The 57,671-nt window shown below is 60.6% G+C and carries 49 protein-coding genes, 1 rRNA gene and 1 pseudogene (1 of these 51 running past the window's edge); 19 read left to right on the top strand and 32 right to left on the bottom strand.

Annotated features, from left to right (window positions below):
- The 4 genes from CAF74_RS15165 to CAF74_RS15150 form a co-directional block, all read left to right on the top strand.
- A protein-coding gene (locus CAF74_RS15165) for a class I SAM-dependent DNA methyltransferase (RefSeq protein ID WP_085746866.1) crosses the window boundary here: on the top strand, positions 1-280 show its 3' portion. Its footprint begins 1,190 nt before the window's first position; the window shows 280 of its 1,470 coding nt (coding positions 1,191-1,470); its start codon lies beyond the left edge, outside the window; the stop codon is at positions 278-280.
- Positions 277-2,619, top strand: coding sequence for a restriction endonuclease subunit S (locus tag CAF74_RS15160; RefSeq protein WP_085746865.1), 2,343 nt, complete (start codon positions 277-279; stop codon positions 2,617-2,619). Before CAF74_RS15165 ends, CAF74_RS15160 begins: the two co-directional genes overlap by 4 nt.
- Before the next feature lie 245 nt (positions 2,620-2,864).
- Positions 2,865-3,335, top strand: coding sequence for a cysteine hydrolase family protein (locus CAF74_RS15155; protein ID WP_236191682.1), 471 nt, complete (start codon positions 2,865-2,867; stop codon positions 3,333-3,335).
- Positions 3,336-3,473: 138 nt separating this feature from the next.
- Positions 3,474-3,842: a DUF6124 family protein gene (locus CAF74_RS15150; protein WP_085746864.1), complete on the top strand. Its 369-nt coding sequence runs from the start codon at positions 3,474-3,476 to the stop codon at positions 3,840-3,842.
- A gap of 95 nt (positions 3,843-3,937) precedes the next feature.
- On the opposite strand, the gene CAF74_RS15145 is transcribed toward CAF74_RS15150, so the two are convergent.
- Positions 3,938-4,516 (bottom strand): GNAT family N-acetyltransferase, encoded by a 579-nt coding sequence (locus CAF74_RS15145; RefSeq protein WP_085746863.1) that lies wholly within the window; start codon positions 4,514-4,516, stop codon positions 3,938-3,940.
- Positions 4,517-4,659: 143 nt separating this feature from the next.
- Between CAF74_RS15145 and rimJ the strand changes: the two genes are divergently transcribed.
- Positions 4,660-5,247, top strand: coding sequence for a ribosomal protein S5-alanine N-acetyltransferase (rimJ, locus tag CAF74_RS15140; RefSeq protein WP_085746862.1), 588 nt, complete (start codon positions 4,660-4,662; stop codon positions 5,245-5,247).
- 67 nt (positions 5,248-5,314) lie between these two features.
- A complete protein-coding gene (locus CAF74_RS15135; protein ID WP_085746861.1) occupies positions 5,315-6,748 on the top strand; it encodes a glycosyltransferase family 39 protein in 1,434 nt (477 codons plus the stop codon).
- Between the two features lie 65 nt (positions 6,749-6,813).
- On the opposite strand, the gene CAF74_RS15130 is transcribed toward CAF74_RS15135, so the two are convergent.
- Both CAF74_RS15130 and CAF74_RS15125 read right to left on the bottom strand, forming a co-directional pair.
- Positions 6,814-7,635: a phosphatase PAP2 family protein gene (locus CAF74_RS15130; protein ID WP_085746860.1), complete on the bottom strand. Its 822-nt coding sequence runs from the start codon at positions 7,633-7,635 to the stop codon at positions 6,814-6,816.
- On the bottom strand, positions 7,632-8,303 hold the full coding sequence (locus CAF74_RS15125; protein WP_085746859.1) for a histidine phosphatase family protein: 672 nt from the start codon (positions 8,301-8,303) through the stop codon (positions 7,632-7,634). Before CAF74_RS15125 ends, CAF74_RS15130 begins: the two co-directional genes overlap by 4 nt.
- 244 nt (positions 8,304-8,547) lie before the next feature.
- Here CAF74_RS15125 and CAF74_RS29675 point away from each other — a divergent pair.
- The 4 genes and pseudogenes from CAF74_RS29675 to CAF74_RS15110 form a co-directional block, all read left to right on the top strand.
- Positions 8,548-9,561, top strand: a pseudogene (locus tag CAF74_RS29675) (methyl-accepting chemotaxis protein); the annotation flags it as partial.
- Between the two features lie 42 nt (positions 9,562-9,603).
- Positions 9,604-10,467 carry a methyl-accepting chemotaxis protein gene (locus CAF74_RS29670; protein WP_371857340.1) on the top strand — a complete coding sequence of 288 codons (864 nt, stop codon included), beginning with the start codon at positions 9,604-9,606 and terminating at the stop codon, positions 10,465-10,467.
- A gap of 469 nt (positions 10,468-10,936) precedes the next feature.
- Positions 10,937-11,320 (top strand): DUF6124 family protein, encoded by a 384-nt coding sequence (locus CAF74_RS15115; protein ID WP_085746857.1) that lies wholly within the window; start codon positions 10,937-10,939, stop codon positions 11,318-11,320.
- A 238-nt stretch (positions 11,321-11,558) separates the two neighbouring features.
- Positions 11,559-12,590 carry an AraC family transcriptional regulator gene (locus tag CAF74_RS15110; protein WP_085746856.1) on the top strand — a complete coding sequence of 344 codons (1,032 nt, stop codon included), beginning with the start codon at positions 11,559-11,561 and terminating at the stop codon, positions 12,588-12,590.
- Between the two features lie 290 nt (positions 12,591-12,880).
- On the opposite strand, the gene CAF74_RS15100 is transcribed toward CAF74_RS15110, so the two are convergent.
- The 7 genes from CAF74_RS15100 to CAF74_RS15070 form a co-directional block, all read right to left on the bottom strand.
- Positions 12,881-13,249 (bottom strand): glyoxalase superfamily protein, encoded by a 369-nt coding sequence (locus CAF74_RS15100; protein WP_011332360.1) that lies wholly within the window; start codon positions 13,247-13,249, stop codon positions 12,881-12,883.
- Between the two features lie 117 nt (positions 13,250-13,366).
- Complete coding sequence (locus tag CAF74_RS15095; RefSeq protein WP_085746854.1) at positions 13,367-14,824, bottom strand: D-aminoacylase; 1,458 nt, start codon at positions 14,822-14,824, stop codon at positions 13,367-13,369.
- Between the two features lies 1 nt (position 14,825).
- A complete protein-coding gene (locus tag CAF74_RS15090) occupies positions 14,826-15,686 on the bottom strand; it encodes a MurR/RpiR family transcriptional regulator (protein ID WP_007953817.1) in 861 nt (286 codons plus the stop codon).
- A 15-nt stretch (positions 15,687-15,701) separates the two neighbouring features.
- The gene (locus tag CAF74_RS15085; RefSeq protein WP_085747041.1) at positions 15,702-17,051 is read right to left on the bottom strand and encodes a GntP family permease; all 1,350 of its coding nucleotides are present in this window, start codon (positions 17,049-17,051) and stop codon (positions 15,702-15,704) included.
- 249 nt (positions 17,052-17,300) lie between these two features.
- Positions 17,301-18,194, bottom strand: coding sequence for an NAD-dependent epimerase/dehydratase family protein (locus CAF74_RS15080; protein ID WP_085746853.1), 894 nt, complete (start codon positions 18,192-18,194; stop codon positions 17,301-17,303).
- A gap of 103 nt (positions 18,195-18,297) precedes the next feature.
- On the bottom strand, positions 18,298-19,209 hold the full coding sequence (locus CAF74_RS15075) for a LysR family transcriptional regulator (RefSeq protein ID WP_085746852.1): 912 nt from the start codon (positions 19,207-19,209) through the stop codon (positions 18,298-18,300).
- 60 nt (positions 19,210-19,269) lie between these two features.
- Entirely contained in the window at positions 19,270-19,860 is a 591-nt protein-coding gene (locus tag CAF74_RS15070; RefSeq protein ID WP_085746851.1) for an NAD(P)H-dependent oxidoreductase, read from the bottom strand.
- A 201-nt stretch (positions 19,861-20,061) separates the two neighbouring features.
- On the opposite strand from CAF74_RS15070, the gene CAF74_RS15065 reads away from it, so the two are divergent.
- Positions 20,062-20,376 (top strand): putative quinol monooxygenase, encoded by a 315-nt coding sequence (locus CAF74_RS15065; RefSeq protein ID WP_085608002.1) that lies wholly within the window; start codon positions 20,062-20,064, stop codon positions 20,374-20,376.
- Here the strand turns inward: CAF74_RS15065 and CAF74_RS15060 are convergent.
- Positions 20,366-21,130 carry a sulfite exporter TauE/SafE family protein gene (locus tag CAF74_RS15060; RefSeq protein ID WP_085746850.1) on the bottom strand — a complete coding sequence of 255 codons (765 nt, stop codon included), beginning with the start codon at positions 21,128-21,130 and terminating at the stop codon, positions 20,366-20,368. The genes CAF74_RS15065 and CAF74_RS15060 overlap by 11 nt on opposite strands.
- A gap of 82 nt (positions 21,131-21,212) precedes the next feature.
- Between CAF74_RS15060 and CAF74_RS15055 the strand changes: the two genes are divergently transcribed.
- From CAF74_RS15055 to CAF74_RS15035, 5 genes are all read left to right on the top strand, one after another.
- Entirely contained in the window at positions 21,213-22,094 is an 882-nt protein-coding gene (locus CAF74_RS15055) for a LysR substrate-binding domain-containing protein (RefSeq protein ID WP_085746849.1), read from the top strand.
- A 45-nt stretch (positions 22,095-22,139) separates the two neighbouring features.
- On the top strand, positions 22,140-22,715 hold the full coding sequence (locus CAF74_RS15050) for an NAD(P)H-dependent oxidoreductase (protein WP_085746848.1): 576 nt from the start codon (positions 22,140-22,142) through the stop codon (positions 22,713-22,715).
- Positions 22,716-22,766: 51 nt separating this feature from the next.
- On the top strand, positions 22,767-23,144 hold the full coding sequence (locus tag CAF74_RS15045) for a MerR family transcriptional regulator (RefSeq protein ID WP_085746847.1): 378 nt from the start codon (positions 22,767-22,769) through the stop codon (positions 23,142-23,144).
- 146 nt (positions 23,145-23,290) lie between these two features.
- A complete protein-coding gene (locus tag CAF74_RS15040) occupies positions 23,291-23,800 on the top strand; it encodes a flavin reductase (RefSeq protein WP_007953834.1) in 510 nt (169 codons plus the stop codon).
- 55 nt (positions 23,801-23,855) lie between these two features.
- Positions 23,856-24,131 (top strand): LysR family transcriptional regulator, encoded by a 276-nt coding sequence (locus CAF74_RS15035; protein ID WP_007953837.1) that lies wholly within the window; start codon positions 23,856-23,858, stop codon positions 24,129-24,131.
- A 52-nt stretch (positions 24,132-24,183) separates the two neighbouring features.
- Here CAF74_RS15035 and CAF74_RS15030 read toward each other — a convergent pair whose 3' ends face one another.
- From CAF74_RS15030 to CAF74_RS15000, 7 genes are all read right to left on the bottom strand, one after another.
- Positions 24,184-24,741: a chorismate lyase gene (locus CAF74_RS15030; protein WP_085746846.1), complete on the bottom strand. Its 558-nt coding sequence runs from the start codon at positions 24,739-24,741 to the stop codon at positions 24,184-24,186.
- Positions 24,742-24,815: 74 nt separating this feature from the next.
- On the bottom strand, positions 24,816-25,181 hold the full coding sequence (locus CAF74_RS15025; RefSeq protein WP_074691998.1) for a helix-turn-helix transcriptional regulator: 366 nt from the start codon (positions 25,179-25,181) through the stop codon (positions 24,816-24,818).
- Between the two features lie 130 nt (positions 25,182-25,311).
- Complete coding sequence (locus tag CAF74_RS15020; RefSeq protein WP_085746845.1) at positions 25,312-26,763, bottom strand: efflux transporter outer membrane subunit; 1,452 nt, start codon at positions 26,761-26,763, stop codon at positions 25,312-25,314.
- A gap of 9 nt (positions 26,764-26,772) precedes the next feature.
- Entirely contained in the window at positions 26,773-29,850 is a 3,078-nt protein-coding gene (locus CAF74_RS15015) for a MexW/MexI family multidrug efflux RND transporter permease subunit (protein WP_085746844.1), read from the bottom strand.
- Positions 29,847-30,947, bottom strand: a complete 1,101-nt coding sequence (locus CAF74_RS15010; protein ID WP_085607993.1) for an efflux RND transporter periplasmic adaptor subunit — start codon at positions 30,945-30,947, stop codon at positions 29,847-29,849. The genes CAF74_RS15015 and CAF74_RS15010 overlap by 4 nt, the downstream gene beginning before the upstream one ends.
- A 135-nt stretch (positions 30,948-31,082) precedes the next feature.
- Positions 31,083-32,240, bottom strand: coding sequence for an oxidoreductase (locus CAF74_RS15005; RefSeq protein ID WP_085746843.1), 1,158 nt, complete (start codon positions 32,238-32,240; stop codon positions 31,083-31,085).
- 230 nt (positions 32,241-32,470) lie between these two features.
- Positions 32,471-33,376, bottom strand: a complete 906-nt coding sequence (locus CAF74_RS15000) for an NAD(P)-dependent oxidoreductase (RefSeq protein WP_256578379.1) — start codon at positions 33,374-33,376, stop codon at positions 32,471-32,473.
- A gap of 125 nt (positions 33,377-33,501) precedes the next feature.
- Here CAF74_RS15000 and CAF74_RS14995 point away from each other — a divergent pair, with 125 nt between their 5' ends.
- The gene (locus tag CAF74_RS14995; RefSeq protein WP_085746841.1) at positions 33,502-34,638 is read left to right on the top strand and encodes an LLM class flavin-dependent oxidoreductase; all 1,137 of its coding nucleotides are present in this window, start codon (positions 33,502-33,504) and stop codon (positions 34,636-34,638) included.
- A 36-nt stretch (positions 34,639-34,674) separates the two neighbouring features.
- Here CAF74_RS14995 and rfbA read toward each other — a convergent pair whose 3' ends face one another.
- Genes rfbA through CAF74_RS14970 form a run of 5 tightly spaced genes read right to left on the bottom strand, consistent with a single transcriptional unit; the run spans position 34,675 to position 41,196 of the window.
- Positions 34,675-35,598 carry a glucose-1-phosphate thymidylyltransferase RfbA gene (gene rfbA / locus CAF74_RS14990; RefSeq protein ID WP_085746840.1) on the bottom strand — a complete coding sequence of 308 codons (924 nt, stop codon included), beginning with the start codon at positions 35,596-35,598 and terminating at the stop codon, positions 34,675-34,677.
- Between the two features lie 42 nt (positions 35,599-35,640).
- The gene (gene rfbB / locus CAF74_RS14985; RefSeq protein WP_085746839.1) at positions 35,641-36,723 is read right to left on the bottom strand and encodes a dTDP-glucose 4,6-dehydratase; all 1,083 of its coding nucleotides are present in this window, start codon (positions 36,721-36,723) and stop codon (positions 35,641-35,643) included.
- A gap of 54 nt (positions 36,724-36,777) precedes the next feature.
- Positions 36,778-38,955 (bottom strand): prenyltransferase/squalene oxidase repeat-containing protein, encoded by a 2,178-nt coding sequence (locus tag CAF74_RS14980; RefSeq protein WP_085746838.1) that lies wholly within the window; start codon positions 38,953-38,955, stop codon positions 36,778-36,780.
- Positions 38,956-38,977: 22 nt separating this feature from the next.
- Complete coding sequence (locus tag CAF74_RS29265; RefSeq protein WP_007953861.1) at positions 38,978-40,228, bottom strand: hypothetical protein; 1,251 nt, start codon at positions 40,226-40,228, stop codon at positions 38,978-38,980.
- On the bottom strand, positions 40,225-41,196 hold the full coding sequence (locus CAF74_RS14970) for a DapH/DapD/GlmU-related protein (protein WP_085746837.1): 972 nt from the start codon (positions 41,194-41,196) through the stop codon (positions 40,225-40,227). Before CAF74_RS14970 ends, CAF74_RS29265 begins: the two co-directional genes overlap by 4 nt.
- Positions 41,197-41,760: 564 nt before the next feature.
- On the opposite strand from CAF74_RS14970, the gene CAF74_RS14965 reads away from it, so the two are divergent.
- Positions 41,761-42,105, top strand: a complete 345-nt coding sequence (locus tag CAF74_RS14965) for a cupin domain-containing protein (protein WP_007953863.1) — start codon at positions 41,761-41,763, stop codon at positions 42,103-42,105.
- Positions 42,106-42,199: 94 nt separating this feature from the next.
- On the opposite strand, the gene mmsB is transcribed toward CAF74_RS14965, so the two are convergent.
- Positions 42,200-43,087: a 3-hydroxyisobutyrate dehydrogenase gene (gene mmsB / locus CAF74_RS14960; protein WP_039772935.1), complete on the bottom strand. Its 888-nt coding sequence runs from the start codon at positions 43,085-43,087 to the stop codon at positions 42,200-42,202.
- A gap of 9 nt (positions 43,088-43,096) precedes the next feature.
- Positions 43,097-44,623 (bottom strand): CoA-acylating methylmalonate-semialdehyde dehydrogenase, encoded by a 1,527-nt coding sequence (locus tag CAF74_RS14955; protein WP_011332335.1) that lies wholly within the window; start codon positions 44,621-44,623, stop codon positions 43,097-43,099.
- Positions 44,624-44,772: 149 nt separating this feature from the next.
- On the opposite strand from CAF74_RS14955, the gene CAF74_RS14950 reads away from it, so the two are divergent.
- Positions 44,773-45,720, top strand: a complete 948-nt coding sequence (locus CAF74_RS14950) for a LysR family transcriptional regulator (RefSeq protein WP_064382631.1) — start codon at positions 44,773-44,775, stop codon at positions 45,718-45,720.
- Here the strand turns inward: CAF74_RS14950 and CAF74_RS14945 are convergent.
- The 7 genes from CAF74_RS14945 to rrf all read right to left on the bottom strand — a co-directional run.
- Positions 45,717-46,217 carry an OmpA family protein gene (locus CAF74_RS14945; protein WP_170929403.1) on the bottom strand — a complete coding sequence of 167 codons (501 nt, stop codon included), beginning with the start codon at positions 46,215-46,217 and terminating at the stop codon, positions 45,717-45,719. The genes CAF74_RS14950 and CAF74_RS14945 overlap by 4 nt on opposite strands.
- Positions 46,217-47,485 carry a diguanylate cyclase domain-containing protein gene (locus CAF74_RS14940; RefSeq protein WP_085746836.1) on the bottom strand — a complete coding sequence of 423 codons (1,269 nt, stop codon included), beginning with the start codon at positions 47,483-47,485 and terminating at the stop codon, positions 46,217-46,219. Before CAF74_RS14940 ends, CAF74_RS14945 begins: the two co-directional genes overlap by 1 nt.
- Positions 47,482-48,057 carry a YfiR family protein gene (locus tag CAF74_RS14935; protein WP_085746835.1) on the bottom strand — a complete coding sequence of 192 codons (576 nt, stop codon included), beginning with the start codon at positions 48,055-48,057 and terminating at the stop codon, positions 47,482-47,484. Before CAF74_RS14935 ends, CAF74_RS14940 begins: the two co-directional genes overlap by 4 nt.
- Before the next feature lie 119 nt (positions 48,058-48,176).
- Positions 48,177-50,285 (bottom strand): exodeoxyribonuclease V subunit alpha, encoded by a 2,109-nt coding sequence (gene recD, locus CAF74_RS14930; protein WP_085746834.1) that lies wholly within the window; start codon positions 50,283-50,285, stop codon positions 48,177-48,179.
- Entirely contained in the window at positions 50,282-53,971 is a 3,690-nt protein-coding gene (gene recB / locus CAF74_RS14925) for an exodeoxyribonuclease V subunit beta (protein ID WP_085746833.1), read from the bottom strand. Before recB ends, recD begins: the two co-directional genes overlap by 4 nt.
- Positions 53,968-57,420, bottom strand: a complete 3,453-nt coding sequence (gene recC / locus CAF74_RS14920; protein WP_085746832.1) for an exodeoxyribonuclease V subunit gamma — start codon at positions 57,418-57,420, stop codon at positions 53,968-53,970. Before recC ends, recB begins: the two co-directional genes overlap by 4 nt.
- A gap of 154 nt (positions 57,421-57,574) precedes the next feature.
- Positions 57,575-57,671 (bottom strand): 5S ribosomal RNA (rrf, locus tag CAF74_RS14915); the annotation flags it as partial.

The following is a 57,671-nucleotide window of genomic DNA, read 5'->3' as shown; positions in this document are numbered from 1 at the left end:
CATGCGTATCGAAGAATTCGCCGTGGAAGAAGCCTGGTGGGGCAGCGAGGCCAATGGCTTTGCCGCTCGCGTGGAGAACGAATTCGCCTGGCAGGTCAGCGTCGAAGAGCTGCAAGCCCGCAACTGGAACCTGGACTGCAAGAACCCGCATATCGGCGAACAAATCAGCCACGACCCGGAGGAGTTGTTGCGTGATTACGCCAAGCTACAAGGCGAAATCAGCGACCTACGCGATCAGCTTAAGGCGGTGTTGGCCGAAGCCCTGGAGCGCCAGATATGACCGCGCTGCTCATCGACAACCTGCCGCTGCTGGCCGGTGCACCCAATGGCATCAAAAAGTTGCGCGAGCTAATTCTGGAACTGGCGGTGCGTGGCAAGTTGGTGCCGCAAGATCCTAGTGATGAGCCGGCCAGTGAGTTGCTCAAGCGCATTGCTGAGGAAAAGGCGCGGTTGGTAGCTGAGGGCAAGATCAAGAAGCAGAAGCCGCTGGCAGAGGTTGGCGAGGAAGCAGAAACGTTTGAATTGCCAGCAGGTTGGAAGTGGAGTTCATTAGCGCAAGTAGCATTTGTTAACCCTCGTAATGCTGCAGCAGACTCACTTGAAGTCTCGTTTGTGCCTATGACTTTTATTGGCACACGCTTCGATGATCAGCATGGGCAAGAACCTCGCCTCTGGGGTGAGGTGAAACAAGGTTTCACGCATTTTGCCGAAGGCGATATTGGTGTGGCGAAGATCACACCATGCTTTGAAAACAGCAAAGCATGCGTCTTTTCCAACCTAATGAATGGCTTGGGCGCGGGCACGACTGAGTTGCATATTGTTCGCCCTGCTAACGGAACCCTTGATCCTAGGTACGTACTGGCCTATCTGAAATCGCCACAGTTCTTGCTTGTTGGCGAAACCAAGATGACAGGGACAGCAGGTCAGAAACGATTGCCCAAAGACTTTGTTGAGGCAAATCCGTTTCCACTGCCCCCTCTCGCCGAACAACACCGCATCGTTGCCAAAGTCGATGAGCTGATGGCCCTGTGCGACCGGCTGGATACCCAGCAGGCCGACGCCGGAAGCGCCCACGCCCAACTGGTAAAAGCGCTGCTCGACAGCCTGACCCAAGCCAGCGACGCTACCGACTTCGCCACCAACTGGCAACGCCTGGCCGAACACTTCCACACCCTGTTCACCACCGAACCCAGCATCGACGCTCTCAAACAAACGCTGTTGCAACTAGCCGTGATGGGCAAACTGGTGCCGCAAGTCTCTAGTGATGAACCGGCCGACGAGCTACTGGCGCATTTGGCTAAAGATCGAAGTGATTACGCAGCTGTACACAAGATTGCTGTGACGAAGCCAGAGCCAATATCCGAGTACGATCAGAGAGTCTCTCTACCCGCAGGATGGGCATGGACACGCCTCTGCTCTATGTTCAGGGTAATTACAGATGGCGACCATCAATCACCACCGAAATCCACTGACGGAATTGCATTTCTAACTATCGGAAACGTGACCAAAGGACATCTTGATTTCTCAAATTGCCGTTTCGTACCACAGGATTACTTCAATCAAATCGCGCTTTACCGTCGCCCAGAAATAGGCGACATCCTTTATACAGTTGTCGGGGCGACGTATGGCCGGCCCATAGCAGTTGATAGCCCACGGGATTTTTGCGTACAACGCCATATTGCGATCCTCAAAGGTAGCGAACTGCTTAACTCTGCATTTGCCTGTTATTTACTGTCCTCCCCGTGGGTATACGAGCAAGCAACTCAAAGCACGACCGGCACAGCACAACCTACAATCCCGTTGCGACCGTTACGCAACTTTCTCGTCATGCTGCCACCGCTTGCAGAACAACACCGCATCGTCGCCAAAGTTGATCAGCTCATGGCACTCTGCAATCAACTCAAAACCCGCCTAACCCAGGCTCGCCAGTTGAACGAACAGTTGGCCTGCACCCTAGTCGAACGAGCCCTTTCCGAAGACGGCCAACGGGCTACCATTCCCACAGACCGTCAAGTAGCCCGTACCTTACTCGCAGCAGAAATTACTCATCGACTGCATAGTCAACGTACCTTCGGCCAACGCAAGCTGCAGAAAGTGATTTACCTAGCCGAGCACGTGGCCAGAATCGCAGCCATCCAAGGTGATTACCTGCGCGACGCCGCCGGCCCCCACGATCGCCAGTTGATGAATAAGGTTGAAGGAGAGCTGCAAAACAATCAGTGGTACGAACGCATCGAGCGCGAGACTGTTGGCCATGCTTACCGCCCGCTTTCGCAAGCAGGGCAGCATCGGCAGGCGTATAGCAGCGCCTGGTCGGCCGCTGAGCGCATCACGATTGAGCAGGTCATTGAGCTAATGCGGGACTGGGATACGGACCGTTGCGAAATGACTGTGACGCTCTATGCCGCCTGGAACGACTTCATCCTAGAGGGCCGACCGGTTACCGATAAAGACATCGTGAACGAAGTCATGCATAGCTGGAACGACACGAAACTGCGCTTTGGCAAAACCGAATGGTTGGCGATACTCGCAGAGATGAAAAAGCACAAAATCCTGATGCCCACCGGCTTTGGTAAGCGCACTAAGGGTGGCATGCTCAGCTTGCCCGGTTTCGAGTAAACAGATGATCCTTTTGAGCACCCTCTGCAAGATACGGGTACGAAGCATATTGCTCGATCCAACCTCTCGCGGCATTCCAATTGGTATTCCAAAGAAATTTACAAACTAACGTTAATTAATTAAATCAAATACCTAATAACCCAATTCAGATTACCCCGGCCCACCAACTCTCAACGACAAGGCCCGCCCAGTGCGGGCCTTGTCGCATCTGGAGATTCATCCCGGGAGACCTCATGCGCTAGGCACTGCTGATCATCGACGTCCAACCCTGCTTCTCCCCGCCCCAATGGCTGATCGACAGCATTCAATCACTGATCGGCAAACTGCCAAGCGTCGCCACGGTCGAGCGCCATGATGAAATCCGCACCCCCTTCCAGCGTCAGCTCGGCTGGCACCCGCCAGCGGATTACGACAGCCTGATCGCCGCAGACCGCATCTTCATCAAGTACGGCAACGCACCCTCCCCGGACACCCTCGACTACCTGAAAAGCCTGAATCTGGATCGCGTGCTGGTTTGCGGCTTGCAAACCGAAACCTGCTGCCTGGCTGCCGGGGTTGCGTTGTTCGATGCCGGTTTGCAGCCGACGTTGCTCACGGATCTGACGGTGGGTTCGTCGCTGGATCGCTCGGGCGGGCTGGGTGTGCGGTTGTGGGAACATCACTTCAAGCACACGCTGACGTCGAGTGAACTTCGCTCCTGTCTGCAGGCGTCCTAGGAAATTTCCCGCAACCCGCGTCGACTTTCATGAACTGGTTCAAGATGCTTCCAAACGCTAGTCTTCGCGCTCCGCTGCAACCCGGCAGATGGTTTACCAAAGGAATTCGCCGGGAGCCTGAAACCATGGAGCCTCGTCATGAAAAAAGACACCCGAAGCCTGCCTGATCAAACACCGCCTCACGAAACCGAATCGAAAGAACCGGCTGTGCTTGCCCAGCCTCAGGAATACGTGAGAAAGCCGCGTCGCACCCTGCCTTTCAACGAGATTTTCTCCGTGCGCACCGACGTGGACACGGCCACTCTGCTGACCCATGCCTGCGAAACCCTTGCGGCGCTGAACATGGTGACGGCCAACATCGCCGATGATTTCACGGGCTCTCAGCGCAGCCGGTTGCTGGCGATCCGGCAGTTGTCGATCATGACTGAAATGCTGGTCAATCGCGCCGTGGAGAACCTGGATCCGGTGAATCTGGTGCCCCGTACGACGGCGCCTGTCGTGCACTGAAAAACGACCGCTCGTCGATGACGCAAGTCGTTCATCGACATGAACTTTTCTTCACCCCAGCGGCGGTGATGGCCGTGTACATTGGCCTCGCTCATTCAAGAAACTACGGTTCGCCCGCGCTCCTGCGGGCTTTTTTTTGCCTGCGGTTTGCCTGGCAGGCGATAGACGCAGGTGTCTTGCTCGCCGTGCCGTTCCGATTGCCGGGCCCCGGGGTGGATCCTGACCAACACGAACCCGACAGCCTCGGCCAGACGCCGGCTTCTCGCATTGGCTGAGGAAGCGGTCAGGTAAAAGGTGAACTCAGGAAGGTTGTTGAGCAGATGTGTGAGGGCGGCGCGCATGTAGCCCTTGCCCGATTGCTCGGTGTTGGCCCAATAACCCACGACGTAGCGGTTGCGCGAGCGGGGCTTGAGTCCGATGCAACCGATCAGCGCTTGCCCGTCCTCGGTCACGATCAGCCATCGTCGCTCGCCGGTTTCACTGTTGAACTCTTTTTGGGCCTTCAGCAGAAACTCGAGCGCCTGCTCCGCGTTGGTGTACTCACGCGGCCAGGGCAGAAATTCCGAATGATCGAGGTAGCTGGCGTTCAGCGCCTGCTGAAACAACGAGTAAAACGCCGGATCCGCGGGTATCAGTCGCAGCGAGTGCTCCCCCGTCTTGAATGCCCATTCCATCATGTCCTCCTTGAACGACGAATCTCATAACCGGATGTGAAGTGAATCAGGGAAATTTATAGTGCTCTGCGTTCGGCGATCCAGTTGTGTTTTCCATCCGTCCGGACAATTCTGTCAATCATCCCCTGCTTCCGGAGCACCCGATGCCGCTGCTGACCCTACCCTGTCAACGCCTGACGCTCGCGGTACTCGACCCGGATCAAGCGCCGCTGGAAAGCGCGTTCTACCAGCGCAATCAACGCCACCTCGCTCCATGGTCGCCGATTCGTATCACCGATTACTTTTCTACTGAACAGATCCGCCGACGCCTGGAGATACAAGCCAGCGCCTTCGAAGCCGGGCTCGCGGTGCATATGGCGTTGCTGACCCCGGATGGTGAGCAGATGATCGGCGCCTGCAATTTCAGCGGGATCATTCGCGGTGCGTTTCAGGCGTGCTATCTGGGTTATCACATCGACGAGGCGCATCAGGGTAAGGGTTTGATGCAGGAAGCGCTGGAGGCGGCCATCGCCTATATGTTCGAGACCCAGAACCTGCACCGGATCATGGCCAACTACATTCCCGGCAATGAGCGCAGCGCCCGGTTGCTGGAGCGCCTCGGGTTCGAGCGTGAAGGCTATGCCAAGGCGTACCTGAACATTGCCGGGCGCTGGCAGGATCATGTGCTGACGGCGCGGGTCAATCCGCGTTTCGAAACGTCGGAGCAACGCTGGTCGCGACCGCTGTCGTGACGTTCACAAATTATTAAGGAATGGCCGCGTAAGCTCGGGTTTCCGCTCACTTCCGGTTGCCTGAACCATGTCGCGTGCCGCCTCTTCCCTGCTTCTGCTTGCCGCCCTGCTGTTCTTTTTCGCCCTTGGCAACCATCAACTGCAAGGCTCCACCGAGGCTCGGGTCGCGGGCATTGCGATGGAGATGCACCTGGACAACGACTGGGTGACACCGCGTCTGTTCGGCGAGCCCTTTCTGGAAAAACCGCCCCTGAGCCTGTGGCTGGACGCCGGCGCCCTGCGGGTTTTCGGTGTCTCGCCCTGGGCGGTGCGACTGGCGTCGGCGGTGGCCGGGTTGCTCAGCGTGATGCTGCTGTACGCCATGTTGCGCCGCTTCGAACGCCCGAAGGCCATCGCCTGGACGGCGGGGGTTCTGCTGGCGACCATGGCCAGTTACTGGAGCAACGTGCGCGGGGTCGGCGAGGATGCTCTGCTTGCTCTCGGCGTGACCATGGTGTTGCTGGCGTTTTTTCAAGCGCAGCGGGCATCGACCTCAGGCAACTCGTTGCTGTTTGTAGTCGGGATTGCGATTGCCACGTTGAGCAAGGGCGTGCTCGGGCTGGCGATGCCGGGCGTGGTGATTTTCGCTTTTCTGCTGGCCGACAACCTGATGGACAAGCGCTTCAAGCTGACGGACTGGCTGCGTCCGGGTTTGCTGACCCTTGTCGGCCTAATCCCGCTGATGATCTGGCTCGCCGTGCTGTATCAGCGCGGCGGCGTCCAGGCGGTCAGCGAAGTGTTGCTGACCAACAGCGTAGGACGTTTCAGCGGATCGTTCGTCGAAGCCGGGCACTACGAGCCGTTCTACTACTACCTCGCCAAGTTGCCGCAGGCATTTCTGCCCTGGAACATTCTGGTGTATCTGGGGTTGTGGCATTTTCGCAAGGAGCTGAAGGCCAACCGTTACCTGCTATTTTTCAGCCTGTGGATCATCGCGCAGTTCATCCTGCTGACCCTGGCCTCGAGCAAACGTACGGTGTACCTGATGTCGATGACACCCGCAGCGGCAGTGATCGCGGCGGAATATGCGGGCGTACTGTTCGACAGATTGAAGGATCACAAGAATGGTTTTGTCGGACGAATCGCCCGTCATCGTCAGACAGTGGCGGTTGGCATATTGGCGGTGGTCATAGCCAGCTACCTGGGCGCCGCGCAATGGGCACTGCCGAACGCCGATAAACACCTGTCGTTCCTGCCGCTGACCGAACACATCCAGTCGCTGCAAGAGAGCGGCAATCATGTCGCACTGTTTCAAGCCAACGAGCGGGTCGGCGGCGCCAGCGTGTTTTATACCCGGAGCATCCTCAAGGGCCTGGACACCGATGCGCAATTGAAGGACTTCCTCAGCGCATCGCCCTCGCACATCGCCGTGATGTCGGGAGACAGCGAACCCGCCGCACCGCTGAAAGTCCACAAGACCATGATGGTCGGGCGCCAGGCGTATTACTTCGTCGGCTATTGATGCCACGACAGCACAAACGAAAAACCCGCCGGTGATGGCGGGTTTCCCATTTCAGCGGCGAGGCCTCAGAGAGAAACCTCAGGCTGCGCAGCGAACACCCGTCGCTCACGCTTGCTCAACACCGGCAATTCCAGACGAGCCCGCCCGTAGAACGCCAGCGCCGTCAGCAAACACGCCAGCCACACGAAGATACCGGCCCAGAACGTGTGGGACATGTAATGCCAGCCCTGTAGGACTCGCGTAGTGCCGTAGACAAAACCGAGCAGCAGCGAGCCCCACAACAACGCGCTGGAGAAACGCCATTGATAACGACGCGCCACGAAATACAGCGCCAGCATGGTGAAGCCACCGGAAGCATGACCGCCCGGCCAGCAACGCCCTTCACCCGCTTCGTGGAACAGCTGGAAATTGTTGTACCACTCGATGTGCGGCATCTTTCCGCCGTACAGCGTGGTCTCGATCGGGCAGTAGACGCTGGTGTGTGCCTTGAGGAAATGGATCACCCCGGTGCAGACCGCGAAAGCCACCACCACAAACAGAAAATCCCTACGGTGCTCGGCGGCAAAGCGCAGCACCGGGGTGACTTTGCAGCGTTCGAGAAAACCGCCCAGTTGCGGATGCTTTTGCGGTTTCACCAGCGGCCAGACAAACGACAATATCGCGCCGATCAAGGCGATTTCCGCCGTCCAGTTCGGAATGATCCGCGCCCACTTGTGGGTCAGTTTTTCAAAGAAGTGAATCTTGTCGAGCGGAAAGGTGTGGGTCAGTGGATCGAACAGCAAATTGCTGAAAGCGATGTCGATGTTGGTCATGTCGAACATCAGAAAAACCACAGCTGCGCAGAGCAGCGGGATGCCGAAGTTGTAAGCATAAAAGCGGGATTTCATCGGGTGGTCACCGTGCGCCAGTCGGAGGCTTCAATGAAGCCGAGCATCTGTGGGGCCGCCGGGCTGGCGGCGGAAACAAACAGCGATGCGCCGTACCCGAGAGTCGAGGCCGGCACCTTGAGGTCTTTTTCCAGCTGCGCCATGCATTCGCTGTGGGTCACCAGAATCAGGTTGCGTCCCGGGACTTTGTGCGCGAGCGCGTCCTGCAACATCCGGCCCTTGCAACTGATCAGCCAGTCTTCGCCGGTCGCCGCCTTGTTGAACATGTAGCCGGCGGTCTGCACCGTGCGCATCATCGGGCTGTTGTAGACGTCGGCCTTGTCCAGGCCCAACTGCTCGAACTGCGCGCCGACGCTCACCGCGACACTGCGCGAGCGATCGGTGATGCCATCGTGGCCGCTCAGGCACGGGGCTTTCGAGTGGTCGCAGCGCTCGACGTGGCGCACCAGCACGATGATTTCACCCTTGTTCCAACCGTCCTTCAGCTCCTGCGCCCCGGCCATGTTGCCGTGGGCAAGGTCCGGCACCGCCGCCGGGGCGAGCAGCCAGAGGGTCAGCGGAATGACCAGCACCGAGGCCGCCAATATCACCCAGGTGTTTCGAAAACGGGTCAGACCGCTCAGATCAATCGAGCGCTTGACGCCGAACAGACTCAGTCGCAATTCCACAAAAAGCCGCCATCACGTGTCATTCGATGCGGCGAGGTTAGAGAGCACGGCGTGGGCAGGCAGTGAAACCCATGTGAAAAAAGTCTTGTGAGTGCCTGTTACAAATTCCGTAGGACAAAAACCTTTCAGCTCTCGGATTTGCGGCCGATACAGTCCTGCTTACACCCTTGCTGGCGCAAAAAAACAACAATCTTCCAGCCTGACCGACGATCAAGACGCACAACGTTTTTCTGGAGGATTTTTGATGAATAGCTGGTTCGGCAACATCAGCGTGAACCTGAAACTGGGGCTCGGATTCGGCCTCGTCCTGGCCCTGACCTGCATCCTGGCGCTCACCGGCTGGACCAGTCTGGGCGGCCTGATTGACCGCAGCAACTGGATGAGCGACATCACCCAGCTCAACGCTGGCCTGACCAAACTGCGCGTGGTGCGCCTGCAATACATGCTGACCAACGGCGACGAAACCGCCGCGCAGAACGTGCAGACCACCCTCGACGGGTTCGCCGCACAACAGCAGAAACTGATCAGCAGCTTCAAGAGTCCGGAAAACGTCAAGCTGCTCAAGGAGCAGGCGGCGACCATCGCCGAGTACCAGACTTCGCTCAACAAGATGCGTAACGCCTACCGCACCGGCAACACGGCGCGCGACTCGATGGCCACCAGTGCCGCGACGGCTTACGGCCTTATCGAAGCGCTGAGCAACCGCGTCCAGCAAATGCCGCTGAGCGATGAGCGTTTCGAGCAGTTCCAGGCCGTCACCGCCGCCAAGGAAGCGTTCATCCTGGCGCGCTACGAAGTGCGCGGTTACACCGCCACCGCCAACGCCGAAACCGAGCAGAAAGCCGTCGGCCAACTGGACGTGGCCATCGCCAGCCTCAAGCCACTGAACACGCATTTCGCCAGCACCCAACAGGACGCCCTGCGTCAGCTGGAAACCGCACTGACCAGCTACCGCAGCGCCTTGCAGGCCTTCAAGAACGCCAACACCGATGCGGTGCAGGCGCGCAAGGAAATGACCGATCAGGGCACGACCATCGTGAGCCTGAGCGAGCAGCTGTATCAGATCCAGCTCGATCGCCGTGACGCCGAAAGCGCCCAGGCCCGCACCCTGCAACTGATCAGCACCCTGCTGGCGTTGCTGGTCGGCATCATCGCTGCCTTCATCATCACCCGTCAGATCACCCGTCCGCTGCAGGAAACCATGGCCGTGGTCGACCGCATCGCCAGCGGCGACCTGAGCCACAACGTGATCGTCACCCGCCGCGACGAACTCGGCGTGCTGCAACAAGGCATCGCGCGCATGGGCGTGACCCTGCGCGACCTTATCAGCGGCATCCGCGACGGCGTCACCCAGATCGCCAGCGCCGCCGAAGAACTGTCGGCCGTCACCGAACAGACCAGCGCCGGCGTGAACAGCCAGAAGGTCGAGACCGATCAGGTCGCCACCGCGATGCACGAAATGACTGCCACCGTGCAGGAAGTCGCGCGCAACGCCGAAGAAGCCTCGCAAGCCGCAGCCGCCGCTGACGGCGAAGCCCGCGAAGGCGACAAAGTGGTGAACGAAGCCATCGCCCAGATCGAACGTCTGGCCAGCGAAGTGGTGCGTTCCACCGAAGCCATGAGCGTGCTGCAACAGGAAAGCGACAAGATCGGCAGCGTCATGGACGTGATCAAGGCCGTGGCCGAACAGACCAACCTGCTGGCCCTCAACGCTGCCATCGAAGCGGCTCGTGCCGGTGAGGCCGGTCGCGGGTTTGCCGTGGTCGCCGACGAAGTCCGTGGCCTGGCCCAGCGTACGCAAAAGTCCACCGAGGAAATCGAAGGCCTGGTGGCCGGTCTGCAGAACGGCACGCAGCAAGTGGCCGCCGTGATGAACAACAGCCGCGCCCTGACCGACAGCAGCGTCGCCCTGACCCGCAAGGCCGGCGACTCCCTGGAAAACATCACCCGCACGGTGTCGAACATCCAGTCGATGAACCAGCAGATCGCCGCAGCCGCCGAACAGCAGAGCGCCGTGGCCGAAGAAATCAGCCGCAGCATCATCAACGTCCGCGACGTGTCGGAACAGACCGCAGCGGCGAGTGATGAGACCGCCAAGTCCAGCGTTGAACTGGCGCGGTTGGGTGGGCAGTTGCAGCAGATGGTGAGCCATTTCCGCGTGTAAGCACTGCACACGAAAGCCGATGTACAAAGAAGGGCAGCTGAAAAGCTGCCCTTCTTTTTTGCCCGGAAATTGCCAACTTCAGGAAGTGGATGACGCGTTCTGAAATGCAATTACACACGCTTGATCAGAGGTGTTTAAGGACACGCCGTGATACGTCCCGAAGCCCACAAAACCTTGCGCCGTTGCCTACGGCTACGCCAGAATCCGCCGGCTTGTGCGCCTTGGGCTGGCTGCGTAATTTGATTGCGTCACTGATTTCCAGTGATCGAACTTAGCGGTTCGGAATGTCCCCTACGGTTGCACATGTCGAATCCAGTCAGGCGCCAGCCTGCACTTGATGGTGGCTGTGCGCATGGCACCTTCGGGTGCGCCGGGTTTTGGGTGACTTACCGGTCCGCTAACTTGCGCACAGCTGCCACCCTTTCGCTTAGCGGCGAAAAGGTGCGGCCTAACCAGAGGTTAGTCACCCATGTTCAAGGTAACGCCAAACCCACCACTCACCGAACCCACAACCCTCCCGGATCCGGCATCCCCCTACGAATGTCCCGGCTCGAAACGCTTCAACGAAGCCGCCGAACGCGCCCTCGATTATCACCTGGGCCCACTCAGCGCCCACATCATGGCCGCGCCCTACAAACCCAACACCCTCTACCAGGCTCACCCCGAAGCCGACACCGAATCTCTGTTGGTGGACGCCAGCGAATCCCTCGGCTCCGCCACCGTCATGCTCAACAATCATGTGGCAATGGTCGAGGGCAGCCACCGCAAGACCCTGCAAGGCATCGCCCAAATCGTGATGATCGCCGAACTGGCCGTTAACCGTGCGCTGGACAAGGTCGTGCCGACGGATTGATGCGGAGATGGCGAGTGCGGTGCACTCGCCGCTTCTTATTGATCGTTCAATGACAAAGCCCGCAGGAAGCGGGCTTTGTCACAGAGACTTAAGGCTTGTCTCGCTCAAATTCTCCAAGGGTTGATCACCTCAACCCCCAACGTCGCGCAAGCGTCAGCCATTTACTTTATTCGCGGATTCAAATTACCTTTCAGAGCGCTCATCCGCCCACGGCGGCCTCGATCAAGAGGATTCGGTCATGCAATCGCTCGGCTTCACCTCCGTCCCACCGCTGCTCAAGTACCTGCGCCATGCCGAACATCTGGGTCTGGCCATCGAGCCTGCGTTGGCGGCGGCCGGGTTGCAGGCGCAGCAGTTGAGCGACAACAGTCCGCGCTTGCCGGGGGAAACCCATGAGCGGTTGCTCGATTACTTTTGCGAACACTCGGGCGATCCGCTGTTCGGCCTCAACGCCGCGAATTTCGTGCTGCCCAACTCCTGGAGCGTGCTCGGCTACATCACCATGAACTGCGCGACATTGGGCGACGCCATGAGCCGCATCATGCCGTTCGAAAAACTGGTGGGCGACATGGGCGTCAGCCGCGCCGAGGTACACGACAGCCACGTACACCTGATCTGGAACTGTCGCTTTGAGCGCCCGCGGATTCGCCGGCATCTGGTGGAAAACGTACTCGGCTCCTGGCTGCAATACGCGCGCTGGATCGCCGATACCCGACTGTCGCCGGCCGCGGTGTGGCTGGAACACTCACTCCCGGCGGGCACGACGCTCGCGCAGTACGAACAGTTTTTTGAATGCCCGGTGCTGTTCGATCAGGCGTATTCAGCGCTGATCGTGCCGTTGCCGTATTTGCAGTTGCCGTTGCGCCAGGCCGATGCGCATTTGCTGCGCACCCTGGAAGAACACGCTCAGAGTTTGATGGCGACGCTGGAGGATGCGTCGCTGGAACAGCGGGTGAAAGGCATTCTGCGCCAGTTGCTCAAGGAAGGCCTGCCGCGCAAGGAACAGGTGGCCGAACATCTCGCCGTCTCCGTGCGCACGCTGCAACGCCAGTTGCATCAGGCCGGCACGTCGTATCAGCAGATCCTCGATGAACTGCGCCAGGAACTGGCCGAGCATTACCTGCTCAACAGCACCCTGCCGATTCAGGACATCGCCCAGTATCTGGGCTTCAGCGAATCACGCTCCTTTCACCGCGCCTTCAAGAGCCGACGCGGCATGCCGCCCGGTGAGTTTCGGCAGACTCACCGGGTTAGTGGTGGTGGCGAGTAAGAGTACGGCTCACAGCAGTCCCCTCACCCCAGCCCTCCCGAAACGTCGGACCGCCCGGAGGGAGAGGGAGCCGACCGCAATATGCTCATGATCTACGCCGACCTGAAAAAGCTTCTGTGAATCCATAATCGAGAGGGAGCCGACCGCGAAATACTCACGATCTACGCCGAACTGAAAACGCTTCTGTGAATCCATAATCGCCACGATCTTTCAGGTCGATGCATGACGATAGACACCTCGGTCAGTCCCCTCTCCCCTTGGGAGAGGGTTAGGGTGAGGGGGCTTTTGGCTCAGAGGCTGATCGCGTTGGTGAACACCAGGCGATTGCCGAACGGATCGGCGATGGTCATGTCCTGGCTGCCCCACGGCATGGCCTGAATCTGTGGATGCGAAAACTTGTATTCCTTGGCCAGCAACTGCTGCTGAAACGCCTCCAGCTCATCGGTCTCGATCCGCAGGGCCGAACCCGGTGTCGCATCGCCGTGGTGTTCGGACAGATGCAGCACACACTCGCCGCGCGAAACCTGCAGGTACAACGGGAAACCGGGTTCGAAACGATGCTGCCAGTCGATCTTGAAGCCGAGGAAGTCGACGTAGAACTCCACGGCTTTGGCTTCATCGAAAATCCGCAGGATCGGGGTGGTTTTGCCGAAGCTCATGGGTTGCTCCCTGACTGATTGACCCCGGAGTGTAGCCGGGGTGGATGTCAGCAATTCGGCTTGGTGATGGCTTTCTTTAATTGCAATGTGCCATCACCGTGACGCAGTCAGCAAAATTCAACGAAAGCCGTCGCGCAGATCGCCCTGGCGCGCCAGGAACCGCCCTGCTGTTTGCCCGTTGGCCTGGCCGTCGCGATAACTCAACACACCATTGATCCACACCCCGTCGATGCCTTGCGCGGCACGCTGCGGGTCGTTGAAATCCGCCACGTCACGCACGGTCGCCGGGTCGAACAACACCAGATCCGCCCAGTGCCCTTCACGAATCTCGCCCCTTTCCTTCAAGCCGAAACGCGCGGCCGACAGACCAGTCATCTTGTGCACGGCGGTGTGCAGCGGAAACAGGCCGACATCACGACTGAAATGTCCGAGCACGCGTGGGAAAGCGCCCCACAGGCGTGGATGCGGGAACGGGTCTTCCGGCAGGCCATCGGAGCCGACCATCGACAGCGGATGAGCGAGGATCCGGCGCACGTCGTTCTCGTCCATCCCGTAATACACCGCGCCCGCCGGTTGCAGGCGTTTGGCGGCGTCGAGCAACGACAGGTTCCATTCGGCGGCGATGTCCATCAGGTCGCGACCGCCCATTTCCGGATGCGGCGTCGACCAGGTGATGGTGATGCGGTGGGCGTCGGTGACCTGCTTCAGATCCAGGGTCGAAGAACTCGCTGCATACGGATAACAATCGCAGCCGACCGGGTGAGTTTTCGCCGCCGCTTCCAGCGAAGCGAGCAACTGCGGACTGCGGCCCCAGTTACCGGCGCCGGCGCATTTGAGGTGGGAAATGATCACTGGCGACTGGGCGTGGCGTCCGATACGGAAAGCCTCGTCCATTGCTTCCAGCACCGGTTCGAATTCACTGCGCAGGTGGGTGGTGTACACCGCGCCAAATGCATTCAATTCTTCGGTCAATTGCATGACTTCATCGGTGGATGCCGAGAACGCGCTCGCATACGCCAGCCCTGTGGATAAGCCGAGGGCGCCCGCCTCCAGACTTTCACGCAACTGCTCGCGCATCGCGGCGATTTCATCGTCAGTCGCGGTGCGAAAGAGATCATCAAGATGATTGCTGCGCAGCGCCGTATGCCCGACCAGCGCCGCCACGTTCAACGTGGGATTGGCCGCTTCCACCGCTGCGCGGTAGTCGCTAAAACGTGGATAGACGAACGCTGCCGCCGAGCCGAGCAGGTTCATCGGATCCGGCGGATCGCCGCGCAAACTGACCGGCGCGGCACTGATCCCGCAGTTACCGACAATCACCGTGGTCACGCCCTGGCTGAGCTTGGGCAGCATCTGCGGCTGGCGGATCACCACGGTGTCGTCGTGGGTGTGCACGTCGATGAAACCTGGCGCCAGCACACGGCCAGCGGCGTCGATTTCATCGGTGGCGCGGGCATCGCCCAAGTCGCCGATCTGCGCGATGCGGCCATCGAGGATCGCCACGTCGGCGGCGTAACCGGGGCTGTTGCTGCCGTCGATGACCAGCGCGTTGCGAATCAGGGTGTCGTACAGCATGTCAGTCTCCCAGCGGCAGGTGATCGTCGCCGCCACGGTATTCGTCGAGGGCGAGTTTGATCCGCCGCAGACGTTCTTGATTGTCTTCAGGATTGGCCAGCGCAAGCTCAGTGGCCAGCACGTCGATGGCGAGCAGCATGCCGTAGCGCGCCGCCGTCGGTTTGTAGATGAACGAGGTCTCGGCGCCTTGCAGCGGCAGGACGATGTCGGCCAGTTCCGCCAGTGGCGAGTCGGCGCGGGTGATGGCGAGAATCCGTGCGCCGTAGTTGCGCGCCAGCGCCACGGTCTCCAGCAACTCCGGGGTGATGCCGGTCAGCGAACAGACGATCACTACCTGCTCGGCGCTGAGGCTGGCGGCGGTGACACGCATCATCACGGCGTCGTGGCACACCGCAATCGGATAGCCGAGGCGCACCAGCCGCACTTGTAACTCATCGCTGCACAGGGTCGAGCAACCGCCGATGCCGAAGGCGTGAATCATCCGCGCCTGGCCCAGCAGTTTCACCGCATCGGCGAAGCGCGATTCATCGAACGCCGCCAGATGCTGGCGCAGGGTGGTTTCGATATCGCCGACGATCTGCCCGTAAAACGCCGACTGCTCGGGCGTGCCCGCCGGGTCGAGGAAACGGCTGCCGACGCCGCTGGCCTGGGCCAGTTGCAGACGCAGGTCGCGTAGGTCGCGACAACCGACGGTGCGGGCGAAGCGCGACAGCGTGGCGGTGCTGACTTCGGCCCGCTGCGCCAGCTCTTCGAGGCTGGCGGAGGCGGCAAATCCTACGTCGTCGAGCATCAGACGGGCGATGCGTCCTTCACCAGCGCTGAAGGAATCCTGACGGGCGCGGATCTGATAGAGGATGTCCATGGCGGATAACTCCGACTACAGCAGGTAAGAAAGACCGACGGTCAGGGCGAAAGCGACAACCGAGATCAGGGTTTCCAGTACCGTCCAGGTCTTGAACGTCTGGGCCACGGTCATGTTGAAGTATTCCTTGATCAACCAGAAGCCGCCGTCGTTGACGTGGGAAAAGATAACCGAGCCCGCGCCGGTCGCCAGCACCAGCAATTCCGGGTGTGGATAACCCAGACCGATGGCCACTGGCGCGACCACGCCGGATGCCGTGGTCATCGCCACGGTCGCCGATCCGGTGGCGATGCGCATCAACGCGGCGAACAGCCAGCCCATGATCAGCGGCGACAGGTGAAATTCGTGAGCGAGGCCGACGATCTGATCGGTGACGCCGGCGTCCACCAGAATCCGGTTCAGACCGCCGCCGGCGCCCACCAGCAGGGTGATGCTGGCGGTCGGTGCCAGGCACTCGTTGGTGAATTTGAGGATCGATTCCCGGTTGAAACCCTGGGCAATGCCGAGGGTCCAGAAACTCAACAGCGTCGCCAGCAACAGCGCGATCACCGAGTTGCCGATGAACAACAGGAACTGGTTGAAAGCGCTGCCCGGGGTGGAAATCAGGTTGGCCCAGCCACCGATCAGCATCAGCACCACCGGCAACAGAATGGTCGCCATGGTGATGCCGAAACCCGGCAGGCTGTCGCGGGGTTCGCGTTCGAGGAATTGTTTTTCCAGCGGGTTATCCGCCGGCAACTGAATGCGCGGCACGATGAATTTGGCGTACAGGGGGCCGGCAATGATCGCCGTCGGAATACCGATGGCAATCGCATACAGCAAGGTCTGCCCGACCGACGCCTGATAGGCCTGCACCGCCAGCATCGCCGCCGGATGCGGCGGCACCAGCGCATGCACCACCGACAGCCCCGCGACCATCGGCAAACCGACCATCAGGATCGACACGCCAACCTGCCGCGCCACGGTAAAGGCAATCGGCACCAGCAACACGAAACCGACTTCGAAAAACAGCGGCAGCCCCACCAGAAACGCAATGCACACCATCGCCCAGTGCGCGTTCTTCTCGCCAAAGCGCTCGATCAACGTGCGCGCCATCTGCTCGGCGCCACCGGACTCGGCCATCATCTTGCCGAGCATCGTCCCCAGCGCCACCACCAGCGCAATGTGCCCCAGCGTCTTGCCCACCCCGGCCTCATACGCCCCCACCACGCCGGACGGCGGCATCCCCGCCACCAGCGCCAGGCCGATGGAAATCAGGGTGATGACAATGAACGGATTGAGCCGGTAACGGGCGATCAGAACGATCAGGGCGATGATGGCAACGGCGGCGTACACCAGCAGCCAATAGCCGAAGGACGGTGTCATGCGGTACTCCTCGAAAGGGTCACGTTCGAATGGGTTGTGAAACTCATAAATCATTTCGAGATCGAGTTTTCAAACCAGGTGAAAGTAATTTTCGTGGAGGGATAAGGGTTGTCGTTTCTGGATATGTCTTGTCGCGAATAATGAAAATCGCGGGGTGGGATTTTCATGGTTTTCGGGCACAAAAAAACCGGTGGAAACAATCAAGCTTGTTTCCACCGGTCTCGGGGCCGTCACCTTTTCAGCGTGAACTCACACCATTTCGTTACGAATCCATTCAACCACCGACGTACGCTTCGGCGCCCAGCCCAGCAGTTCGCGGGCATGTTTGCCGCGTACGCGGCTGTTGGAACCGAGGCCGTAGTTGGCCATTTCGTAACCCCACTCGGCTTCGGCGTCTTTCAGTGGCCAGTCTTGTGGCTCGCCGAGGTTCAGGGCTTCGGCCATGGCGGTGGTCATGTCGATGAACGACGCTTCGCCGCTTTCGACGAAGTAGAAGGTGCCCGGAACGTTTTTGGTCAGGGCCAGCAGGTACAGCGCCACCACGTCTTCGATGTGTACGTTGGACCAGATGTTCTGCCCGGTGCCGACGTGGCGCACCACGCCGCTTTTGCGCGCCTGTTTCAGCAGGCGCGGCAGTTGCACGCTGTCGCGATTGACGCCCAGGCTGTGGCCGTAGATCAGGGTGTTGCAGATGACGGCCGAGTTCACGCCGTCCTTCGCTGCGGCGAGGATCAGGTTGTCGATGGCCACGCGTGCGGCCTTGTCGACGGTCGGCTCCGGCAGGTTGTCTTCGAAGTAGATGACGTCGCTGGATTTGCCGCCCGACGCATCACCGACGATGCTCGAACCGCTGGTGTGCAGGAACACTTTGTTCGAGCCGCGCAGGGCATCGAGCAAGGCTTCGACCGCGCCGCGATGATCGCTGCTGGCGGCGTTGATCACGGCGTCGGCGGCGCGGGCCTGTTCGGCCAGCAATGCGTTGTCGTCGAGGGTGCCGATCACCGGGGTGATGCCCAGTGCTTTCAGCTCATTGGCCTGTTCGGCGCTGCGCACCAGACCGGTGACGGTGTGGCCGGCCTGGACCAGACCGGTGGCGATGGAGCCGCCGATAAAACCAGCAGCGCCGGTGACGAATACGTTCATGGAGAAACTCCCTGCGTGAGTAAGTGATGCAACGAGTATCGACCGGCGAGCCCGGTGGAAAAACCCGCCCACAACCAAATCACTGTTGCGCAGGGATCACGAATCAGCCTTTGAAATCGGCGCTGGCGTAAGCCGCCAGTTTGCTCTGGATGAAGTCGAGGAAGCACTGGATGCGCAGCGCCAATTGCGAGTTGCGGTAGTACACCGCGTTGATCGGCTGGCGATAACCGCTGTTGAATTCCGCCAGCAACACCTTGAGGCGCCCGGCACGAATGTCGTCGATGGTCATGAAATGCGAGAGGCAGGCAATGCCCTGCCCCTCCAGCGCCAGATGGCGAACCGTCTCGCCGCTGGAGGCGCTGATCGCCGGAGTGATCGGCCAGCGGTCGCCGTGTACATAGCGCAGCGGCCATTGGTTAAGACCTTCGTTCTGGGTGAAGCCGAGCAAGGTGTGTTCGCTCAGATCGGCCACCTGGAGCGGTGCGCCATGTTTTTCCAGATACGCAGGGCTGGCGACGATCAACAGCGGACTGCAACCCAGCGAGCGGGCATGCAACGTCGAATCGGCGAGTGTGCCGATGCGGATGGCGACGTCGGTGCTTTGTTCCAGCAGGTCAATGATCAGGTCATTGCTGTTGAGTTCGAGCTGGATCTCCGGGTACAGCCGGCGGAATTCGTCGATGTACGGCACGACGGCGTGGAGCATGAACGGCGACGCGGCGTTGATCCGCAGTCGCCCTGATGGCGTCTGCTGGCGCGAAGACAGGCGCTCTTCGAGCTGGTCCATCTGGTCGAGGATCAGCTTGGCCTGTTCGAAGAAATACTTGCCCTCCTCGGTCAGGTCCATGCGCCGTGTGGTGCGGTTGATCAGCGTGGTGTCGAGCTTGGCTTCCAGCCGCGACAGCGTGCGGCTGACCGCCGACGGCGTCTGTCCGACCTGCTCGGCGGCGGCGGAGATCGAACCGCATTCGATCACGCAGACGAAAATCTGCAACTCATCGGATCTGGCTTTCACGGGTGTCCTCGAATCGAAAGGCCTGCTGCGCAAGCTCAGGCCTTCGATAGTAGCCGAGCGTCAGGCCTTGAGGCCAAACACCTCGGTCAGATGCTGCTCATAACGCGCGACATCCGCTTCGATGTTCGGGCGCTTCATCACGTCCACACAGAGGAACGTCGGCAGGCCGGTCATGCCAAGAAACTCGTTGGCCTTGTGGAACGGGAAGTACACCGCGTCCACGCCTTTGGCTTCGAAGAAATCGGTCGGATCATCGAACGCCTGCTGCGGCGCGTTCCAGGTCAGCGACAGCATGTACTGCTTGCCGTGGATCAGACCGCCGCTGCCGTACTTCTGCGACGCGTCGGAACGGGTGCGACCGTCGCTGGCGTAGAGGCTACCGTGGCCTTCGGTGAAGACTTCGTCGATGTACTTTTTCACGGTCCACGGTGCGCCCATCCACCAGCCCGGCATCTGATAAATGATCACGTCGGCCCAGAGGAATTTGGCGACTTCTTCGGCGACGTCGTAGCCCTCGTCGATGAAGGTGGTCTTGACGTCGACACCGCCGCGATCCAGCACGCTCAGCGCGGCTTCGTGCAGGGTGGTGTTGTAACGACCGTCGGAGTGGGCGAATTTTTTACCGCCATTGAGCAACAGCACTTTTTTCATGGGAGAGCCTCGATCGGATTCCGATACGCAGCGCAGAGCGCTGGATGGAGAAGGGGAAAAATTGAATGGCGGCAGATTAGCGATCCGCCTCGCGCGGAATAAGCAACGGTTGCGCAAAATTCATTTGAGTAAAACGCACGAATCGAATGCCGATTGTTGCCGTAGGATTGGCCGCCATCTGAATCTGAGGAGTTTTTTGCGATGAGCGAACGCCAGGGTTTCATCCTGCACGCCAAGACCCGCCCGGAAAAAGCCGAGGCTTTCGAAGCGTTTTTCCGCGCTTATGTCGAACCGAGCCGCGCCGAACCCGGCTGCATCGAGTACCACATGCTGCGCGACAAGGAAGACCCGAGCCTGTTCATCTTCTACGAGATCTGGGAAAGCCAGGCGCATCTGGACGTGCACTCGAACCTGCCGCACATGCAGCAGTTTCTGGCCCAGCGCATGGAATACCTGGAGCGGGATTTCGATATCCGCCCGATTGAAATGCTCAGCGATTCGTCCGCTAGCCGCTGATCAGCAGATGGGCGCCGAGCGCGCCCAGACCGATGAAAAACACCCGCTTGAACAGCACGGCGCTGATGCGTTGACGCAGCCATTGCCCGAGCCACATGCCGAGCACTGCCGGGATCAGCGCCAGCAGTGAGGCGCTCAGTTCTGCGCCGCCAAGTGAGCCGCGCCAGAGCAACCCACCGGCCAGCGCCAGAGTCGACACGGTGAAGGACAGGCCCAGCGCCTGCACCAGTTCATCGCGGCTCAAGCCCAGGGCCTGCATGTACGGAACGGCGGGAATCACGAACACACCAGTAGCCGAAGTGATGACGCCGGTGATCACGCCACACAGCGGGCCGAGCCACGTTTCATGGCGGCGACTGACACTCAGCGTCGGCAGAAACAATCCACTCAGCGCATAGAGCAACAGCGCCGCGCCGAGCCCGCGCACCACCCAATGCCCGCCGGCCATGCCGATCCACAAAGTGCCGACCGCCGTGCCGAAGAAGATCGCCAGCAGCATAGGCCACAGCCGTTTCACCAGCCCCTGCAAATGCCCGCCGAACGCCAATTGCCAGACGTTGGTGAGCGTCGCCGGGATGATCAGCAACGCCGCAGCCTGCGACGGTGCCATAGCCAGACCGAGCAAACCCATGGCGACGGTGGGCAGGCCGAGACCGATCACGCCCTTGATCATGCCGGCGACGACGAAGGTCGCGATCACCAGCAACGACAAGGCCAGGCCGAGGTTTTGATAGAAATCTGCGAGTGCGTTCATGGCGATACTGTGCGCCTGCGCGGGTGAACTGAAAATCTGTCATACACTGAGGCAGCCTCTCTCTCAGCAAGAGCCACGCATCATGCACTTCGACCTCACCGACCTGCGCCTCTATTTGCACATCATCGACAGCGGCAACATCACCGCCGGCGCCGCACGCAGTCACCTGTCGCTGGCGGCGGCCAGTGCGCGGATTCGGGCGATGGAAGCGTCGCTGGGCACCGAGCTTCTTGAGCGCGGGCGCCGTGGTGTCACGCCGACGCCGGCCGGCAAAGCCCTGGCGCAACATGCGCGGGTGTTGCTGCAACAGGCGGAACGTCTACAACAGGATCTGGCCGAGTACGCCCGCGGCGTCAAAGGTCAGGTGCGGTTGCTGTGCAACACCACGGCACTCAGCGAATACCTGCCGGAGGTGCTGGCGGATTTCCTGCGCGAGCACCCAAACCTCGACATCGATCTGCAGGAACTGCCCAGCGCCCGCATCACCCATGCCTTGCGTCAGGGCGCGGCGGATCTGGGCATTGTGTCCGACGCGATCGACACCACCGACTTGCAGACCCGAGCCTTTCGCGATGATCCGCTGGTGCTGATTCTGCCTTTGGATCATCCGCTGTCTGACGCGACCGGAGTCAGTTTCAGCGACGCTCTGCGCCATGACTTCGTCGGGCTGCAGGCCGACAGCGCTTTGGCGATTTACCTGGAAGAGCAGGCGCTGCACAACGGCTCGCGGATGCAGATCCGCATCCGCGCCGATGGCTTCGACGGCGTGATGCGCATGGTGGCCCGAGGTGCCGGTCTGGGCATCGTGCCGCTGGCGGCGGTTCAGCGCGCTGCGCCGCAAGCCTTCAAGACCCTGCCGATGAATGAAGGCTGGGCCAGGCGCAAGCTGTTGCTGTGTGCCCGGGACTTCTCCGCCCTCCCCGCTTATGCCCGCGCCTTGCTCGACGCCTTGACTCTGCCCTGAGGGGCAGACTTTACCCTTGGGGTTTCTTCTTCAAGGACAGTGATTATGGGCAAGCGGATTCTGCTGATTCTCGGCCATCCATCCAGCGAAAGTTTTTGCGCGGCACTGGCCGGACGCTATTTGGAATCGGCCCGCGAGGTCGGGCATGAGGTGCGACAACTGCCCCTCGGCCAGCTCGATTTCGACCCGGTCCTGCGCGACGGCTACAGCCGAGCCCAGACACTTGAACCGGATCTGCTCCAGGCTCAGGCCGACCTGCTGTGGGCCGAACATCTGACGCTGGTGTACCCGATCTGGTGGGGTGGAATTCCGGCGCTGCTCAAAGGTTTTTTCGACCGGGTCCTGCTCCCCGGCTTCGCGTTCAAATATCGCGAGGGCAAAGCGTTTCCCGACAAACTCCTGCACGGTCGCAGCGCCCATTTGCTGGTCACCATGGACACGCCGCCCTGGTATTACCGCTGGATCTATCGCATGCCCGGCCTGCACGAAGTGCGCAAGAACACATTGGCGTTCTGCGGGATCGAACCGCGCCGGACGCTGACCTTCGGGCCAGTGCTCGGCGCCAGCGACCATCAACGCGAAACCTGGCTGAAGCAGGCCGGATCGATTGCCCGCCATTGAGTTTTCCGCTATTGGTGCGCATGCCCGCTGACGGAGAAAAGGGATTTGCACATGTACATCGGCCAGGCCGCACAGCGTTCGGGAACCACGATCAAGACCATCCGCCATTACGAGTCGATCGGCCTGCTGCCCGAGGCCCGGCGCCAGGGCAAATACCGGGTTTACGACCCGCAGACGGTCGAACTGCTGAGCTTTATCAAATGCGCGCAGGCGCTGGGTTTTCGCCTCAGGGAATTGCAGGCGATCTTTGCCGGCCAGCCCGAACTGACGCCTTATGAAAAAGCCCGCCGCGCGATTGCCGGCAAGCAACAGGAGATCGCGGCGCAGCTGTTGAAACTCAGCCGACAGCAAGAGGAATTGAGCGCGCTGGAGGCCAGTCTTGAACACGCGCAACAGCAATGCCTGTCGAGCGTATCGACCACAAAATAAGCACAAGGAATAGCTTGCAAGGTACGTATACATACGTACTATATCGCCAGAGCGAACGTGTTGCCCGATACCCGTTTTCGCACAACGACAACGGACAAGGAAGAACGGATCGGCTCCATTAAACCTACATGGAATGAGGTGACGCGATGGTTGATTCAACGGAGTTTCGTAATGCAATGGCGATGCTGGGGAGTGCCGTCACCATCGTCACGACCGATGGCCCTGCGGGGCGTTTCGGCTTTACCGCATCCGCGGTGTGCAGCGTAACGGATTCACCGCCCACGCTGCTGGTGTGCGTCAATCGCTCGTCGTCCAATCACGAGCATTTCAAGACCAATGGCGTGCTGTGCGTGAACGTCCTGACCGGCGACCACCAGTCGACCTCCGGGGCGTTCGCTAATCGACAGTTGAGCATGCAAGAGCGCTTTTCCAGCGTGAATTGCCAGACCCTGAAAACCGGTTCGCCGGTGATCGAAGAGGCGCTGGTCAGCCTCGATTGCCGGGTCAGCAAGGTCGACGAGGTTGGCACCCACAGCATCTTCTACTGTGAAATCCTCGAACTGCAGCAGCACAGCGAGGCCACGGAAGGCCTGGTCTATTTCAACCGCAGTTACTACCGTCTGAACGACGAACTGCGCCTGGCACCCGAGCAGTGATCCAGACACCCGCTGGCCTCGGCTGACGCCGGCGGGTCATGACAGGGATGTAACCATGCTATTCAATGAAGACAACTTCGCGGATATCGACCTGAACCTGATCATCATTTTCCTGGTGCTGTTCCGCGAACGCAGCGTGTCCCGCACGGCCGAACGTCTGCACGTCAAACAACCCGCCATCAGCGGATCGCTGGCACGGCTGCGCAAGCGCTTCGACGATCCGTTGTTTCTGCGCTCGTCGAGAACCATGCGCCCGACCTCGAAAGCCGAGCAACTGGCGCAAGCGCTGACGCCAGCCATCAAGCAAATCGAAGCGGTGATCCGGCTCTGAAAAACCGGCGAAAAAAAACCTGCGGGGGTTCGCTTCCGCAGGTTTCATTTCATCAGGCCGACTTGAGCGCCTGAGCGTACTCGACCCGAGCCCAGAACGCTGGCAGAAAGCACTCGCTGACCAGCAGCGCCGAACCATTGCGGGTGAAACGCGAACGCCGGGCCAACAGACGTTCGGCTTGCGGCGCGTAGCGATAGGACAGCGCGGCCAACGGCGCACCGGGCGGCAGCAAGGCACATTGGAAAGGCTCGCGCAGGGTCTGCTCCGACGTGTAGAGAATCTCGGCGAGCGGTCGACGACCATAGCCGTTCAGATCCGCCCAGTCGCCATTCAGTGCCGGCACGCTGGTCAGGCTGCGCGCGGTGACGCAGGCTTCGCCATCGAGCTTCATCACCACCTCACGCACCCAGCCGAGGGTGGCCGGCGGCACGTTCAGCGCTTGCGCTTCTTCAGGATTGAGCGGGCCATGGGACTGCTCGACGACTTCGATTGAATAATCGCCCATGGCTTTCAGACGTGGGGTCAGTGCCCCGGGCAAAAACAGCCAGTGATGCTCGGAGCCGGTCAATTCCGACAGCGGTTGCGATGACCAGTAATGACTTGTATCCATACCCGCTCACACCTTCCTGGTGATGGTGAATTGTTGGTTGCCGTGGAAGGCCAACCCTTCACCGGCGGTGTCTGTCACTCGGCTCCGTTTTCTTCGGTCACTTCGTGTTTGCTGATGACGCTGATGGTCTGTTCATCGGTCTTGACCGCCGACAGCAGCGAGTCGAGCAATCCCGGAAAACGCACGTCCATGTCTTCACGACGCAAGGACAGCAGGTTTTCCCGACCGTAAGGGCGCTGCCAAATCAGACCGCTGTCGCGCAGAACCCGCCAGTGGTGGGTCATGGTCGACTTCGATGCGCCCTTGAGGATCCGGCCGCATGGATGTTCCTGGCCATCGGCCAATACTTTCAACACGGTCAGGCGCAGCGGGCTTCCCAATGCGGACAGCACATTTTCCAGAAGGATCTGATCCTGATTGGGATGATTCGGGACGTTCATAGGTAGGTACCCTTGATGATATAGGCGGGAAAAATCCGGCTTGTATTCGTCTATACGAGAACAGTAAGACTATACACAAGATGTTTTTTCCCCGCGACAGCCGCCCCGGAGGCGGCGTCCCGCAAAACAACTACAAATCGCTGCTCTGCGCTGTCTCCCGCGCGGGCGCCTGGAACCCGCCGCCCAGCGCTGCCATCAACGAAACCGAACTGTCGATGTGCTTGCTGTTGAGGAAGGCCAGGCGCATTTCGTCCTGAATCAATTGTTGCTCGATGTTAAGCGCATCGAGGAACGTGTCCTCGCCGGCCTTGTAGCGCGACTGCGACAGATCGTAAGACGACTGGGCAATCGCACAGGCATCGCGCTGCACGACTATCTGCTGCTCGAACGAACGCAACTGCGTCACCGAAATCGCCACCTCGTGCAGGGCCGAATTCAGCACCCGGTTGTACTGCGCGATGGAGCTGTCGAGTTCGGCATTGCCGGCCTTGAGATCCGAGCGCAGGCGCCCGGCATCGAAGATCGGCAGCGACACCGTCGGCGCCACATTCCAGAACTTGCTGACCCCGGCGAACAGCGCATCTCCCGTCAGCGCATGAGAACCCGCCGCCGCCACCAGATTGACGTTCGGGTAGAACGTGGTCTTCACCGCCTCGACGTTTTTAGTCTCGGCCTCCACTCGCCAACGCGCAGCGACGATGTCCGGACGACGGCCCAACAACTGGGCTGGCAACTGCGCCGGCAAGGCCACCACACTGGCTTGCAGATTCGATGGGCGCTCGAGCGTGTGCGCACGATCAACGCCTTTGCCGATCAGCGCCGACAACTGGAGACGAGCAATTTCAATGTCTTCGTTGGCGCCGATCAGGGTCGATTCCGAACGCGCCTTGAGGCTCTGCACCTGCTTGAGTTGCGACAGGTTGTCGAGGCCCGAGCCGTAACGTGAATCCGTCAGGTCAACCAGTTTGCTCAAGCGTTCGAGATCGCGCTGGTTGAGCTCCGACACCTGCCACGCATACGCCAACTGGTTGTAAGCCTTGACCACATTGGTCGCGAGAATCAGCCGCGACGATTGCAGGTCGACTTCCGCCGCCCTTGCGCTGTTGAGCGCCGACTCCCACGCGGCACGCTGGCCACCCCAGAGGTCGAAGGTGTAGCCGAAATTGACCGCCAGATTGCGTGCGGTGAAATACTTGTGGCCCTCGCCGCTGTAGTCCTCAAAGCGCGACAGCCGACCGCGAGTGACACCCGCCGACGCGTCCATTTCCGGATAACGCTCGGCGTCGCGCAGGTCGAGAAATGCGTTGGCTTTCGCGACCCGGGCAGCGACTTCCTGCAAGTCCGGGTTGCTGGCGTAAGCCTCTTCGATAAGAGCACCCAGACGTGGATCGCCCAGCGATGTCCACCAGTCCGCACGCGGCCATTGGGCCGGTGGCAGTTTGTCTTTCAGGCTGTCGGACGGCGCATCGCCGACCGCCAGCAATTTGCCCTGATGATCGATCCCGGCGTAGTTCACACAACCCGCCGCCAACAGAATGGACGCCGCCAGCGGCGCCAGCATCAAACGTGTAATCGAATGCATGTCACGTCCTCACAGGATGGGTTGCGGCACACCGGCCGGCTCGGCTTCGGGTGCATGGCTCGGTTGCTTGATCGAACTGAGCAGCGTGTACACCGACGGCAGAATGAACAGGGTGAACAAGGTGCCGATCAGCATCCCCACCACAATCACCAGGCCCAGGCCGAAGCGGCTGTTGGCGCCGGCACCGCTGGCGAACAACAGCGGCGCGAGGCCGACCACCATTGCCGCAGTGGTCATCAGGATCGGTCGCAGCCGCACCTGCGCGGCATGCTGAATGGCTTGCACGCGGTCCATGCCTTGCTGGCGCTGCAACTCGTTGGCGAACGCGACCATCAGGATCCCGTGCTTACTGATCAGACCGATCAGCGTGATCAGGCCGATCTGGGTGTAGATGTTCATCGAAGTCATGCCCAGCGCCAGCGGCACCAAAGCCCCGCAGATCGACAACGGCACGCTGATCAGAATGATGAACGGGTCGCGGAAGCTCTCGTATTGCACGCTCAGCACCAGATAGATGATCACCAGGGCCAGGCCGAAGGTGAACGCCAGGCTGTTGCCTTCCTGCACGTATTGGCGGGCGTCGGACTGCCAGTCGAAACTGAAGCCGGCCGGGAAGCCTTCCGATTGTTTTTGCAGGAAGCCCACCGCATCACCCAGGGTCACGCCCGGCGCCGGAATGGCCTGGAACGTGGCGGAGTTCTGCTGGTTGAACTGGGTCAGGCGATTCGGCTCGACCTTGACGCTGAGAGTGGCCAGTGTCGACAGCGGGACCGGATTGCCCTTCTGATCCTTCACGTAGTACAGCTTCAGGGTTTCCGGGGTCAGCCGGTCGGCCGACACAGACTGCGGGATCACGTCATAGGAACGGCCGTGGAACGAGAACCGGTTGACGTACTTCTCGCCGATCAGGCTGTTGAGCGTTTCGCCGATGTCCTGCATGCGGATGCCCAGAGCGTTGGCCTTGGCCCGGTCGACCTGGATTTCCACCACCGGGTTGTTGAAGTCCAGATCACTGTCGACCACCGCGAACAGACCGCTGGCCTGCGCCGCCTGCTTGAGCTGATCCATCACGTTGTACAGCGCCAGATATTCCTGATCGCTGCGGATCACCATCTGCACCGGCAGGCCACCGGTAGAGCCCGGCAACGGCGGCATCTGGAACACGAAAATGCTCGTGCCTTCGATCTGGTTCACCCGCGCCTGCAAGTCGGGCTGGATGGTGTTGGCATCGCGGCCGCGTTTTTCCCAGTCCACCAGGTTGATCCCGCCGACGCTGTTGGACAGACCGTCGGAACCGTTCGCCACCCAGTTGCTGTAACCCTCGGGGATTTCGTTGAAGGTCTTGTACAGCTCGTGTGCGTAGGCTTCGAGGTAGTTCAGGTTGGCGTGCTGTGGTGCCTTGATCGCGGTCAGCAGGATGTTCTGGTCTTCCAGCGGCGCCAGTTCGGTCTGCGCCGAGCGATAGAGGAACGGCAGGCTGAAGAAGATCACCAGCGCCACGCTCAGGCTGATCCAGCGACGCGCCAGCGAACCGCCGAGCAGTGCGCCATAACGACGGGACAGATACTGGAAGAATCGATCCGCCTTGACCGCCATGAAGCCTTCGCTGGTTTTCGCGTCCAGCAGACGGGTACTCATGATCGGCGACAGGGTCAGGGCGACGATGCCGGAAATCACCACGGCACCGGCCAAGGTCAGCGCGAACTCCTTGAACAGCGTGCCGGTAAGGCCGCCCATCAGACCGATCGGCGCATACACCGCCGCCAGGGTGAAGGTCATCGCCACCACCGGACCGGCCACTTCACGGGCGCCGATCAGCGCGGCGTCGAACGGCGTCTTGCCCTCTTCGATGTGACGGTGAACGTTCTCCACCACGACGATGGCGTCGTCCACCACCAGCCCGATGGCGAGCACCATGGCAAGCAGGGTCAGCAGGTTGAGGCTGAAGCCGAACATCTGCATCAGCATCGCCGCGCCGAGCATCGACAGCGGGATGGTCACCAGCGGAATCAGCACGGTGCGGAACGTGCCCAGGCACAGGTAAATCACCAGCACCACGATCACCAACGCTTCGAGCAGGGTGTAGCTCACCTCGTCGATCGACGACTGAATGAAGTGCGCCACTTCGAACGGGATCTGCACGGTCACGCCCGGCGGCAGGGTTTCCTGGATCTGCGGCAGCAATTCACGCACACGTTTGACGATGACCAGCGGGTTGCCGGTCGGTGCCGCGTCCAGACCGAGGAACAGCGCCGGCACATCGCTCATCGCGCCGCTGGTGTCGGTGGAGGCGGCGTTCAGCTCCACGGTGCCGACGTCACGCACACGGATGATGTGGCCGTTGTCGTTGCGCAGCACCATGTCGCGGAAATCTTCGACGCTGTTCAGGTCGGTGTTGACCCGCAGGTTGCTGACCACGTACAGGCCTTTGACCTGACCCGGAGCCGCCTGAAAGTTGTTGCCCTCGATGGCCGCCGAAACGTCCTGCCCGGTCATGCCGTAACCGGCCAGACGCTGCGGGTCGAGCCACAGGCGCATGGACAGTTTCTGCTCGCCCATGATGTTGATCTTGGCCACGCCTTCGATGCCGGCGAACATCGGCTCGACGACGCGGGAGATGTAGTCGGACATCTCCGGAATGGTCAGGTTGGAGCTGGCGAACGCGACGTAGGCCACGCTGGTGAAGCCGCCGGACGTGCGTTCCACCACCGGGTCGTACGCGTCCTTCGGCAAGCGGTATTTGATCTGGTTGACCTTGGCCATGACCTCGGTCAGCGCCGCGATGGAGTCACTGTTCAGTGCCATGCGGATCGTCACCTGGCTGCGACCCTGGGTCGAAGTCGACGACAGATAGTCGATGCCCTCGACCGAGGCCACGGCCTGGCTGATCGGCTGCGTGACGAAGCCTTGCATCAGCTCCGAAGAGGCGCCGGGGTACTGGGTCGTGACCGTGATGGTCGACGTCTCCAGCATCGGGTACTGGCGGATCGGCAGGTTCATCAGCGCGCGCACCCCGAACAGCAGGATCAGCGTGCTGACCACCACGGCCAGCACCGGGCGGCGAAGAAAGAGGTCGGTGAAATTCATTTTTCCAGCCCACTGAGTTTAAGAGCAATCGTGTCCGGCACGCCTTCCACCGCCACGCCGTCGTGGAGCTTGAGCTGGCCGGACGTCACCACCTGCACGCCCTCGGTCAGGCCCTTGTCGACCACCGCCCAGCCATCGCGGCGCTCGCCGACCTTGATGCTTTCGCGCTTGACCTTCTGCACGCCGGCTTCGTCGGTGTAGACCGAGAACACGCTCTCGCCGTAGGCGTTGTAGGTGATCGCGGTTTCCGGAATCAGCAGCTCGGCGGTCTGCGGCAGGGTCACCGAGACCCGTGCGTACATGCCGGGACGCAGGCGTTTTTGCGTGTCGGTAATGACCGCTTGCACGTTGATGGTGTGGGACTGGTTGATCTGCGGATCGACCGCGACGATCTTGCCGGCGAAGGTCACATCACCCCAGGCATCGACCTTGGCCTGCACGGTCTGGCCCAGTTGCACTTGCGAGCCATCGCGCTCGGCGAGGGTGAAGTTGACGCGCAGCACGCCCGGATCGGTCAGGGTTGCCACCGCGCTGCCGGCCTGCAGGTATTGGCCCAGGTGCGCCTGGCGAATGCCGAGGGTGCCGGCGAACGGCGCACGAATGTGCCGTTGGGCGATCTGCGCCTGCATGCGCTCCATGTCGCCTTTGGCCGCGTCGTATTGAGCGCGGGCACTGTCGAAGGCGCGACGGCTTTCGGCGCCGGTCTTGGCCAGTTCCTGGACCCGGGCGAACTGGGCCTTGGCCGATTCGTACTCGCCTTTAAGGCGAACCAGTTCGCCTTGCTCCGGCGCATCGTTGAGCTTGAGCAGCACTTGCCCCGCCTTCACTTCATCGCCGGACTCGAAATCGATGTCCACCACTTTGCCGCTGACTTCAGCCGACACCAGCACCTGACGCTGGGCTTCGAGTTTGCCGATGGCTTCGAGGTAGTAGGTGTACGGTTGTTTCTTGACCACGGCCAGACCGACCCGGGTGCTGGGAATCCGTTGCTCGGCCGCCGCCGGTGGCGGCGACCAGAAACGCCAGCCCAGTGCAGCAGACAACACCACCACAAGAATAATAAAGATCAGCGACTTGATAATGTTTCGAGCAAGCATGTGGCACTCCCTTGACTCTTTGCTGCGAGCACAAAAGTTTGAGTTTTAAGAAAATAAAGGTGCAACTTAAGGCGGGCGCGTTATCGATCCTTGTGAACTTTCACTTGTAAACGCGCCCGCTTTATTTATCCGTTGTTACGCCGCGGCCAGTACGTTGGTTTTATCCAGGTAATACTTGCCGATACCGTGCAAGTTCAAAGGCGAAAGGGTGAAGTGTTTCGAACCGGTGTGGATATCGCGGAAGCAACGCTCCAGAAAGTGCGACTTGTAGACGGCTTTGGAACCGGCCATCGAGTAGATCTGGTTGACCGCATTGACCGAGTTCTCGGTCAGCACCGAGGCTGCCAGGCCGACGCGGGCGCTGACCGGTTCGCCGATGGTTTCACCCCGGTTGATCACCTGATGGATAGCATCTTCCAGCAGCAGTTGTGCGGTGTGTACCGCGGAGATGGCGCGACCGGTCTTCTCGAAGATCACCCCTTCCAGGCCCGGGTCGGTGTTCACGGCGCGGTCATTGCGGAAGTGATCGACCGCAGCCCGGGCCACGCCGAGCACGGTGGACATCGCCGCCAGGGTGCCGAACTCGTAGTAACCGGTGGCATAGGCCCGGGAGCTGCGCGCTTCGGGGGATTGCTTGAGGGTTTCGACATCCAGCGAGAAGGACTTGTGGACGATCACGCTGGAGCACTGGAAGTGATGGCTGCCGGTGCCGCGCATGCCCAGGGTGTCCCAGGTCGGCAGGATGGTGCACTGACTGGCGGGCACGAAGAACATCCGCACTTCCGGGGTGGTGTTGTTTTCGGTGCCCTTGACCGTGGCGGTGCAGACCAGCCAGTCGGCGTGGGCCGAGCCACTGGCGAACGCCCATTTGCCGCTCAGCAGGTACTCGTCGCCCATCGGCAGCGCTTCGCCGCCGGAGTGGATGGCGCCGATCACAAAACCGTCGCAGCGGTTGTAGATCGCTTCGGAAGTGGCTTCCGGCAGGTAATCCGACAGGCGCCCCATCGCCACTTGCACCGCCAGCTGCCAGGACAGCGAGGCGTCAAACCGGGCGAATTCCAGCAGCAGGGCGGAGGTGGTCTGGATATCGACCTGGGACCCGCCAAACGCCTTGGACACCGAGGTGCGGCCAAAACCCTCCTTGAAGAATCGGGACATCACATCCTTGTGCGTCGCATTTGTCTGCTCGCTGTAATCGCGGTGCTGAATAATCAGCGGATTCAGTGCACGCACCTTCTCGAGCCATTCATTGGATTCGGAGGGAAGGCTGTTCCATTGCATTAGATTTTTCATAACGGCTCCTAGCTATTATTTATTTACGATCAGCAGACGAAAAAACAGACAGAACTTTTTATTGTTGTTAAACCCCGATAAAAATGTACGTCTACAGTCGTACATTTTACAAGCACTATTATCAGACTTCTTTCATTTCCCAGTAAAAGAGCAATCACTGTCCGACAATTACGCAAGGCGCAAGAGGTCAACGTAACTTGCGAACAAGTTACGTTGCTTGAATCTTTTGATTACTTCACGCCGGCGCGCCGGTCACTGACTTTCGACAGTGAGGCCCAGTCCTGATCGGCCTGACCATGGGCCATGCCGTCCAGCAGGTTGTCCTTCAACACGCTGGCAAACGGCAGCGGCACCTGCGCCGCTTCACCGGCTTCCAGCGCCAGCCGTACGTCCTTGAGACCCAGCGACAATTTGAAACCGGCCGGCTCGAATTTTTCATCGACCATCAGCTTGCCGTAGCCCTGATAGACCGGCATGGCGAACAGGGTCGAGGTGATCATCTCGATGAACGCCTCGCGACTGATACCGTAGCCGCCGGCCAGGGTCGAGGCTTCGGCCATGGATTCGATTGCCGAGGCGATCATCAGATTGGCCGACAGTTTGGCGGCGCAAGCCACTTCAGCCGTGTCGCCGAGCGTCCAGGTCTTGCGCCCCAGCACATCGAACAGCGGCTGCACCCGGTCCAGTGCTTCGGCGGGCCCGGAGGCGAGAATGTTCAGATTGCCGGCAGCCGCCACATCGACCCGCCCCAGCACCGGTGCCGACACGTAACCGACGCCGCGTGCTTCATGCACGGTCGCCAGTTCTCTGGCCAGCGCCACGGACACCGTGGACATGTTGACGTGCACGCTGCCGGCCTGCAGACCGTCCAGCGCCTTGGCGTCGAAGAACACCGAGCGGATTGCCGTGTCATCGCCGAGCATGGAAATCAGCACCTCGGCCTTCGCCGCCAGCGCCGGTGTCTCGACAGGTTCGGCGCCGGCCTTGGCCAGTGCTTCCAGCGGTGCCGACGAACGATTCCACACGCGGACCCGATGCCCGGCTTTCAGCAGGTTCAGCACCATCGGTGCGCCCATCGTGCCCAGACCGATAAATCCCAGTTCCATGTCGCGTTCCTCTCTCGATGAGGTGTTCAAAGCCGTTCAGACGATGATGCAGAATTGCGATTGTACGTGTACAGGCGTACATTTCAAGTGCCGCGACGATTCATTCTTCGCGGCAAGGGTTTCAAACACACCTTTACCCAAGGCAAGGAGGCTTTATGCAATTCGGGATCTACACCGTTGGCGACGTCACACAAGACCCTACCAACGCCCGTACCCCCAGCGAATCCGAGCGCATCCAGGCCACCCTGCAAATTGCGCAGAAGGCCGAAGACATCGGGCTGGACGTGTTCGCCACCGGCGAGCACCACAATCCCCCGTTCATCACCTCCTCTCCCACCACGCTGCTGGCCTACATCGCAGCCAAGACCCAACGCATCATTCTCTCGACGTCTACCACCCTGATCAGCACCAACGATCCGGTGCGTCTGGCCGAAGAATATTCGCTGCTGCAAAACCTCTGCGGCGGCCGCATGGACCTGATGCTCGGCCGGGGCAACACCGCGCCGGTCTATCCCTGGTTCGGCAAGAGCATCGCCGACGGCCTGCCATTGGCGATGGAAAACTATCGCCTGCTGCACCGGCTCTGGCGCGAAGAAGACCTCAACTGGAGCGGACGCTTTCGCACCCCGCTGAAAAACTTCACCTCGATCCCCAGGCCCCTCGATGACCTGCCGCCCTTCGTCTGGCACGGCTCGATCCGCACCCCGGAAATCGCCGAACAGGCCGCGTATTACGGCGACGGTTTTTTCGCCAGCCACATCCTCTGGCCCCGTGAGCATTTCATGGCGCTGGTCGAGTTCTACCGCGCGCGGTTTGCCCATTACGGTCACGGCACGCCGGAGCAGGCGATCGTCGGCCTCGGCGGACATATTTTCATGCGCCGCAACTCGCAGGATGCACGCCGTGAATTCCGCCCCTACTTCGACAACGCCCCGGTGTATGGCCACGGTCCATCCTTGGAAGAGTTCATGGAGATGACCCCGCTGGCGGTTGGCAGCCCCCAGGAAATCATCGACAAGACCCTGACCTTCCGCGAGTACTTCGGCGACTATCAGCGCCAGCTGTTCCTGTTCGACCATGGCGGCATTCCGCTGAAGACCGTGCTGGAACAACTCGACATGTTCGGCAAGGAAGTCTTGCCGGTGCTGCGTGAAGAAACCCGCAAACGCCGCTCGCCGCTGGCGGCCGAAGCGCCGACACATGCCAATCGCCTGGCCCGGTTGCAAACCCTGTCGGCCGATCCGCACGCCACGGCCAAAGCTGCACAACTCGACAGCGTGACCGGCCACTGAACCTGTGGGAGCGAGCACGCTCACTCCCACACTTGATCAGGCAGCGCCTTTCAACGGGCGCTGCGCATCCATCGCCACCACCACGTCATCGTGGATCAAACGCGCCAGATACTGACCGTAACCGGTCTTGCTCATGCTGCCCGCGTGCACCAGCAACTGCGCGTCGTCGATCCAGCCCTTGTTGTAGGCGATCTCTTCGAGGCAGGCGATTTTCAGGCCCTGGCGTTTCTCGATGGCCTGCACGAAATTGCCGGCCTCAATCAACGCATCGTGGGTTCCGGTATCCAGCCAGGCCATCCCACGACCCATCACCGATACGTTCAATTTCCCGCGTTGCAGATAGACGTTGTTGACATCGGTAATCTCCAGTTCACCTCGCGGCGATGGCTTGATGTCGGCGGCAATCTTCAGCACTTCGTTGTCGTAGAAATACAGGCCGGTGACGGCATAGTTGGACTTCGGATCGCTCGGTTTTTCGCAGATGCTCAAGGCCTTGCCGGCAGCATCGAATTCCACCACGCCAAAGCGCTCGGGATCGGCCACGTAGTAACCGAACACCGTAGCGCCTTCATCACGCGCCGCCGCTAGCAGCAGGGTTTCGCCGAAGCCGGCGCCGTAGAAAATGTTGTCGCCGAGCACCAGGCAGACGTTGTCTTCACCGACGAATTCGCGACCGATGATGAACGCTTGAGCGAGACCGTCCGGGCTCGGTTGCACCGCGTAGCTCAGGCTCAGGCCCAACTGGCTGCCGTCGCCGAGCATGCGCTGGAAGCCCGGCAGATCTTCCGGGGTGGAGATGATCAGGATCTCGCGGATTTCCGCCAGCATCAGCACCGACAGCGGGTAGTAGATCATCGGTTTGTCATACACCGGCAGCGACTGTTTCGAGACGCCCAGGGTGATCGGGTGCAGCCGCGAACCGGCGCCGCCTGCCAGCAGAATTCCTTTGTACTTGGCCATGCTTTTTTCCTTTCAAGCAGTGAGATTTGAATGACTGAATGTTCAGGCCACGAGGGCTTCGTCGCGTTGCTCGCCGAGGCGCTCCAGCGCGTAGGCACCGGACATCACCCGCACCCACCAGGCGCGGTTGTCCAGGTACCAGTCGACGGTTTTCTGCATGCCGCTTTCGAAGGTTTCCTGCGGCGTCCAGCCCAGCGTTGCGTGGATTTTCCCGGCATCGACGGCATAGCGTTTGTCGTGGCCCGGACGATCCTTGACGAAGGTGATCAGGTCGCGGAAGTGCGCAACGCCTGCCGGCTTCTCCGCGCCGCGTGCCTCAAGTAAATCGCACAGGGTGTGCACCACTTCCAGGTTGGTCTTCTCGTTGTGGCCGCCGATGTTGTAGGTCTGCCCGACCTCACCGCGCGTGACCACCGCATACAGTGCGCGGGCGTGATCTTCGACGAACAGCCAGTCGCGTATTTGTGCGCCATCGCCGTACACCGGCAACGGCTTGCCTTGCAGCGCATTGAGAATGACGTGAGGAATCAGTTTTTCCGGGAAGTGATACGGCCCGTAATTGTTCGAGCAATTGCTCATCACCACCGGCAGGCCAAAGGTGCGATGCCAGGCGCGGACCAGATGATCGGAACCGGCCTTGGTCGCCGAGTACGGCGAACTGGGCGCATACGGCGTGCGCTCGGTGAACGCCGGATCTTCGGGTTCCAGGTCGCCATACACTTCATCGGTGGAAATGTGATGGAAACGGAACGCCGCCTGTCGCGCCGCGTCCAGTCGGTTCCAGTAACCACGCGCCGCTTCGAGCATCGTGTAGGTGCCGACGATGTTGGTTTCGATGAAGGCTTGCGGACCATCGATCGAGCGGTCCACGTGGGACTCGGCGGCCAGGTGCATCACCGCATCCGGTTGCAGGCGCGCGAACAGTTCGTCCAGCGCCGGCTTGTCGCAGATGTCGACCTGGCAGAAACGGTAACGCGGCGAATCGGACACATCGGCCAGCGATTCAAGGTTGCCGGCGTAGGTCAGTTTGTCGACGTTGATCACTTCACATTCGGTCTCTTCAATCAGAAACCGCACCACGGCCGAGCCAATGAAGCCCGCGCCCCCTGTCACTAAAATTTTCATCAGCGCCTCCCCTGGCAAAATGATGACTTAACGTCCTTCGATGCTGTGTGCGGGTCAGTTCAACAACGCGACCCAGTATTGCGACAGTCCTTGTTCGAGAATCAGCAGTGTCTGGATGCAGACGAAGCTTTCGTCAGTGGTTGCCGAGGTTGCGTTGAGCGGGCCGAAACCACCGTCCTGCTTCTGATGGGCAGCGATCCAGTCTTTCGATTCCTGCAAATACGTCGGCTGCGCGTCGAGCAGATACATTGCTGCGATAGCCATGTAAGTACCCACCAGGCTGACCGCTTTGCCCGGCCGGTAGTGGAACGATCCATTGGCCAGTTGCAGCTTTTGCAGCCAGGCGATGGTCTGTTCGGCATCGACGATGCGTCGGTTGAGAATGAACAGCGTCGACACCACGCGGTACACCGAAAACGCGTCCGGCGGATAACCCGGCTTGTTGGCAAAACCGCCGTCGGCCGAGCGGCAGCGCAAGGCAAACGCCATCACGCCCTGCTCGTCCGGCGCCTTGGCTTCCAGCGCATGCAGCGACAACACCGCCAGGTTGGTGTGCCAGATGTCCGAGCCGAAACCCGGTACATCGCCGAACCCGCCATCGGGGTTCTGGCACGCTTGCAAGTAACGCACGCAACCGCCGATATCGTTCGGCAACGCGCCCAGAACTCGCAGAGACAGCACCGCGCAGTAGGTCGCGAACACATCGCTCAGATGACCCGGCTGCTCGGCGAATCCGCCGTCGGTGTTTTGCGAGGCCCGGATGCAATCGATCAGGCTGGCCTTGTTTTCGATTTGCAGACCCAGCGCATGCAAGTCCGAGATCACGTGCAACCCGGAGAACACCTGCCAGGTCTTGTCGGCACGGAACCCCAGTGGCGCGGTTTCGGCAGTCAGCCCGTAAGGCGTTTCATTCGATGCCCGAGCCTTGGCCAGCCAAGCCAGATAACGCTGCAGATCGACATTGATGGTCGGCACGCCATTCGGATGAATGCGCTGCACATCACCACCGCCATCGATCACTCGCAGCTCACGGTTTACCAACGCCGCATCGTCATGATGAGTGACGGCAGCGACCGGTTCGATGGACTGCAAGGCGTGGGCCGCGGCGAGCTGGGTTTTCAGGCTTTTCAGGTGCAGCGGCAGGTACGTCAAGTTGCCGATGCTGAAGATCCCCGGCTGACGCGGCGGCGCCCAGAACTGTCGAATGAACGGCACGGTCGGGTCATCCGGCGTCGACCAGAAATAGCCCTTGCCCATGAACAGACCGCCATTGCGGGCGTCGTGAAACTCCAGCAACGCCGCCGTCACCGAAGCCCGGTCGGCTTCGCTCGCGCCGGACGGCAAGGCCTGAATCGCCTGCAACAGCAACGCCACGTCGTAGGCGGTCTTGATCGGAAATGGCGACTCGTGATTCTTGTACGAGGTGTGCCAGTCACAACGCACTTTGCCGTTGATGCCTACCCGGTCCCAATACCCGCCGTACGCCGGATCGCGGAACAGCGCCAGGGTTTGCAGCAGGAACGAACGGGCCAGATTCGACAGCGCATTGTCGTCGCGCGCATCAGCCAGTTGCGCCAGCACCAGGCTGACCTGAGCCCGCACGCCGCAACGGGTCAGCGCCACATCGACACAGGATTGGCTATCGCTGCCGGCCACCCGACCGATCAGGTTCTCTGCATGAATCTGCAAGTGCCCGACCAACCCGAGACCCAACGGCTGATTGTCGATACGCGCCAGCAACGCCGTGGCGCTGATGTCGAGATCGATTGAGGTCGCGAGTTCCAGCGGCGTCGACCAGTCGCTGCTGTACAGGCCGGCGACCGTGGAGCGGGCATAGAGTGTTTCAACCTTCTCCAGCAGGCCGTGGATCGCGGCATTGTTCGCCGCGTCCTGCGGCACCCGGCGCTGATAGGCAATCAATGCCGCCAGCGCGTCCAGTTGCAGCGCCAGCGTGCGGCAGCGTCCGGAGCCGTGCGGCGTCCAGTAGCGGTCGGCGAGCTCGTGGAAACCGGCATTCGATGCATCATGCAAACGCATCAGCCCGTCATGGGCAAAACGCAGTTCGACATCGTCGCCGTGCTCGGCCTGATAAAGCGTCGCGGCGACCTGATCCTGCAACTGCTTGTCGCTGGAAATCGCAACCTCGCCACTGGCATCGGTCACGGCGAAAAAACCGCCGTGGTCGATGTCCTTGAGGCCTTGATCAAATAGAAACTGCGGATGCAGTGACATGGTGAATCCCTCTTCCTTGAGGTTAAGCGGCTTTGCTTTCGGTCAGCGACACAACGCTGCCCTGGCACAACTCGATGATGCGCGTCGCGGCGCGGGCGGCACCTTCGCCATCCGGCGCGGCCACTTGCTGATGCGGTGCGTAGTAGGTCGAAGCGTCGGTGTCTTTTTCCAGTTCGCCCTGGATCAGTTCGACGATCGCATCGCGGTCGTGGCCCAGATGCGTCGGGAAACCCAGCAGCTCCAGACGGCGCAGCGCCTCGAGTTCGTGGTACTCGGATTTGGACGGCAGCACGAACAGCGTCGGAATCTGGAGTGCGGCGATTTCCGTTACGGTGATCCAGCCCGGCGCCGAAATCAGCAGGCTGGCTTCGCGCAGCAGGCCCATCCAGTCCGGGTAGTACGGCACGCAGACGACGCCGTCCTGAGCCTGGATATCCTGACGGCCCAGCAACACCAGTTTCAGTTCCGGATTGCGCTCGCGCAGGATCTTGAAGCTGTCCAGATACGCAGCGAGCAGCGCATCCTTGTTCTGGGCAAACATCGTGGTGCCGCTGATCGAAGCCACAATGAACGGCGAGTCGCCGAGGTTCAGTTGCTCGCGCACGTTCAAGCCGGTCTGCACATTGATGTCGCGGATCATCGGGCCGACAAAATGCGCCTTGCCGCTGACCAGCGCTTCGGCCACCGGCGTGCCCTGATCGAGGGAAGCCACGTACGGTTTGTCGGTCAGCACCAGTTGGCTCTGATTGATCATCCAGTTGAACTGGCTGTGCAGCGCGGTGCGGGCCCGGGCCATTTCCAGCGCGTTGACTTCGAAACCGCCGTCGGCCAGATCATGGTCTTCGAGCTGGCACAGGGTGAAGTCGTAGCGCTCGGTGACGAACACCAGCGGCGTACCGCTGAAAATCGCGGCCAGGCAGGCGGCCATGTTGTAGTCCGACACCAGAGCGGTCGGTTTGTACTCGGCGATCAGGGCCAGGTAAGACAGAATCCGCTCGCCGGACAAGAAGGTATTGGCGATATAACCGCCAATGTAATTATTCCAATCGAGTTCTTTCGACAAGTTGCTCTTTTTCGAGTAATCGACCAAACGACCGGCAATATCCACAACTTCTACACCAGACTTTTCGAACATCGGCGTGAAGGTCGGCTGCAAGGAAGCCAGTGCAACGGTCAATGGCATGTCCGGACGCTGTTTCTTGATCGCCTGAGCGATGGACAGCGCGCGCATGTTGTGACCGGAACCGGTTGGGTTGGGGGCAAATAAAATCATTCCTGAATCTCCATTAGTTGAACAACGCCATGAACCACAGTGTTTTCCAATACATCCCTTATAACCACCGAGTACGGTTTGATAACGGCACCGTCACCAATATTCAGTGGACCTACCAAGATGGCGCCCTCGCCAATAACGCAACGACTTCCAATGCGCACCGGTGCCTCCTCCCAAGGCAGTGAGCGGAATGAATGATCATGGGTGGAGGCCACGATCGTGACCCCCTCGGACAACTCGCTGAAGGCACCGACGGATACGCCGCCGGCCGCCTCGATAACCACACCGGCAGCCAGTCGTGCGCCGGTGCCCAATTCGATGCCGCCCAGTTGCGACATGCCGCCCTGACGGTTGCTGCGCCCGATCAGAATGCAGTCCCGGGCGATTTCCACCGACGCTCCGCCGCGCAATTCGGCATCGATCAAGGCGTCGTCGCTGATGTCCCAGGTCTGGGTGTCGGGGTTCAGCGACTTGAGCCGCGCGACCGACTGCGTGGACCGATCGAGCATCGACGGCAAGCCCTGGCGCGCCCGCTCCCGGACTTTGGCCAGCACCGGTTCCGGGCTCGGTCGGCCGTCCTCGACCACGGTGCGCCGGGCAATGACCCGCGCCGGACGACCGACGACGATTGCGTCCGGCGGCACATCCGCTGTCACCAACGCGCCAGCCGCCACCACGGCCCCGGCACCGATGGAGACACCGGCAGCCACGGTGGACTTGGCGCCCAGCCAGACGTTTTCGGCAATCCGAACCGGAGACTGCGCCGTCCCCAGGCACTGGGCGCCGGTGGCGAACATGCTGGATTTGCCGATGGACGCATACCGCAAATCGCACCTGAAGCCGATAAAGCAGTCATCGCTGACCTGCACATTTGTCAGGCGACTGCCGGCACGCACCCAGACGTGCCGGCCAAGTTCACTCGCACTATCAACAATCGTCGAAACTTCAATTACGTTTATGTCGTCCACAATAAAGCCTCATTCCATTGATGCCGGGCACATAAAAATTCGATAGACGTGCATATCCCGCAGATATAAATCCGCCAGCGCACAAATAATAATTAACTGTTTATTTAAGGCTTCAACTCAAAGCACGCGAGACATTGCGTCCGCGCCGCTTATTAACTGTCCGGTTCATTCAACTGTCATTATTCATTAACAACAGGTAGAAGTTCACACTTGAGCCAAGAGCCAAGTCAGTTTCGAGATGAGAAAAAGCCGATTCAAGTCTGTCCGTGACTCAGGTTAAGCTCCCTTTGGAGGAATAGTTCTTTAGTACGAATGTTATAGTACAGACGATTTTGTTTTGCAATAGGTGTCAGAATGGTTATCTCGTTTTAGTCTAAAAATTGATTGAACTTTTATGGTGCACGCTTGTACCAAAACCTCCTTATATGCACAGCGTTGGTGCAATTCGGTAGATGCGCAGATCTCCTCAGCGCTTACAGGCATCTGGAGGTCGACCCAAGACATTCCAACAGCACCCGCGAAGGCTACGGTGACGGCTCCAACTCCCTCTGGCCTGGAGCCGTCATGCCCGCACCTATCACCGTTCTGCGCGACACCCATCCCCTGCCCGTACTCGACGCCTGCAAATGGGAAAAACTCGAGGGCGACCCGCACACCGTCAACCTCAACGCCTACACCAGCGAAGACGGCAGCAAGATCATGGGCACGTGGATCTGCACGCCGGGCAAGTGGCGGGTGGATTACGTGAAGTGGGAGTACTGCCATTTCCAGGAAGGCTACTGCGTGATTACCCCGGACGGCATGGAGCCGATTCACCTGCGCGCCGGCGACATCTTCGTGGTCGAGCCAGGCATGAAGGGCACTTGGGAAGTGGTCGAGACCGTGCGCAAATATTTCGTGTTCGCCTGATACAAAAAAGCCGGGAAACCACCCGACGTGATTTCCCGGCAACACCTACTGCATCTGAATTGCAGACCTGCGACGAGCGCAGGCCTGACGACGATTACTGCGGCTTGCGATAGCTGTTGATGATCGCCGAGAAGTCCTTACCCCCTTCCCCGCGCTGACTCATCGCCTGATACAACTGCTGCGCCACCGCGCCCAGCACCACCGGCTGATGGGCCTGACGCGCCGCTTCGGTGGCCAGCCCCAGATCCTTGAGCATCAGCTCGGCGCCGAAGCCACCGGTGTAACCACGAGAGGCCGGCGCCGTTTCGACGATCCCCGGCCACGGGTTGTACATTTCCGAACTCCAGCAACGCCCGGTCGAGCTGTTGATGATCCCGGCGAGCACCGTGGTGTCGATGCCCAGCGCATCGCCCAGCGCCATCGCCTCGCTGACGCCGACCATCGAAATGGCGAGCAACAGATTGTTGCAGATCTTGGCGATCTGGCCGGTGCCGACCTCACCGCAATGCACGATGTTGCGGCCCATCTGCGCCAGCACCGGTTGCAGGGTGGCGAACAGTTCAGGAGTGGCGCCGACCATGAAGGTCAGCGTCCCGGCCGTGGCGCCGCCAGTACCGCCGGACACCGGTGCATCGGCCATGGCCACGCCTTGTTTGGCGGCCGCCGCTGCCACATCGCGTGCGGTCTGCGGATCGATGGTGCTGCAATCCACTGCTGGCACGCCTTTACCGATCCCGGCCAGCACACCGTCCTCACCGAGCCAGACGCTGCGCACATGCACCGCCGCCGGCAGCATGGTGATCACCAGTTCTGCATCTTCAGCGGCCTCGCGAGCCGAAGCGCGGATAGTGCCGCCCAGTTGCTCGAGTTCCGCCAGCACGGTTTTGTTCAGGTCCACCAGATTCAGCGAATGCCCGGCCTTGATCAGGTTGCGCGCCATCGGCGCGCCCATGTTGCCCAGACCGATAAATGCGATTTTCATGGCCATTCCTCAGCGCAGGTTGATGGTGGTATTCACGCCGTCGTTGACGCTGTCGTCATCGAACCAGCGCGCCGTGACCGTTTTGGTCTGGGTGTAGAACTGCACCACTTGCTTGCCGTACGGGCCGAGGTCGCCGAGTTTCGAACCGCGCGAACCGGTGAAGCTGAAGAACGGTACCGGCACCGGAATCGGGATGTTGATGCCGACCTGGCCAACGTCGATTTCAGTCTGGAACTTACGCGCCGCCGCACCGCTCTGGGTGAACAGGCCGGTGCCGTTGCCGAATGGGTTGGCGTTGACCAGCGCGATGGCCTGATCGAGGGTGTCGACTTCCAGCACCACCAGCACCGGGCCGAAGATTTCCTGGGTGTAGATCTGCATGTCGGTGGTCACCCCGGAGAACAGGGTCGGGCCGACAAAGTTGCCTTTCTCGTAGCCCGGCACGCTGATGTCGCGACCGTCCAGCTCGAGTTTGGCGCCTTCCTTGATGCCGCTTTCGATCAGATCGAGAATCCGCGCCTTGGCCTTTTTCGAAATGACCGGACCGACATCGGTGCCCGGCTCGTTGCCGGCGTTGACCTTGAGTTTCTGCGCCAGCGCTTTCAGATCCGGCAACCATTGTTTGGCCGCACCCACCAGCACCACCACCGAGGTGGCCATGCAACGCTGACCGGCCGCACCGAAACCGGCGCCGACCAGCGCATTGAGCGCTTGCTCGCGATTGGCATCCGGCAGCACCACCGCGTGGTTCTTCGCGCCCATCATCGATTGCACGCGCTTGCCATGCTTACCGGCCAGGTCATAAACGTGGGTGCCGACGGCGGTCGAACCGACGAACGAAACCGCCTTGATGTCCTTGTGGGTGCACAAGCCGTCCACCACGTCCTTGCCACCATGGACGACGTTGAGCACGCCAGCCGGAATGCCGGCCTCGATGGCCAGTTCCACCAGCAGCATGGTCGACAGCGGATCCTGTTCGGACGGCTTGAGTACAAAGGTGTTGCCGCAGGCAATGGCCATCGGGAACATCCACAGCGGAATCATTGCCGGAAAGTTGAACGGGGTGATGCCGGCGCAAACGCCGATCGGCTGGCGCAGGGTGTAGGTGTCGACGCCGCCGGCCACGTTCTCGGCGAACTCGCCCATCTGCAGGCTGCCGATGGAGCAGGCGTGCTCGACCACTTCCAGACCACGGAAAATGTCGCCTTCGGCATCGGCAATGGTCTTGCCCTGCTCGGCGCTCAGCACCACGGCGATGCGTTTGGAATGCTCGCGGATCAGCGCTTGCAGCTTGAGCATGATGCGCATGCGCGCGCCGATCGGGGTCAGTTTCCAGGTCTGGAAGGCGCGCTGTGCGGCGCTGACGGCGGCGTCGACTTCAGCGGCGGTGGCGAACGGAACCTTGGCCAGAACCTGCTGGGTCGCCGGGTTGACGATGTCGTGCCACTCGGTGGTCTGCGACTCGACCCACTCGCCGTCGATCAGCAGCTTGACCTTCTGGATCGTGGTTTCGTTGGGCGTAAGCGATGCGTTCATACTGGTCTCCAGAACTTGTTTTTATCTTAGGAGCCAAGGCGAAAGGTTCGCCTTGAGATGAGGCGTGTGTCACGAATTGGTTGTCGGACTGTTTTTGGAGTATAGATGTGCAAACTTCTAATAAGAACGCACATATAAGCCCGTCCATCATGCAAAAAAACATCACGTCTTTAGGCTCGCTGAACTGGGACGACCTCAAGTTTTTCCTCGAAGTCGCCCGCACCCGCAAGGCCAGCACCGCGGCCAAACGCCTGGCGGTGGACTACACCACCGTGTCGCGACGGATCAGTTCGCTGGAATCGGCGCTCGGCACTTTGCTGTTCGAAAAGTCCCGCACCAGTGGTTTCGTGCTGACTGCCGAAGGCCAGCGCCTGCTGAGTTACGCCGAGTCGATCGAAAGCACGCTGCACATGGCCTGCGAGCAGGTGTCAGGCTCCGGCGTCGCGCTGTCCGGGCATGTGCGCATGGGCTGCACCGAAGGTTTCGGCAGCTTCTTCATCACCCCGCAACTGAGCCACTTCGTCGACGCCTACCCGGCGATCTCGGTGGACATCCTGCCGCTGCCGCACTTCATCAGCCTGTCCAAACGCGAGGCCGACATCGTCATCGCCCTCGAACGCCCGGAACACGGGCCGTACGTGTGCTGCAAACTCTGCGACTACCGCTTGCAGCTCTACGCGACCCAGGAATACCTCGACAAACACCCGCCGATCCGCCGCCCCGCCGACCTGGGCAAGCATCAATTCATCAGTTATGTGGATGATCTGGCGTTCAGCTCGGAGCTGCTGTATCTGGCGAACGTGTTGCCCGGCGCCAGCGCCAATTTGCGCAGCACCAGCGTGATCGCGCAGTTCGTGGCGGCGCAGCAGGGGCGCTCATTGGCGATTCTGCCGTGCTTCCTCGCAGCACAGGATCCGCGCCTGTTGCCGGTGCTGCCGGAGGAAATCGACATCACCCGGCAGTTCTGGATGTACTGCCGGGAGGATCTGCGCAAGCTCAAGCGGATCACCCTGTTGTGGGATTACATCCGTGAAGTGACCGAGCGCAATCAGGGTCTGTTGATGGGTGAGACCCGCGAAATGCAGTTCGCCGATTAATCGGCGCTGACCACGATCGACACCCGGCGGTTTTCGGTGCGGCCGGCGGCAGTGTCGTTGGAGGCGACCGGTTCGCGACTGCCGAGGCCTTGCAGCTGAATGTTCTCTTCCTTCATGCCGACCGACGTCAGCACTTTGCCGACGCTTTTCGCGCGACGCAGAGACAGCTGCTGGTTGTAGGTTTCCTTGCCCGAAGCGTCGGTATGGCCATCGACCCGCACGCGCTCGATGCCGACACCCAGCAACGCCTTGCCGATGCGCTCGACGATTTCGGTACTTTGCTTGTTCAGGCTTTCGACATCGCTGCCAAACAGCACTTTGCCCGACAGGCCGAACTCCCAGCCATCATCGGTCAACTCGAAGCCTTGCTGCTTGAGGACCGCAACCTGGGCTGGCGTCAGGCCTTTTTGCGGGGCGGTCTGGCAACCGGTCAGGGCCAGCATGGCCGTCAGCAACAGGGTGGAAAACAGTCGAAAGGAAAGTGAGAACACGGGCATCAGCTCCTGGTTTGAACGGGATCGACCGGGTGCTCCGACCCGGCCGTGGATTGGGCGCCGCGCGACAAACGCTTGGCTTGATACATCGCGGCATCGGCCGCATCGAGCAAGGTGCCGGGCGTGACGCCATGATCGGGGTAAACCGCGATGCCGATACTGAGCGACGTCACGACACTGCTGTCGCCCGGCAGCGCAATCGGGGTGTCCATGCTGGCGAGGATCTTGTCGGCAATGCGTTCGGCGTCTTCGGTCTTGTGCAAGGGCGTGAGCAGAACGGCGAACTCGTCACCGCCCAGACGCGCCACCAGATCCTCTTCACGCAACTGCGCCCGCACCCGATTCGCCACCGCCACCAGCACCGCGTCACCGGCGGCATGACCGAAGTTGTCGTTGATGTCCTTGAAGCGGTCGCTGTCGAGAAACAGCACCGCCACGCGCTCGTTGAGTTTGTGGGCGCTGCGTAGCGCACGAATCAGGCGGCCTTCGAAAAAGGCCCGGTTCGGCAATCCGGTGAGACTGTCGTGGCTGGCCTGATGGGCGAGGGTTTCGTTCTCGCTTTGCAGGTGGGTTTGCCAGTCTTCGAGTTCATCGAGCAAGGCATTGAAGTCATTGCCGAGGTTGTCCAGTTCGGCAATCTTCGCCCGTGGCACCCGTCGATCCAGTGCCCGCTCGCTGCGGGCCGCATGCGCCACCGCCGCTAGGCTGTGCAACGGGCCGATGATCCTGCGCAACTGACGCTGCGCCAGGTACAGCGCGACCCAGGCGCTGATCGCCGTGCAGAGAATGATCCCCGCCAGACCGCTCAACAGAAAGCGCATCAGGCTGCCGCCGTGGCCGATCAGCAAAATGCGCCCGATCTCGCGATCCTGATGCTGAATCGGCAGGTTGATGGGTTTTTCCAGAATCACTCGCGCGACCTGCATCTCCAGCTCGGAAATCAGGCCGTTCTCCGGACGCTGCCAGCGCGCGAGCAATTGGCCCTGAGTGTCCAGCACCTGGGCATCCGCCACCTCTTCGGTCGAGGCGATCAACGCCAGCGCTTCGGTCGCGGCGGCCTTGTCGTTGAACACCACGGCGGCTTCCACGGTGTAACTGATCGAGCGGGCGATCAAGTGCAGGTTGTGATCGGCATAGACCCGCAGCGCCAGCACCCCAAGCAGCGTCAGCGACACACTGGCCATTGCCACGGCGACCAGCGCCACAATCAGGTTGCCACGGCCGATGACCGAGCCGAGGGTCGGGCGCCCTGTGGATTTGTCGCGTCTCATGGCACCGCCGGTTTGCGGCGCGACAACTGCAGCACGCTGGGATGAATGCGCACGCCGCTGCGGGCGACGGAGTCGAGATTGACCTCAAACGACACTTGTTCATCGCCGACCCGCAGGCAGAAAAGGCTGCCGACCGTGCATTGATCGCCGCCTTCGCTGATGCTCAGCACCGGATGGCCGATCAGGGACGCGAACAGCCGGCTGCGTTCGTCGGTCGTAAGCTTACCGATGTAGACCGCGTCGCACTCGCTGACGATGGCCGGATTGTCGGCCAACAGTCGACGCACGATGACCGGACGCCCCGTGGCCTGGGTCGTACCCTTGACCAGGTCGTCGGTGTATTCGGTCGGGCCGACGATGCACAGGCGCAATTGCGCCGGTTCTACCGGCCAGCGCGCGTAACTGAGGATACCGAGGACAACCTGGGTGACGGATTTGGCCCGCTGTTCGGCCATGCCCGTCGGGGGTTGAGCCTGGGCAGCGGCCACACCCGTGAGCAAACAGAGCACACCGGCAAGCAACGCCCGCTTGCAGCCAACTACGCGCTCTGTCGCCCAGACAGCCACCTTCATGCAGGGATTCTCTTGGATCGTTACGAAATGATGCCGCAACGATAGCACAGGGTTGGAACACCAGCGATACAGCGACCTCTGACCGGTCGATCAATTATCGGCGGCAATCGAAGGCACCTTCATCCTTTATGCGGCACCCCTTCTTCCAGTTCCAGCATCAGTCCACTCAGGCGCTTCACCTTGCGCTGCACCGCTTCTTCAAACACGCCGCTCCGAGGTTCGATCAAGGTGAACCAGTCCTTGGCCCGGGTAATTCCGGTGTAGATCAGCTCCTTGGTCAACACGGGATTCAGGGCGTCCGGCAGGATCAACGCGGTATGGGCAAACTCCGAGCCCTGCGACTTGTGCACGGTCATCGCATAGACGGTCTCGACATCGTTGAGCCGGCTCGGCAGCACGAAACGCACCCCTCCGCGCCCGTCGTTACGCGGGAACGCCACTCGCAACACCGACTTGCCGGCATCCGGGCCATCGCGCTCGGGCAATTTCAGGGCGATACCGATGTCACCGTTCATCAGCCCCAGACCGTAGTCATTTCGGGTCATCAGCACCGGCCGGCCTTCGTACCATTGCTGATCGCTTTCGATCAGCCGCGCTTTGAGTAACGCGTCGGTGATGCGCTGGTTCAGCCCCTCGACACCCCACGGCCCTTTGCGCACTGCGCACAACAACTGGAAGGTATCGAAGGCCCGCAGGACGTCACGCGCCCAGTCGACCCAGCCTGAATGTTCGAGCGGCGTTCCAATCGCCGGACGTCGATCGCGCAAAACGCTCAGATAATGTCGATAACCGTGAGGGCCTTCGCCGTGTCCATCGAGCACCAGGTGCTCAAGTTTCCGGTCGTGCTCGTTCTGAAGCGGCAACGAAAACACATCTCCATGAGTCTTGGCTTCCAGCAACTGCCGAGCCTCGTCCGGGAGTTGCTGATTCACCCGCCGCGCCAGTTGGCCGATGCCGCTGCCCTCGCCGAAACGCCGCGAGTGACGCAACATCACCACTTGCTGGGCCAGCGGATGCGAGCCGTCAGAGCCTTCGTGCAAGCCGCTGTCCTGCAGGGATTCGCCGCTCACCTGTTCCAGCCACTGGCGAGTCTGCGGACTGTACCAACCGGCTTCGGCATCGCGGCACAAATCTCCCAGCACCGCCCCCGCCTCCACAGAGGCCAGTTGATCCTTGTCGCCCAGCAACACCAATCGGGCATGAGGCGGCAAGGCATCGAGCAGGTTGGCCATCATTTCCAGGTCGATCATGGACGCTTCATCGACCACCAGAACGTCCAGGGGCAGACGGTTACCGGCATGGTGGCGAAAGTGCCGCGTGCCGGGACGACTGCCGAGCAGGCGGTGCACCGTGGTCACCTCGGTCGGGATTTTTTCCCGGACGCTGTCAGCGACCTTCAGCGATTGCACCTGCTGACTGATGGACTCGGTCAGCCGCGCCGCCGCTTTACCGGTAGGCGCCGCGAGCCGAATGCGCAATGGTTGATGCGCCTCGACCGCAGGTGCCTGGAGCAACGCCAGCAAACGGACCACCGTCGTCGTCTTGCCGGTACCTGGACCGCCCGTGATGATGCTGAAGGCACTTCGGGTGGCCAGGGCGCAGGCGAGTTTCTGCCAGTCGATGACATCCGCACGCTGCGCTGGATCGAACAGCTCGTCCAGCCGCCGTGCAAGATCGGATGGTGTCGCTTCCTGCTCCGCGAGCCGCTGACGCAATGCGCTGTCGATACGCCGCTCGTAGGCCCAATAGCGCCGCAAGTACAAGCGCTTGCCGGACAACACCAGCGGGCGTTCCTGCGACGACGCACTTTCGTCGGCGGCCAGTGCCACCAGCGAACTGCCGGCCAGTACCTTGCACCAGTGCGCTCCGTCGAGGGTTTCGAGCAGTTGCGATGGCAGCAGCAACACGCCGGGTTGTGCATCCCCCTCTGGCGGTAGGGACAAAGCGAAATCCGGCGCCTTGAGGGTTTCGAACAGATCCAGACAGACATGACCATGGCCGAGCTGGTGACTGGTCAATGCGGCGGCGAGCAACACCAGCGGATCGACATCGGGTGCCAACTCATGAAGAAAGGCCACGAATGCCTTGTCCAGTGCCCGCAACCAGCCACGCTCGACCCATTGGGTCAGCAACAGCAACAGATCATCGGCACGGGTCAGGGGCGTCAGTTGCGCGAGGCTGTCGGCGGTCAGCGGCGTTGGCAGCAGGTCGGCGAATGTCCGGTTCATAGCAATACTCCCTGTTCCCACGCGGGCTCGGCCTTGGGTTGCGGTTTGCCCTGGAACATCAAGTCCAGACGCTCGATCAGCGCCCTTGGTGGTCGCGCGAAGTAAACGCCACCGCCAGGGGCCCGTGTCCCGCGCAGGAACAGATACAACGCGCCGCCGATATGCCGGTCGTAGTCGTAATCGGCGAGCCGCGCCTTGAGCTGACGATGCAGTGCCAACAGGTACAGCACGTATTGCAGGTCATAACGGTTGTCGAGGATCGACTGCTCCATGGCCCGCTCGGTGTACGCAGCGTCATCGACGCCCAGCCAGTTGGATTTGTAATCGGCCACGTAGTAACGACCCTCGTGCTCGAACGTCAGGTCGATAAAGCCTTTGAACATGCCATTGAGCTGCACCGCTTCGGCGCCGACCCGGGCCACGCCGTTGTGGGTGAACTGACGCACCTGTTCGTCGAGCTTGAGCACGTCGACTTTGTGGCTGGCGAACCAGAACTCCATCTCGACCCGATATTGCTTCAATTGCTCAAGCACCACTGGCGGTTGGTCGAAGCCCGCAGGCAGTGGCAGTTTGAGCAAGTGCTGCAACCAGTCGCCGAGGGTGGTGATCCAGCCCTCCCAACCCCGTCGATTGCAACGCCGGGCGATCGCATCATCGAGCGACTCACGGGTGACCGCGAAGCCCTCCTCACCCGCCCACTCGAGCAAACCGTGAAGAAACGTTCCCGGATTCGGTCCGCGAGGGAAGCGGTGAATGTCGGCCCCGCCGGCGAAGATCTCGCGCGGAGCTTCAGGATCGAGGCGTTCGTCGTCGAACAGCTTTTGCGCTTGCGGACTGTCGGGGGCTTCGTCGTTGCCAGCGCTTAGCACGTCACTGATGCGCAAGGCACTGTACGAAGCGATCCACCAGTTCTCGCTGGCCCTGCGGCTCGGTAAAAGGGTGGCACGCAGCTTGGCTTCGTTACGCGGAGGCTGGTACTCCTCGCTGGTGGCCGCCGGCATTTCAACAACGCTCAGCGCCGAACAATCCTGTTGCAGATCGTCCAGCCAGCGAGCCAATCCGCTGGATTCACCCAACGTTGCGCCACCGCCCAACAGATAGCCCAGCGCAGAAAGATGCAGTACCGAGCTGCTGTGGTTACCGCGCTTGAGATCCGTCACCCCGAGCCAGCACGCATGTTGTGCGCGAGTCAGCGCGACGTAGAGCAAACGCAGATCCTCCGCCAGGCGCTCGTTGTCCGCCAGGGCGATCAGTTCGGCGTCGGGCTTCAGACTGATGCGGGCCTTGCCGGACTCATCGTGGTAATGCAGCGGCAATCGACTGCCATCCACGGGTTTGGCCGAGCAGATGAAAGGCAGGAACACCAACGGGTATTCAAGCCCTTTGGACTTGTGAATGGTCACGACCTTGACCAGTTGTTCGTCGCTTTCAAGACGCAGGATCTGCTCTTCACCTGCCTGCCCTGACAGCGCCAGATGCTCGGCCAGATGACGGATCAGTGCCTGCTCGCCATCGAGTTCCGACGCGGCCTGTTGCAACAACTCCGACAGATGCAACAGGTTGGTCAGCACCCGCTCGCCATCACTGCGGGCAATGAGCATCTGCGGCAGTTGAAAGTCGTGCAGCAGGCGCCGCAACATCGGCAGCACCCCTTGCTTGCGCCAGAGCTCACGATAACCTCGGAACTGCATGACCCGGGTTTCCCAGACCAACTCGTCCTGATTCAGACGTTCCAGCTCAGCCAGCGGCAGGTTCAGCGTGATGCACGCCAGCGCCGCTTTCAGGGAGCGTTCGACATCCGGCTCGGCACACGCCTTGAGCCACGACAGCAGGTCATGGGCTTCCTGAGCGGCAAAGACCGAGTCCTTGTCCGACAGATAAACGCTGCGGACTCCGCGCGCTGCGAGCTCACCGCGTACCGCCTGCGCCTCTTTACCGTCGCGCACCAGGATCGCAATGTCCGCTGGCCGCAGTCCACGCCAATCCTCGCCGTCCTGCGCAAACCCGGCACGACCGGTTTGCCCGCCATTGAGCAGAGTCGTGATCTCACTGGCGCAGGCCGCCGCCAACTGCTGGCGATAAACCGCCCCGGACAGTGGTTTGTCGGTGGATAAATGCCAGATGTTCAGCGCCGGTATGTCCAGCCCGGATACCTGCAAATGTTCTTTACGACCCTGAGCCTCCACAGGCTGGAACGGCACCGGGTTATCGCCACTTTTCTCTCGGAACAGAAATGCTCCGCGCCCTTGCTCACGGGACTCGGCACGTTCGAAAACATGGTTGACCGCACTGACCATCCCGTGACTGGAACGGAAGTTGGTGCCCAGGGTATGCAGGCGTCCGGTTGTGGCCTGGCGGGCTCGCAGGTAGGTGTAGATGTCCGCGCCACGGAAGGCATAGATCGCCTGCTTGGGGTCGCCAATCAGGAACAGCCCGGTCTCGGGGTTATTCTCTTCAATGCGATAGATGCTTTCGAAGATCCGGTACTGCACCGGGTCCGTGTCCTGGAACTCATCGATCAGTGCGACCGGGAACTGCTCGCGGATGAGCGTGGCGAGCCGCTCCCCACCGTCGGATTGCAAGGCCGAGTCCAGACGCAATAGCATGTCGTCGAAACCCATTTCGGCTCGACGGCGCTTCTCGTCTTCAAAGCGGGCACCGACCCATTTGGCAGCATGCTGCAGCACGGCCGCATCGGGCGTCGGCAAATTGTCGAGGCTCGACTTGAGCACAGGCATGGCATCCAAGCCCGGGTGACTCGGCGGCTCGCCCTTCCAGGCTTCAGCCATGCCCTCCGGCGTGAGCCTGGCGAACCCGGTGCCGATATCCAGTTGCTCGAACGACTCGTCCTCGGCCCAGGCCTTGAGCTTTTCGAACCAGGGTTCGAAATAGCGGGCTTGCATCTTGCGCCCGTCCACGGTTTTGTTGGCGACGCCCTGATGACAGATCGCGAGCAACTCATCGGCCCACTGCCGCCATGGTCCCTTCAACTCCACCAATGCCGCACGGCGTTCCTGCAGGCATTCTTCGATCAGCTCGGAGGGGGTCTTGTCAGAGTCCGCTTCGCGCTCGGTGCCAAACAGCCCACGCACTCGCGGTAACAGGGCCGCCGGACCTCCCCAGTGACTGCGGACCCAGCTCAATGCATCGCCCTGCATCGGATAGCAGAACAGCCGCCAATAATCGCGCAGCACTTCGCCGAGCAGGTCGCTGTGATCGGTTTCCAGGGTCTGGGTAAACAGACTGCCGCTGTCGAACGCATGCTCGCGCAACATTCGCTGACACCAACTGTGGATCGTCGAAACGGCGGCTTCGTCCATCCATTGCGCGGCGATATCCAGGCGGTTCGCGCAACCGGGCCATTGTTGCGGATCGAACTCTGCACGCAGTTCATCGATCAGCGCATCAGGGGGAGGCGTCTCGTCACGAAAGAAACGGGCGGCCTCGGCCAGACGCGTGCGTATACGTTCGCGCAGTTCTTTGGTGGCCGCGTCGGTGAAGGTCACCACGAGAATCTGCGGGGGCAACAGCTCTCGACCGAAACCACTCGCCTCGCCTCCGTGGCCGAGGATCAACCGCAGATACAACGCCGAAATGGTGAACGTCTTGCCAGTGCCCGCACTGGCTTCGATTAGCTGACTGCCTCTTAACGGGAATGCCAGGGCGAGCGGCTGTTGGTTGCTCATGCGCCTGCCTCCTCTTGGGTCCATGAACGCCACGGTGCCTCAAGCAGAGGGCGATACAGTGCATCACACCAACCGGAGAATGTTTCATCCGCCTGCAATGCATCGAAGTCGACGAATTGTCGGGACAGAGCCGGGCTTTCGCGACGCTCGCCTTCGCTGGTCTGACCATCCCCCTCATAGGCTTTACGGGCAGCCGCTTCAGCCTTGACCGGATCGGTCTGGGCCAGCCATGCAAAAGCCGTTTTTACCGCGACTGGCAGCGGCTGGCACATGCCCGTCTGCCAGGCGAGCAGCAGATCCTCGAGAATTCGCCCCGCTCGAGTCTGTTCCAGAGGTTCAAGAAGGAGCGTGTCATCACTGGCCACCAGTGCGGTCGTCAGGGAGAGTCCACTGGCGCACGCGACGAGATGGCTGACCCAGGGCTTGGTCATGCGATGCCATTTGCGGCTCTTGATCGAGCCTATGCTGTTGGGGATTGTTGTGACCGACAGTACGCCGCCATCGGCGCGCCGGTGCAAACCGCCTAGCCATCCTTCAAGGCGCAGTTCCTGCCATTCAAAATTGATCGGTAGCGCGTTGGTTAGCGGTGTCGGCCATAACGCCAACAGCTGTTGATATCGTTGCAACAAGTCTGGCAAAGGCTCGATCAACTCTCGTTGAAGGCATTCACCGAACCCGGCCATGGGCAGCAGTCCGCTGTTCTGCAGGCGTCGGGCTTGAGACTCGAGCGCCTGATCAACATTGTCCGGGTGTCTCAAGGCTGCCCCGAGCAAGCTGTCGCTGAGCATGTATCGCTGCAACGCATCCAGCACAAAGGGTTCCTCGTCAGCCTGAGGTACCTGCGCCGCTTCAAAGTAAACCTTGAGTCGCTGAGTGAAAAAGTGTCGAACCGGATTGCGCAGGAAGTCCTGCAGCAGCTCCAGACTCAACGGTTCCTCCTGAACATGGGGGGCAAGCATTGTTGCGACGTCATTCTGCTCGTGATGCTGATGCAGCACTTGCCATTCGCTGGCATAGCTGAACAGTTTGTCTTCCTCATGGAAGTAGCGCGAACTGAATGGCTGCAACGGATGCTCCTGAGTCATGCCAATCAGAAGATCTTCGTTGTCGTCGACCGATCGCCATCCATTGGCGAGATGATCGCGCAACTGGCTGATCAACACAGAGGCTGGCCGCTCGCTGTTGTCGCGAATGCTGCGGCCCACCCAACTGATGTAAAGCTGATGACGGGCGGACAAGAGCGCTTCGAGCAGAAGATAGCGATCATCCTCCCGACGGGATCGATCTCCCGGCCGGTAGTCGCTGCCCATGAGATCGAAGTCCAGCGGCGGTTGGGCGCGTGGATAATCGCCATCGTTCATTCCCAACAGGCAAACCAGCTTGAACGGGATCGCGCGCATCGGCATCAGTGTGCAAAAGTTCACGGCACCGGCCAGGAAGCGCTGCGACAGACGCCCCTGATCCAGTCCCGCCAGCCAGGCCTCGCGGACGACGGTCAGTGGCAGCTCGTCCAGCAGACCGACGGCTTCACAAGTTTCCAGCCAGGTTTCGCGCAACTCCTCGAGTTGAGCCAGCAGATAGTCGTCATGCTCATCTTCGGGCTTGAAAAACAGCTGCATCAACGCCTGAAGCCGATGTCCCCATTCCTGCGGTTGCGCGGGTTTCATCAGTTGCTGATGCGAGAGTTCCAGTGCATCCAGCAACGCTACCAACGGGCCGATCAACGCGGCATCGAGACCACCGATTTCATCGTAGGGTTCGATATCCCCACAGGCTCCGGAACTGCCGACGGCATAGCCGAGCATCATCCGACGCAGGCCGAAGCGCCAACTGTTTTGCTCCAGTTCGTCGGGCAATCCCAGTTCGGCCCGTTGCCCGGCATCGATGCCCCAACGTACGCCGGCCCCTTCGATCCAGCGATGCAGAGTCGGCAAGTCTCGCTCCTGCACACCAAACCTGGCGCGTAACGCAGGAACGTCGAGCAGGTCGAGAATTTCACTGACGGGGAAACGACTGTCCGGCAGCTTGAGCAGATGCTCGACAGCGATCAGTAATGGATCCCGTCCGCGCTGCCCCTGATCGGCCATGGTGAAAGGAATGAAGCGTGGATCATGACGATCCAGTTGGCCAAATACGGCGCGGATATGCGGCGCATAACTATCAATGTCAGGCACCATCACGATCACATCGCGAGGGCGTAATTGACGGTTGGCACTGAAACGGGCCAGGAGTTGGTCGTGGAGAATCTCCACTTCGCGCTGGGCGCTATGAGCTATGTGAAAGCGGATCGAATCGTCTTGAGTCAGATCGACTGCCGGCCAGAGCGTTCGAGTCTCGCTGAGCGGCCGCAGCTCCAGAATGTCGTCCTGTAACTGATTAAGCATGTTCTTTGGCTGGGTTTCGCTGAACAGATCGATACGTCCATTGCGAAATGCTGCGCGATAGCTGTCCGGCTCGTCGTAGCTGTCGAGAAGGTTGATGTAATCGCGACCTTGCTTGCCCCACGCTGCGAGGAGCGGGTGAGCATGTTGGTGGAGCGATTCCGAATCCAGCACCACAGGCATGCCGTTTTTTCGGGCCTGCCGCTTGTACTGATGACGCAAGAGATCCTTGTCGGCAACGATATCGGCCCAGTGATAACGACAGGGGTTATGGACGCACAATAAAACCTGGCTGAAACGAGACAACCCGGCCAATGCTTCCAGTACCTGGGCGGGCAACGAGGAAATTCCGAAAACGATCACTCGCTGTGGAAGTCCGGTCGGTGCGCGTTCAAGACTGTTGATGCGCTCCATGAACCGCTGGTGCACGCCCGCGCGACTCTGGGCCATGCCTTGCTCGCCCACATCGTCCAGCAGAGCGCGCCACAATTCTGCCTGCCAGCAACTGGTCGGCGAGAGCGGCTTCGCTTCACCTCTTACATTACGGAGTTGATGATGCCCCTCTGCCCAGTCCTCAAGCCAATCAGCGCGGTAAACCTGGTATTGGTCGAAGAGGTCTGCCAGACGTTCGGACAACTGGTAGCGTTTGCGTAGATCGGTGTCATGGGTGAGGAAGCGTTGTAGCGGTTCGAAATGCGGACGGTTGATGACCTGTGGCAACAGGCGCATCAGACGCCAGGTCAACGGTGCCTTGTCGAGCAGCGACTTTGCCGGAATTTCCTCTCGTCCCAGAACCATCCGGTAAAGCTGCCACATGAAACTGCCCGGCAGTTGCACATCAATAGCGGCGGCGATACCACAGCCGCCGGAGTCGTCCTCTTCAGGGTCCTCAGCCAGTGCCAGCTTGAGCCATTGAGCGATGCCGTTGCTCTGTACGAGCGCGATTTCGTTCTCCAGGGGAGCCAGTGGATAGCGCCGCATGATGCTGATCACAAGGCTGCGCAGTTCATCCAGGCTGTTGCTCTGAACGACCATGAATGCAGCGTTGAGGGACTGGGTGTCCGGCATGAAGGCTTCCTTGGAAAAGTACAAAAGCTAGGGCTGAACCTTAGCATTGTCGGCCGGCGGCGACAGCCGCAAGGCGGCTGAGAATGCTGTAAGAACTTTCCTGCGGGCAAAACAAAACCCCAACTGCTTTCGCAATTGGGGTTTCGGAATTTAATCTTGACGATGACCTACTCTCACATGGGGAAACCCCACACTACCATCGGCGATGCATCGTTTCACTTCTGAGTTCGGGATGGGATCAGGTGGTTCCA

Source organism: Pseudomonas sp. R45(2017) (genome assembly GCF_002112305.1).
GTDB classification, from domain to species: Bacteria; Pseudomonadota; Gammaproteobacteria; order Pseudomonadales; family Pseudomonadaceae; genus Aquipseudomonas; species Aquipseudomonas paraglycinae.
This window is presented reverse-complemented; position numbering and strand designations above follow the sequence as displayed.

Bases quoted from the DNA above. Each gene is read 5' to 3' on its own strand.
- CAF74_RS15160 (WP_085746865.1), top strand. From the start codon at position 277: ATGACCGCGCTGCTCATCGACAACCTGCCGCTGCTGGCCGGTGCACCC.
- CAF74_RS15150 (WP_085746864.1), top strand. From the start codon at position 3,474: ATGAAAAAAGACACCCGAAGCCTGCCTGATCAAACACCGCCTCACGAA.
- CAF74_RS15145 (WP_085746863.1), bottom strand. From the start codon at position 4,516: ATGGAATGGGCATTCAAGACGGGGGAGCACTCGCTGCGACTGATACCC.
- rimJ (WP_085746862.1), top strand. From the start codon at position 4,660: ATGCCGCTGCTGACCCTACCCTGTCAACGCCTGACGCTCGCGGTACTC.
- CAF74_RS15135 (WP_085746861.1), top strand. From the start codon at position 5,315: ATGTCGCGTGCCGCCTCTTCCCTGCTTCTGCTTGCCGCCCTGCTGTTC.
- CAF74_RS15130 (WP_085746860.1), bottom strand. From the start codon at position 7,635: ATGAAATCCCGCTTTTATGCTTACAACTTCGGCATCCCGCTGCTCTGC.
- CAF74_RS29670 (WP_371857340.1), top strand. From the start codon at position 9,604: ATGGGCGTGACCCTGCGCGACCTTATCAGCGGCATCCGCGACGGCGTC.
- CAF74_RS15115 (WP_085746857.1), top strand. From the start codon at position 10,937: ATGTTCAAGGTAACGCCAAACCCACCACTCACCGAACCCACAACCCTC.
- CAF74_RS15110 (WP_085746856.1), top strand. From the start codon at position 11,559: ATGCAATCGCTCGGCTTCACCTCCGTCCCACCGCTGCTCAAGTACCTG.
- CAF74_RS15100 (WP_011332360.1), bottom strand. From the start codon at position 13,249: ATGAGCTTCGGCAAAACCACCCCGATCCTGCGGATTTTCGATGAAGCC.
- CAF74_RS15095 (WP_085746854.1), bottom strand. From the start codon at position 14,824: ATGCTGTACGACACCCTGATTCGCAACGCGCTGGTCATCGACGGCAGC.
- CAF74_RS15090 (WP_007953817.1), bottom strand. From the start codon at position 15,686: ATGGACATCCTCTATCAGATCCGCGCCCGTCAGGATTCCTTCAGCGCT.
- CAF74_RS15085 (WP_085747041.1), bottom strand. From the start codon at position 17,051: ATGACACCGTCCTTCGGCTATTGGCTGCTGGTGTACGCCGCCGTTGCC.
- CAF74_RS15080 (WP_085746853.1), bottom strand. From the start codon at position 18,194: ATGAACGTATTCGTCACCGGCGCTGCTGGTTTTATCGGCGGCTCCATC.
- CAF74_RS15070 (WP_085746851.1), bottom strand. From the start codon at position 19,860: ATGAAAAAAGTGCTGTTGCTCAATGGCGGTAAAAAATTCGCCCACTCC.
- CAF74_RS15065 (WP_085608002.1), top strand. From the start codon at position 20,062: ATGAGCGAACGCCAGGGTTTCATCCTGCACGCCAAGACCCGCCCGGAA.
- CAF74_RS15060 (WP_085746850.1), bottom strand. From the start codon at position 21,130: ATGAACGCACTCGCAGATTTCTATCAAAACCTCGGCCTGGCCTTGTCG.
- CAF74_RS15055 (WP_085746849.1), top strand. From the start codon at position 21,213: ATGCACTTCGACCTCACCGACCTGCGCCTCTATTTGCACATCATCGAC.
- CAF74_RS15050 (WP_085746848.1), top strand. From the start codon at position 22,140: ATGGGCAAGCGGATTCTGCTGATTCTCGGCCATCCATCCAGCGAAAGT.
- CAF74_RS15045 (WP_085746847.1), top strand. From the start codon at position 22,767: ATGTACATCGGCCAGGCCGCACAGCGTTCGGGAACCACGATCAAGACC.
- CAF74_RS15040 (WP_007953834.1), top strand. From the start codon at position 23,291: ATGGTTGATTCAACGGAGTTTCGTAATGCAATGGCGATGCTGGGGAGT.
- CAF74_RS15035 (WP_007953837.1), top strand. From the start codon at position 23,856: ATGCTATTCAATGAAGACAACTTCGCGGATATCGACCTGAACCTGATC.
- CAF74_RS15030 (WP_085746846.1), bottom strand. From the start codon at position 24,741: ATGGATACAAGTCATTACTGGTCATCGCAACCGCTGTCGGAATTGACC.
- CAF74_RS15025 (WP_074691998.1), bottom strand. From the start codon at position 25,181: ATGAACGTCCCGAATCATCCCAATCAGGATCAGATCCTTCTGGAAAAT.
- CAF74_RS15020 (WP_085746845.1), bottom strand. From the start codon at position 26,763: ATGCATTCGATTACACGTTTGATGCTGGCGCCGCTGGCGGCGTCCATT.
- CAF74_RS15015 (WP_085746844.1), bottom strand. From the start codon at position 29,850: ATGAATTTCACCGACCTCTTTCTTCGCCGCCCGGTGCTGGCCGTGGTG.
- CAF74_RS15010 (WP_085607993.1), bottom strand. From the start codon at position 30,947: ATGCTTGCTCGAAACATTATCAAGTCGCTGATCTTTATTATTCTTGTG.
- CAF74_RS15005 (WP_085746843.1), bottom strand. From the start codon at position 32,240: ATGAAAAATCTAATGCAATGGAACAGCCTTCCCTCCGAATCCAATGAA.
- CAF74_RS14995 (WP_085746841.1), top strand. From the start codon at position 33,502: ATGCAATTCGGGATCTACACCGTTGGCGACGTCACACAAGACCCTACC.
- rfbA (WP_085746840.1), bottom strand. From the start codon at position 35,598: ATGGCCAAGTACAAAGGAATTCTGCTGGCAGGCGGCGCCGGTTCGCGG.
- rfbB (WP_085746839.1), bottom strand. From the start codon at position 36,723: ATGAAAATTTTAGTGACAGGGGGCGCGGGCTTCATTGGCTCGGCCGTG.
- CAF74_RS14980 (WP_085746838.1), bottom strand. From the start codon at position 38,955: ATGTCACTGCATCCGCAGTTTCTATTTGATCAAGGCCTCAAGGACATC.
- CAF74_RS29265 (WP_007953861.1), bottom strand. From the start codon at position 40,228: ATGATTTTATTTGCCCCCAACCCAACCGGTTCCGGTCACAACATGCGC.
- CAF74_RS14965 (WP_007953863.1), top strand. From the start codon at position 41,761: ATGCCCGCACCTATCACCGTTCTGCGCGACACCCATCCCCTGCCCGTA.
- mmsB (WP_039772935.1), bottom strand. From the start codon at position 43,087: ATGAAAATCGCATTTATCGGTCTGGGCAACATGGGCGCGCCGATGGCG.
- CAF74_RS14955 (WP_011332335.1), bottom strand. From the start codon at position 44,623: ATGAACGCATCGCTTACGCCCAACGAAACCACGATCCAGAAGGTCAAG.
- CAF74_RS14950 (WP_064382631.1), top strand. From the start codon at position 44,773: ATGCAAAAAAACATCACGTCTTTAGGCTCGCTGAACTGGGACGACCTC.
- CAF74_RS14945 (WP_170929403.1), bottom strand. From the start codon at position 46,217: ATGCCCGTGTTCTCACTTTCCTTTCGACTGTTTTCCACCCTGTTGCTG.
- CAF74_RS14940 (WP_085746836.1), bottom strand. From the start codon at position 47,485: ATGAGACGCGACAAATCCACAGGGCGCCCGACCCTCGGCTCGGTCATC.
- CAF74_RS14935 (WP_085746835.1), bottom strand. From the start codon at position 48,057: ATGAAGGTGGCTGTCTGGGCGACAGAGCGCGTAGTTGGCTGCAAGCGG.
- recD (WP_085746834.1), bottom strand. From the start codon at position 50,285: ATGAACCGGACATTCGCCGACCTGCTGCCAACGCCGCTGACCGCCGAC.
- recB (WP_085746833.1), bottom strand. From the start codon at position 53,971: ATGAGCAACCAACAGCCGCTCGCCCTGGCATTCCCGTTAAGAGGCAGT.
- recC (WP_085746832.1), bottom strand. From the start codon at position 57,420: ATGCCGGACACCCAGTCCCTCAACGCTGCATTCATGGTCGTTCAGAGC.